Below are 55,503 nucleotides of genomic sequence, written 5' to 3'. Positions count from 1 at the left end.
GTAGGCGACGATCAGCCACGGCCGCCCGTCCCCGGCCACCAGCAGCGCGGCGGCGATCAGCGGCGCGAACCCGCCGGAGAGCACCGCGCCGATCTGGTACCCCAGCGACGCGCCGCTGTAGCGCACGCGCGTGTCGAACAGCTCGCCGAACCACGCCGCCTGCGGCCCGTACATCGCGTCGTGCACCACGTTGACGCCGAACACGATCGCCAGCACCACCGCCACCGCGGAGCCGGAGTCGGCGGCGAGGAAGAACAGCACCAGCGCCACGATCCCGGCGAGCGAGCCGAACAGGTACGGCGGGCGCCGCCCGAACCGGTCGGACAGGTAACCCCACAGCGGCGTGCTCACCAGGCCGATCGCGGAGGCGACCATCACCGCGATCAGCCCGACGGCGCTGTCCCCGCCGAACGTGGTCTGCAGGTAGGTCAGCGAGTACGTGGTCAGCAGCACGAACAACGCGATCTGCGACAACCGCAGCCCGGTGGTCAGCACGACGTTGCGCGGCTGCGTCCGCAGCACCTCGACGACCGGCAGCCGGGCGGTCTCCCCGCTCGCCTTGAGCCGCTCGAACACCGGCGCGTCGGTCAGCCGGAGCCGGATCACCAGACCGACGACGACGAGCACGAAGCTGAGCAGGAACGGCACCCGCCACGCCCAGGACAGGAACGCGTCGCCGGCGATCGTGCGCACGAGGTAGAAGACGCCGGTGGCCAGCAGCATCCCCGCCGACGACCCGAGTTGCGTGAAGCTGCCGAACAACCCGCGCCGCCCGGGTGTGGCGTGCTCGATCGACAGCAGCGCCGCGCCGCCCCACTCGGCGCCGACGGCCAGCCCCTGCAACAGCCTCAGCACCACCAGCAGCGCCGGGGCGAGGATCCCGGCCTGCGCGTACGTGGGCAGCAAACCGATCGCCGTGGTGGCGATCCCCATCAGCAGCAGCGCGCCGACCAGCACCGCCTTGCGGCCGACCCGGTCACCGAGGTGGCCCGAGATCACCGCCCCCAGCGGCCGCGCGCCGAAGCCGACCGCGTAGGTGCCGAAGGCCGCGAGCGTGCCCGCGGTCGAGGAGACGTTGGGGAAGAACAGCGGCTTGAACACCAGCGCGGTCGCGGTGGCGTAGAGGTAGAAGTCGTACCACTCGATGGTCGTGCCGATCATGCTGCCGACCGCCGCGCTCCGTGGCGTGGTGCGCGGCGCGGCGGGGACCGTCGTCGTCATGTCCTGGCACGCTAGGGTTCCCGGGCGCCGCCCCGCACCAGGTCTCACATGATGGAACGTGCGATTCGATACCGGTAGGGTGATCATCGTGACCACTCGGATCCTCGTCGTGTACTACAGCGCCACCGGCAACACCGCGAAGCTGGCCGCCGCACTGGCCGGCGGGGCCGCCGACACCGGGGCGGAGGTGCGCGTCCGCACGGTCGCCGAGACCGCCCCGCCCGAGGCGATCGCGACCAACCCGCGCTGGCAGGCGTGGGTCGACGCGGGGCCGCACGACGAACTGGCCACGCTCGCCGACCTGGAGTGGGCCGACGGGCTCGCGATCGGCAGCCCGACCCGTTTCGGTGGTCCCGCGAGCCAGCTCAAGTCCTATCTGGACACCACCGGTGGCCTGTGGGCCAAGGGGAAGCTGGTGGACAAGGTCGCGACGTCGTTCACCACGGCGTCCACCGCGCACGGCGGGCTGGAGGCGACCGTGCTGGCGATGAACAACATCTTCTACCACTGGGGCGCGATCGTGCTGCCGCTCGGCTACGGGCAGCCGCACCTGCTGGAATCCGGGAACCCCTATGGCGGTTCGTTCGTGTCGCGCAAGTCGGCCGAGCCGGACAAGGAGTCGCTCGAAGCGCTGCGCATCCAGGGCCACCGGCTCGCGACCATCGCGGGTTACGTGCGCGTCGGCCGCGGCGGCGCCTGAGCGGCGCGGGGCAGCCGCATCCCAGCCCGTCCCCGGAGTAACCGGCACGCGAGTTTGACCGGTTATGCGAGGAGTGACGGAATTCCGGTACCGCCGTACCGGTCGGCCGCTTAGGGTGGGCGGAGTGGTCACCGAAGCTCCCGCACCGCCGCGTGCGTTCGTCCCGCACCGCGGGCGCGGCACGACGCTGATCCTCGTCTCCTCGGTCTGTTTCGGCAGCTCCGGCACGATCGCGAAACCCGCGATGCTCGCCGGCCTGTCCGCCGAGCAGGTCGCCGCGGCGCGGATCGGGCTCGCGGCGCTGGTGCTGGCCGCCGTGGTGGCCGTGGTGAAGCCGTCGCTGCTGCGCGTCCGCCGCGCCGAGTGGCCGCTGCTGCTCGGCTACGGCCTGCTCGGCGTCGCGGGCGTGCAGCTGTGCTACTTCGTCGCCGCCGGACGGCTGCCCGTCGGCATCGCGATCCTGCTCGAGTTCACCTCGCCGGTGCTGATCGCGTTGTGGACGCGGTTCGTCCGCGGCGTGCGGCTGCCCGGGCGGATGTGGGCCGGGATCGCGCTGGCCATGGCCGGGCTGGCGGGCGTAGCGCAGGTGTGGCAGGGGCTCAGCCTCGACGCGGTCGGCCTGCTCGCCGGGCTCGGCGCGGCGGTGTGCTCGGCGGCGTACTTCCTGCTCGGCGAGCACGGCGTCACCACCCGCCACCCGATGGGCATGGTCACCTGGGGCATGATCATCGGCGCGGTCGCGGTGTGCGCGGTCGCCCCGCCGTGGACGATGCCGGCCGCGGTCCTCACCGCCCCGGCCGAGTTCGGCCCGTGGCACCCGCCGGTGTGGCTGCTGCTGGTCGCCGTGGCGTTGTTCTCGACCGTCCTGGCCTACGCCATCGGCCTCACCGCGCTGCGCCACCTCCCGGCCGCCGTCGCGAGCGTCATCGGCCTGCTCGAACCGGTGATCGCCACCGCCACCGCGTGGGCGCTGCTGCACGAAACGCTGGCGTGGCCCCAGCTGGCCGGCGCGGTCGTCCTGCTCGGCGGCGCGCTGATCGTGCAGCTCAACTCGCCGCGCGCGCAGGTTCCGGAGCCCGCAGCGCCCGCCGGTACGCGCCCGGCGTCGTTCCCACCTGGTCCCGGAACCGGCGGCGCAGGTTGACCGCCGACGCGAGCCCCACCCGCGCCGCGATCGCGTCCACCGGCAGATCGGTGTCCTCCAGCAGCCTGCGCGCCTCCGCCACGCGGCGGGACAGCAGCCACTTGCCCGGGCTCGTGCCGAACCGGTCGTGGAAGCGCCTCGTCAGCGTGCGGGGTGAGACGTTCAGCCGCGCGGCCAGGCCGGCCACCGACAACGGTGTCCCGAGCCGCTCGCCTGCCCACTCGAGCAGGTCGTCCAGCTCGTCCCGGGCCGGGGCCTGCGGCGTGACCCGGACCTGACCGCCGTCCCGGTGCGGCGGCATCACCATGTGCCGCGCGAGGAGGGCGGCGTGCGCGGCGCCGTGGTCCCGCCGGACGAGGTGCAGGCACAGCTCGATCCCCGCGCCCGCACCGGCGCTCGTCGCGACGTCGCCGTGGTCCACGTAGAGCTGGTCCGGCTCCACGCGCACCGCCGGGAACTCGCGCCGCAGCTGCTCGGCGCGCTCCCAGTGGGTGGTGGCCGAGCGGCCGTCGAGCAACCCGGTGCGCGCCAGGGCGAACACGCCGGAGCAGATCGTGACGAGCCGCGCTCCACGGGCGTGGGCACGCAGCAACGCGTCGCGCACGCGCGGGGACAGGGGCGCCTCCACCGGCGCCCAGCCCGGGATGATCACCGTGTCCGCGTCGTCGAGCGCGGACAGGCCATGCGGCACCGACAGGGCGTACCCCGCGGTCGTGGGCACGGTTCCCGGCTCCTCGGTGCACACGTCGAACTCGTAGTACCGCGGCACGCCGTCCCGCACCGTGCCGAAGACCTCCATGGCGCAGCCGAGCTCGAACGTCGACTGCACCGGCTGCACCAGGGCGACCACGCGATGCATGGCAGAAAAGTACCCCACGGTGTCCTCGCGGGCACTGTCCCGGCCCGGTCCGCACCCGCATCCTGGGGCCATGCACGAAATCCTCGCCCAGGAGGGCTACACCTCGGTCTCCGTCGACGAAGCCCCGGTCCGCGAACCGTTCCCCGGCGTCCGCCACCGTCCGTTGTGGACCGGGCCGGACGGGGCGCACGCCGATCTGCTGGAGATGGACCCCGGCGCGTCCTGGCCGCACCGCGACGTGCACGAACCGGGCCCCGAGGAGGTCTACGTCGTGGCAGGCACGTTCCACGACGGCGCCCGCGAGTACCCGGCGGGGACGTTCCTGCACGCCCCCGCCGGAACCTGGCACGTACCCTCGACCGCCACGGGCTGCACGCTGTTCCTGTTCTACCCGGAGGGCTAGCGGGACGGCGTCAGCACGATCCGGCCGAACACCTCGCCGCTGTCCATCTTCCGGTGCGCGAGCCCGGCCTCGGCCAGCGGCAGCACCTCGTGCACGACCGTGCGCAGCTCCCCGCGTGCCGCGGCGGCGAACTGCGCGGCGCGGACGGTTCGCCGCTCGGCCGCGGGCACCGTGTCGGCGCTGAAGGTGGCCACCGACAACGACTTCCGGAATCCGGCCATCAGCGCCGCGCCGAAGTCGGCGGGCGGGCCGCCGACCACGCCGACCAGCACCGCCCGCCCGTTGGGGCCGAGCTTGCCGACGAAGTCCGGGAAGTCGGGGCCCGCTACGACGTCGACGATCACGTCGAACCCCGCGCCGCCCGCGCCGGAGCGGTCCAGCACGTGCGTCGCGCCCAGCTCGCGCAGCCGCTCGCCCCGCGCGGCCGACGACGTCGTGACCGCCACCGCACCGGCGCCACCGCGCGCCGCGAGCTGGACCGCGGTGAGCCCGATGCTGCCGGCCGCACCTCGCACCAGCACCGACTCGCCCGGCGCGAACCCGGCGCGCGCGAGGGCGAAATGCGCCACCACACCGGAACCCCCGAGTGCCACCGCGTCCACCGTGGACAAACCGGCGGGCAGCGGCAGCACCTCCCCGGCCGGCACCACAGCTCGTTCGACATACCCGCCGCCCGTGCCGGTGAACCCCCACGCGCGCCGGCCCAGCAGGGTCCGGTCGACCCCGTCGCCGACCGCGATCACGGTGCCGGCCACCTCACCGCCCGGGATGTGCCCGGCCGCGAACCCGTGAGCGGCGAGCGCGCCGCGGCGGATCACCGCGTCCACGCCACCGACCCCGATCGCCTCGGTCTCGATCAGCACCTGCCCGGCCGCGGGCTCGGGCACGGGAAGGTCCACCACGGCCAGGCCCTCCGGCCCGCCGAACTCCTTGATCACCACTGCTTCCACGTCCGCCGACGCTAACGAACGCACCCGTCGGCCGGGCCGAAGTGAGAGCACCGGCGGCGAATCTGTCTCGCTCGCCGTCCGCGTGGTTCAGGCGCCGGTGAGCCGGGCCAGCGCGCCGTAGAACACGTCGGTGATCCGCGCCGGATCGGGCGCGGCGAACGTCTGACCGCCGGTGGGCGTGGTGATCGCCGCCAGCTCGTCCACGTCCACGTCCGGGCCGATCCCGATGCCGATGATCGCCACCGGCCGCGCCGGGTCGGCGAGCTTCGCCAGCTCCGCGACCAGCGCGTCCCGGCTGATGCCGTCCGCGTCGTCGTTGCGCCCGTCGGTCAGCACGATCACCAGGTTGAGCCGCCCCGCCTGCCACTCCGCCGACGCCAGCCGGTACGCGGCCAGCACCGTGTCGTACAGCCCGGTGTCCCCGTCCGGCGTGGCCTGGATGGCGCGCAACCGGTCCGCCGCCCCGGACGCCAGGTGGTCGCTCACCGGCCGCATCGGCAGCACCTCGCGGTAGTCGCGGTCGCCGTCCAGGTGCGTGGCGAACTCCCACACGCTGCTCTCCGACGTCGGCTTGAACAGCGACAACGCCCGCGCGGCCGCGTCGGTGGTCAGCTGCATGCGGGTCTGCCCGGTGCCCGGCACCTCGACGTCCATCGACCCCGACACGTCGATCAGCACCCGCGCCCGCGAGCTGGAGTTGATCCGCGCCCACTGCCCGAGCAGCGCGTCGACGTCGGCGTCGGTCGGCACCGCGGGCGAGGGCAGGGTGCGGTCGCTGACGTTCTGCGCCGCGCCGTCCCGCAGGTATCGGCCGTCGGGCGTGCGAAACCCGGCGTTGGCCAGCGCGTTCGACCCCTCCAGGCCCAGCAGCGCGGACAGCAGCGCCCCGGCGGCCGAGCGCTGCGCCTCCCCGGCGCCGCCGAGCACGGCGAACGGGTAGTCCAGCGCGGGCGCCTGCGGCTGGTAGGTCGCGACCAGCCCGCTCTGGGTGCCCGCGACGCCGTTGCGCACGTTGTAGCGCAGCAACGCGTTCTCCGACACCGGGAACCCGGCGAGGGTCCGGTCGGCCAGCCGCGCGAACAGGTCGTCGGTGGTGGGCACCGCGTTCGGCGACAGCCGGCGCAGCGTGGCGGCGTAGGCGTCCGCGGCGGGCACCGCGGCCCGGATGCCGATCAGCGCGGACAGACCGGCCGGGTCCCGCCCCGGGTCGGGCACGCCGAGCGCCAGGCCGGGCGCGCCGAGCACGTCCGACCAGGCCGGCGCGCGGCCCGGCCAGCCGAGGCCGGCCGCGGCCTCCTCGGTCAGCGCGAACACCACCGGCGAGCTGGCGATGCTGGTGCCGCCCGCGATCCCGCTCGCGCCCACCCCCTTCGCCCGCCGCAGCTGCAGCGTCGATTCCGGGATCCACACGTCCGGGCGGATCTCGCCGCCGGGCAGGGCCAGCGACTGCGCGACCGCCGCCGAGTCGACGGCGTTGACCTCGAAGGCCGCGCACTCGGTCTGCGCCACCCGGCGGGCGACCTGCGCGACCGCCGGGGCGACCCCGGGCGCGGCGGCGACCCGCACCACCGCGGGCCGGTCGCAGCCGCCCTGGTCACGCGCCACGTCCGCGGCGATCCAGCCGGCTCCGCCCAGCAGCACGAGGACACCGGCCATCACCCACACCCGCCGCGGCCGCCGCCGGGCAGGAGACGAATGTCGGCCCACCTCGCACCGCCTCCGCTGGATCGCTCGCCAGGACGAGATCCAGGTTAAGGGCAGTGACGGAGATTACCTACGCTGTCGGATCGGCCTGTCCGTACGTCACCGGGATGACGGTCGGCACGATCATCGGGCGGCGCCGGTAGGTCTCGGCGACCCATCGGCCCACCACACGGCGCACGGCCTGGGCGATCCGGTGGCTGTCGGTGATGCCCTCGATCTCGGTGCGGGACAGCTCCATCTCCACGAGCGGAACCACCGCATCGAGTGCTTTCGGGTCGTCGGAGAACCCGCGCCCGGACACCGTCGGGGTGCTCACCGCGCGGCCGGTGGTCGAGTCGACCGCGACGTTGATCGCGATGAACCCGCCCTCGCCGAGCACCAGCCGGTCGGACAGGGTCGACTCGCCGACGTCGCCGACCGACAGGCCGTCCACGTAGACGTGCCCGACCTCGACCCGCCCGGTCGCGCGCGCCCGGCCGTCCACCAGGTCGACCACCACGCCGTTCTCGGCCAGCACGACGTTCTCCGGCGCCACGCCGGTGCGGATCGCCAGCGCGCCGTTGGCCCGCAGGTGCCGCCACTCGCCGTGCACCGGCATGACGTTGCTCGGCCGGATCGCGTTGTAGAGGAACAGCAGCTCCCCCGCCGACGCGTGGCCGGACACGTGCACCTTCGCGTTGCCCTGGTGCACCACGTTCGCGCCGAGCCGGACCAGGCCGTTGACCACGCCGAACACCGCCGTCTCGTTGCCCGGGATCAGCGAGCTGGCCAGCACGACCGTGTCGCCGGCCCGGATCGAGATCTGCCGGTGCTCGCCGCGCGCCATCCGGGACAGCGCCGACAGCGGCTCGCCCTGCGACCCGGTGGACACGAACAGCACCCGGCTCTCGGGCAGGTTGACGGCCTCGTCCAAGTTGATCAGCAGGCCCTCGGGGATGTTCAGCAGGCCGAGGTCGGCGGCGATCCCCATGTTGCGGACCATCGAGCGGCCCACGAACGCGACCCGGCGGCCGTGCTTGACCGCCGCGTCGAGCACCTGCTGCACGCGGTGCACGTGGCTGGCGAAGCAGGCGACGATCACCCGCTGGGTGACGTGCCCGATGACGTCGTCGAGCACCGGCCCGATGTCCCGCTCCGGCGTGACGAACCCGGGCACCTCGGCGTTGGTCGAGTCGATGCACAGCAGGTCGACGCCCTCGTCGCCGAGGCGGGAGAACCCGGCCAGGTCGGTCAGGCGGTTGTCCAGCGGCAGCTGGTCGAGCTTGATGTCACCGGTGTGCAGCACCACGCCGGCCGGGGTGCGCAGCGCGACCGCCAGCGCGTCCGGGATCGAGTGGTTGACCGCGAAGAACTCCAGCTCGAACGGGCCCACCGTGCGCCGCTCGGACTCGGTCACCTCGATCAGCTTCGGCCGCTGCCGGTGCTCCTTGCACTTGGCCTCCAGCAGCGCGAGCGTGAACCGCGAGCCGTAGACCGGCAGGTCCGGCCGCAGGCGCAGCAGGAACGGCACGGCGCCGATGTGGTCCTCGTGGCCGTGGGTGAGCACGAGGGCCTCGATGTCGGACAGCCGGTCCTCGATCGCCCGGAAGTCGGGCAGGATCAGGTCGACGCCGGGCTGCTCGTCCTCGGGGAAGAGCACCCCGCAGTCGACGATCACGAGACGGCCGTCGTACTCGAAGACGGTCATGTTCCGGCCGACTTCGCCGATGCCGCCGAGGGCGACCGCGCGCAGGCCGCCGTCGGGCAGTGCGGGTGGGTTGTTGGTCGGTCCGGGTCCTGCCAGGTTCACCTGTGAATGGTCCCAACGCTGGTGTGAGTGGTCGGCGCGACGTAGGCCGCCGCGGAGTCGGCCTGCGCCACCCGGGAAGAGTGCCAGTCCGGCGACGGGGACTCCGCGAGGGGGACCCCCGCCTGGGCGAGGTCGGTGGCGATCGCCTCGACCTGCTCCGGGGTGGCGGGCACGATCGGCAGCCGCGGGCCGCCGACCGGGTGGCCGCGCAGCGCGAGCGCGGTCTTGGAGAACACGACCCCGCCGACGCGCGACATGGCGCGGAAGACGGGCAGCATGCCGCGGTGGTTGGTGCGGGCGGTGGAGGTGTCGCCGTCCTCGTAGGCCTCGATCATGGCCCGGATGCGGCCGGCCACCACGTGCCCGATGACGCTCACCACGCCGGCCGCGCCCACCGACAGCCACGGCAGGTTCAGCGCGTCGTCGCCGGAGTAGTAGGCCAGGTGGGTGTTGGCGATGACCTCGCTGCCCGCCAGCAGGTCGCCCTTGGCGTCCTTGACGGCCAGGATGCGCGGGTGCTCGGCCAGGCGGCGCAGCGTGTCGACCTCGATCGGCACGATCGAGCGCGGCGGGATGTCGTAGAGCATCACCGGCAGGCCGGTCGCGTCGGCGACCGTGGTGAAGTGCGCGTACAGGCCGGCCTGCGACGGGCGCGAGTAGTAGGGCGTGACCAGCAGGACGCCGTGGGCGCCGGCCTTCTCGGCCTGCTGCACCAGTTCGACGCTGTGCGCGGTGTTGTAGGTCCCGGCGCCGGCGATCACGGTCGCGCGGTCGCCGACCGCCTCGGCCACGGCGCGCACCAGGTCGGCCTTCTCGGCGTCGGTCGTGGTCGGGCTCTCACCGGTGGTGCCGTTCACGACCAGGCCGTCGTTGCCCAGCTCCACGAGGTGCTCGGCGAGCTCCTGCGCCCGCTTCAGGTCGACTGCGCCGTCCGCGTCGAAGGGGGTGACCATCGCGGTGAGCACGCGCCCGAAGGGCCTCCCGGGCGCTGCCGAAGGTGGGTTGGACATGCTCTGACGGTACCTCCTCACGCTGTGAATATTCGTGCCGACCTGCCAAAACGGCATGATCCGCAGGAAAGGGCCACCACCGGCCGGAGAATCGCTGGACCAGGTGATCTTCCGCCGTAACCTTTCGCGTCAGCGCACCTTCAGCGTGACCGCCTCGGTGAGCTGGCCGCCGCCCTTCTTCGACACCAGGCAGTAGATGCCGCGTGACGGGTCGTTGTAGGACTGCTCCGGCGTGGCCTCCCACTCGGCCTGTGCCGGCACGAGCGCGCGGTAGCTGAGGCCGGCGCGGGCGTCGGCGTCGATGGTCGTGGAGTGGAAGCTCAGGGCGCAGAACGACTCGGCGTAGCGGCGCAGGGCGTCGGCGCCCGGGTAGGCGACGTAGCTGGCGTCGCTGTCGCCGGAGCTCGCATTGCCGAGGCTGTCGTTCTCATCGTAGAGCTCCAGCTCGTGCGCCTTGTCGCAGTCGACCTGGTTGTCGCTGCCGATGGCGTAGCCGGGGTCCAGGCGCCCGTTGTAGCAGCGGTAGGCGCTGCCGGCGTCGAAGTCCAGGTCGCCGCCGGTCCCGTAGGTCATGGTCGGCAGCATCGCCGGGTCCTCCGCCTCGGTCGCCCACCACTGGCCGGCCAGGAAACCGCCGGCCAGCAGCACGACGCCGAGTACGGCGCCCGCGGTGGCCCACAGGCCGCGGCGGCCGGTGCGGTGCGGCGCCGGGGCGAACTGCGTCGGCGGTGGTCCGTTGTGGACCGCGGTGGCGATGCCGCCGGGCGGGGTGTTCTGGGCGGCGATGCCGAGCAGGTGCGCGGCCTGGGCGGCGGAGATCCGGCCCTCCGGCTTGGCCACCAGCAGGCCCATGATCGCCGAGGCCAGCGGGCCCTGGACCCGGGTCAGGTAGGGCACCTCGGTGAGGATCGCGTTCATGGTCGCCGCGGTGGTCGGGCGGTCGAACGCGGACTTGCCCTCGACGGCCAGGAACAGCGTCGCGCCCAGGGACCACAGGTCGGAGTCGGGCAGCGCCTCCCGCCCGTCGAGCCGCTCCGGCGCCATGAACGCCGGCGAGCCCACAATCGTGCCGCTCGAGGTCAGCCGCGGGTCGTCGATCGCGGTGGCGATGCCGAAGTCGGTGAGCTTCACCCGCCCGTTCGCGCCGACCATGATGTTGCCGGGCTTGACGTCGCGGTGCACGATGCCGGCCTCGTGCGCGGCCTGCAGCGCGGAGAGCACCTGCTGCCCGATCGAGGCCACCTGCTGCGGCGGCAGCGCGCCGTGGTGGCGCACCAGGTCGCCCAGCGTGGGCGCCTCGACCAGCTCCATCACGATGTAGGTGGCCCCGTCTTCGGAGACCACGTCGAAGACCGTGACGATGGCCGGGTCGTTCAGCCTGCCCGCGGTGCGCACCTCGCGCAGCACCCGCTCGGTGAAGACGGTGTCCTCGGCGCCGTCGGGCAGGCGCAGCTCCTTGATCGCGACCTGGCGGCCGATCACCTGGTCCTGCGCGCGCCACACGACGCCGTGCCCGCCCCGGCCCAGCTCGCCGAGGAGCGCGTAGCGGCCGGCCACCACCCGTGGTCCGGACGGGCGCGGCGTCGTCTGCTGGGTCTGCTCTTCGGTCAACGTGGCTCCGGTCATCGCGGCTATTCGGGACAGCGGGATGCTAGTCCGACCGTCGCGGGAGCCGAACGGTTCCGGTGTCAGCCCGCGAACGTGAGGTAGATCAGCGCCACGTTGAGGGTGATGATGACGGCGGCGATCACCCACGCCAACGTCGTGGTTACGCGGTGGTTCGCGGCGGTGCCCATCAGCCCGCGGTCGCTGGTCAGCCGCACCAGCGGCACCAGCGCGAACGGGATGCCGAAGGACAGCACCACCTGGGACACCACCAGCGCGCGGCTGGGGTCCACCCCGATCGCGAGCACCACGATCGCGGGCAGCAGCGTGATCAGCCGCCGCAGCAGCAGCGGGATCTTCTTGCGCAGCAGGCCCTGCATGATCATCGCGCCGGCGTAGGCGCCCACCGACGTCGAAGCCAGGCCGGAGGCCAGCAGCCCGATCGCGAACAGCAGCGCGACGGCCGGCCCGAGCGTGTCCCCGACGGCGGCGTGCGCGCCTTCGATCGAGTCGACGCCCTCCTGGCCCTGCATGTTCGTGGCGGCCAGCAGCACCATCGACAGGTTCACCGCGCCCGCCAGCAGCATCGCCAGGCCGACGTCGAAGCGGGTGATCCGCAGCAGGCGCGACTGGCGCGCGCCCTCGACCTTGCCGTGCCGGTCGCGGGCGAGCCCGGAGTGCAGGTAGACGGCGTGCGGCATGACGGTGGCGCCGAGCATCGCGGCGGCGATCAGGACGCTTTCGGTGCCGGCGAAGTGCGGGACCAGACCGGCCGCCGCGTCCGCCGCGGAGGGCGGTTCCACGAACACGCTGGCCAGGAACCCGATCGCGATGACGCCGAGCAGGCCGGTGATGACCCGCTCGAACGGCCGCTGGCCACGCTTGTCCTGGACCAGCAGCAGGACCATCGACACCACGCCGGTGATCACGCCGCCGGCCAGCAGCGGGAGGTCGAACAGCAGGTAGAGGGCGATCGCGCCGCCGACGACCTCGGCCAGGTCCGTCGCGATCGCGACCGTCTCGGCCTGCACCCAGTAGCCGAGGCGGGCGGCACGGGGCATCCGCTCGCGCAGGTTCTCCGGCAGGGACAGGCCGGTGACCAGGCCCAGCTTCGCCGACAGGTACTGGACCAGCCCGGCCATCAGGTTGGCGGCCACGATCACCCACACCAGCAGGTAGCCGAACTGGGCCCCGGCGCTGATGTTGGAGGCGACGTTGCCCGGGTCGACGTAGGCGATCGCGGCGACGAACGCGGGCCCGAGCAGCAGGGAGCCGGAGCGCACCCGCTTGAGCCGTGGTCCGAGCTGGTCCGTCAGCGCCATCCGTCCTCCATCCACGAAGCCGAAGCCTGAGTTTAGGTGCGCCGAACTTTGATGTACAGAGCAGCGAAAGTGGTGTGCGACGCACGGGCACCACGGGCAGACGTACCCCACAGGGGTGGCTTTTAGGCAGCAGGCTCCGGGCCGCCGCGTCCGGCGTGAGCGAAGCGGGCGGTCGACAGCAGGCCGACCAGCACGGTCGCGGCGGCGCAGCCGGCCAACGCGAGCCCGGCGGCACGGCTGGACCCGGCCGTGCCACCGGCGAGGATGGAACCGCACACCGCCACGCCGATCGCGGCGCCGGTCCGGCGGCACGTCGAGGCGATCGCGCCGGCCACCCCGGCCTGGTCACGCGGCATCCCGGACAGGGCGGTGTGCGCAATGGGGGTGCCAACCCGCCCGAAGCCCGCGCCGAACAGCAGGTAGCCGAGCACGAGGAACCAGACCGGCGTCGCGCTCCCGGCCGCGACCGGCAGGCCGGTGCCCGCCGTCAGCCGCAGCCCGGCGAGCACGAACGCGGGCCGCGCCCCGCGGGCCGCCACGATCCGGCCGGAGATCATGCGCAGGCGGCCATCGGGAGCGTGAGCAGGCCGTGCAGCGCGCTGAAGCCGCGCACGTTCTGCAGGTAGAGCGTGTTGAGGAACAGGAATCCGCCCAGGGCCGCCGTCACCACCACCACGATGACCGCGGCGGTGAGCGGGCCGAGGAACGTGATGACGAGCAGCTGCCCGAGCGGGTCGAACCGCTTGCCCCGCACGGCTTTCGACTCGGGGACGAACCGCCGGGTCAGCGCTGATCGGCATGTTGCCCCGGAAGATCGCAGCACCTGCCGGATCGAGAGCAGCGCCACGCCCGCGCGGCGAGCAGGCCCGACGCGCTCATCAGCTCAGCGCGGCGCGGTCCCACGCAGGGACCGGCTCGCCGGCGCTGACGGCCGGGCAGACCTCGGTGGCGAACCGGTCGGCGAGCCGCGGTTGGCGATCGTCGTGTCCAGGCCCGCCACCACCACGCTCAGGCAGCAGGTCAGCAGCACGACGGCCCGCCGGCCCGGGACGCGCACGCCGGGGATCCCGGACCACGACGCCCCGCCCCGTGCCTACTCCGCGACCTCGTGCCCGGCCGCGCGCAGCGCCTGCACCGCGCGCGCCAGGTCGCCTTCCTTCACCAGCACGTGGTCGGTGTCGAACGTGGACAGCGTGAACAACGCGACCCCGGCCGACGCCAACTCACTGGCCAGCGCGGCGATGATCCCGGTGAGGGTGAACGCCAGCGGGCCGCGCACGGTCAGCAGCCGCCAGCCGGCCTCGACCCGGGCGCCCTCCGGGGCCAGGCCGGCCGGGCAGATCACCGAGGTCTCCGCGGGCGTGCGGGTGACCGAGACCAGGCCGTCCGGCGAGTCCAGAGCGGGCACCGGAACGCCCGGATCCAGGCGCGCGACCGCGTACTCGCCCGGCTGGACGTCGATGGCGAGCCGTTTCACCCTTCGAGGACCTTCGGGCTGGAGGCGACCTCGGTGCCGTCGGGCAGGGTGGAGATGGTGAAGTCGGCGAACACGTTCGGCGCGGCCTTCTGCAGCTGCCGCAGGCATTCCACGGCCAGGCCGCGGATCTCCACGTCGGCGTGCTCGGTGGCGCGCATGGCGATGAAGTGCCGCCAGGCGCGGTAGTTGCCGGTGACCACGATGCGGGTCTCGGTGGCGTTGGGCAGCACCGACCGGGCGGCCTGGCGCGCCTGCTTGCGGCGCAGGGTGGCGCTCGGCGCGTCGGCGAACTTGTCCTCCAGCCCGGCGAGCAGCTCGTTGTAGGCGTCGACACTCGCCTGCGCGGCCTTGAGGAACTTCTCGTGCAGCTCCGGGTCGTTCGCGATCACGTCCGGCTCGACGAACGCCGCGTCGCGCTCGGGCACGTACCGCTGCGACAGCTGCGAGTAGGAGAAGTGGCGGTGGCGGATCAGCTCGTGGGTCAGCGAGCGCGACACGCCGCTGATGTAGAAGCTCACCGAGCCGTGCTCCAGCACCGACAGGTGACCGACCTCGATGATGTGGTCGATGTAGCCGGCGTTGGTGGCCGTCTTCGGGTTCGGCTTCTTCCACGACTGGTAGCAGGCGCGGCCCGCGAACTCGGCGAGCGCCTCACCCCCGTCGGCGTCGGTCGACCACGGCACGTCCTCCGGCGGGAAGAACTCCGTCTTCGCGATCAGCTGAACCTTCGGCGACACGGTCTCGGCCACGGTCGCGCTCCTTCCCCTCAACGACTCCCCGGCAGCGTAACCGCCGGGTCCGACAACCCGGCCGCGACACCACGTGGTGTCATCTTCTCCTTGACTGACACCAAGAGTGACGCCATAGTGGTGTCATGGACTTGACCCCGTACATCACCAGCCTCCGCGAGGACCTCACCGCGACGGCCTCGGCCGGGGACGAGCAGATCCGCCGGGCGGCGGCGCTGCTGTCCGGCGCGCTGGAGCCCGCGGCCCGGCTGGTGCTGATGAACGCGCTGGCCGACCTCGCCGCCGAGGCGACCGCGCAGCTGCCCGACCACGTCGTCGAGGTGCGCCTGGACGGCCGGGACGTGCGGGTGGTGGTCACCGGTTCGGCCGGTGAGCGGCCACGGGCCGAGCGTCCCGGGCCGCCGCCTCCACCACCGCCACCGCCGCTGGTGGAGGGCGGGGACATCTCGCGCATGACGTTGCGCCTGGTGGAGAAGCTCAAGGAGCAGGCCGAGCACGCCGCGTCGTCGCAGGGCGTCTCGCTCAACACGTTCATCTCGCAGGCCGTGCAGGGCGCGCTGCACGGTTCGCAGTCCTGGCACGCCGAGAAGCAGAGCGGCTCGCAGTCCGAGTCGCACCTGCACGGCTGGGTGAAGGGATAGTCATGACCGATCCGGAGCTCGTGCGCACGCAGACGTTCGCCCTGCCGGGGCCGCTGGAGCTGGACATCGCGGTGTCGATGGGGAAGGTCGAGGTGAAGCTGGACGCCGAGGAGCCCGAGGCGACGGTGGAGATCCGGCACGACCCGGACGCCCAGCAGCCGTGGACACAGGGCATCTCCAGCCTGCTGAGCTGGGTGAGCGAGCGCTTCGGCGACCAGCTGGGCACCGACCTGAGCGGCACGCCCGCGGACGCGGTGCAGCAGACGCGGCTGGAGCAGACCGGCAACCGGCTGACAGTGCACGCGCCGAAGGCGCTGCCGCTGCGGAACATCCCGCTCGCGGTCACGGTGATCGCGCCCGCGGGCACCACCGTGGAGGTGCGGGCCGGGTCGGCGAACGTGACGGTGAGCGGGCCGGCCGGGCGGGTGGACGTCTCCACCGGGACCGGCGAGATCAGGCTGGACCGGTCGGAGGGCGCGGCGACGGTGCGCAGCGGCTCCGGCGCGATCCGGCTCGGGCCGACGCTGGCGGGGCTGCACCTGCGCACCGGCAGTGGTGACGTGGAGGTGGCGTCGCTGGCCGGGTCGGCGACGCTGGCCACCGGCACCGGGGATCTGTGGCTGGGCACGGTGTCCGGGTCGGCGCTGGTCCGCAGCGGCAGCGGCGACCTGTCGGTCGCCGAGGCGGCGAGCGGGAACCTGGAGCTGGTCACCGGCTCCGGCGACATCCGGGTCGGGATCCGGCCGGGGGTCGCCGCGGAGGTCGACCTGACCGCGAGCGCGGGCAAGGTGTCGAGCGAGCTGGACGTGGCGCTGGACCGGCCCGATGGCGAGATCCCGCTGAACGTGCGGGCGCGCACCGGATCCGGCACGGCCGTGGTGACCCGCGCGGCGCAGTAGACCACCGGAGGGCGGCCGCGAGCCGCCATGGGGGTGGAGGGGTGGTGTGGCATGGGGGCGTGTCACACCACCCCGATTCCGTATCACGCCGCCGGCGGCCGCCGATCACACCGCCGGGGAAGCCGCACGCCGGTGGCGGAAACAGTCGCCCGCGAAGCTCCCCAACGGCCGGTAGGCCGGTCGCGGCAGCCGCGCGCGATATACCCGCGTGACGCCGCCCAGATCCATCGGCGCCGGGCCTTGGGCAAGACACCGGACCCGCGACCGCGCCACCACTCCCCCTCTCACGCCCGGCTCAGCGCCGGCGCCAGATCACCCCGCTCCCCCACCACGAAACCGTCCAGTCCCAGCCACGTGGCCATCAACCGCAGCTCCCCGGCCAGCTCGGCGGCCACCCGCGGCACCTCGGCGCCCGGCTCGGCGAACGCGCCCTGCACCCGCAGCACCCCGGCCTCCCGGTCGGCCTTCAGGTCGACTCGCGCCACCAGTTCGCCGTCGAGCAGGAACGGGAACACGTAGTAGCCGTACACGCGCTTGGGCTCGGGCACGTAGATCTCGATGCGGTACCGGAACCCGAACAGCCGCTCGGTGCGGGCCCGCTCCCAGATCAGCGGGTCGAACGGGCACAGCAGCGCCCGCCCCGCGACCTTCCGCGGCATCCGCGCGCCGACCAAGCGGTACGCCGGGCCGCGCCAGCCGCGCACCTCGACCTCTTCCAGCACCCCGTCCTCGACCAGCTCGGCCACCGCCCGGCGGCTCGTCTCCGGGCCGAGCCGGTAGTAGTCCCGCAGGTCCGGCTCCGTCGCCACGCCCAGCGCCGTCGCCGCGCGGGAGATCAGCTCGCGCGCCCCCTGCTCCGGCGACACGCGCCGCGCCAGGATCTCCGCCGGCACGACCCGCTCGGTCAGGTCGTACAGCCGCTCGAACCCGCGCCGCGTGCCGGTGGTCAGCTGGCCCAGCCCGAACAGCAGCTCGCAGATCTTCTTGACCTCGGACCGCTCCCACCACGACCCCGGACGGCGCGTCGACTCGCCCTCCAGCTCGCGCTCGATGCCGCCCGCCCCGATCGGGCCGAGCTCCTTCACCACCGCCAGCACGTCGTCGACCAGCGACGGCGAGCGGTCGGCGAGGGGCTGGTAGTTGCGCCACCACCCGGGCCGCTTCGCGCCGGACTGCAACAGCGGCCAGTCCTCGACCGGGATCAGGCTCGCCTCGTGCGCCCAGGTCTCCACCAGCATCCGCGGCTTGCGGCTGCTGTGCGCCCACGCGGCCTCGTCGATCAGCGCCGGGTCGTAGCCGCCCAGCCGCGCGAACAGCGGCGCGTAGTGCGCCCGCACCACGACGTTCACCGAGTCCAGCTGGATCAGCTGCAACCGCGACAGGGCGCGCTTGAGGTGCCGCCGGGTGGGTTCGGTGCCGGGCCGCGGGTCGGCGAAACCCTGGGCCGCCAGCGCCGCCCGCCGGGCGGCCGCCACACTCATCGTCTCCATGGTGGTGCTCATGGTGCCAGCACCCACCGACAAAACCGGTAGGTTCCCGGCATGAGCACCGTGTCCGTCCGCGAAGCCGTCGACGCCGACGCCGCGGAGATCGCCCGGATCCAGCGCGTCACCTGGCGAACGGCCTACCAGGGCGTCCTCAGCGACCGCGCGCTCGCCGAGCTCGACTCCGCGGTCACCGAGGCCAGGTGGGCGGAGGCGATCGGCCACCCCGGCTCCCGGATCCACCTCGCCGTCGAAGGCGAATACACGGTCGGGTTCTGCGTCGCCGGTCCCGCGCCCCGCGACGACGTGGCCGACGCGGCGGGCAACGTGCCCGGCGACGCCGACCGCACCGGCCTGATCGGGACGCTGCTGGTGGAGCCGCGCTGGTCGCGGCGCGGCCACGGCTCCCGGCTGCTGGCCGCGGCCGCCGCCGGGCTGCGCGAGCTGGGCGCCGGCCGCGGCGTCACCTGGGCGGTGGAGTCCGACGCCGCCACCCTCGGCTTCTACCGCCGCGCCGGCTGGCACCCCGACGGCACCGTCCGCACCCTCGACACCGGCGACCGCCGCCTGCGCGAACTCCGCCTCACCGGCGCGCTGGACATCCGGCTCGTCGAGTAGGTCACCAGGCGGTCGCCAGCCACGCGGCGACGCCGGCCAGCGCGATCAGCGGCACGTTCAGCCCGGTCTCCTTCACCTCGCCCCGCGACAGGTGCAGGCCCGCCGCCAGCACCTGGAGCACCGCGAACCCGAGCGCCGCCACCAGCGCCAGCGCGGGCGCGACCCCGGTCAGCGGCGGCAGAACCAGCCCGAGCACGCCGAGGACCTCCACCGCGCCGATGCCGCGAACCGCCCACATGGGCACGGTGTCGACCCAGCCCATCATCGGCGCCAGCTGCTCCCGGCTCTGCGCGATCTTCTTCCCGCCCGCGAACAGGTACAGGACCCCCAGCAGCGCGGCCACGATCCAGTAGGCGATTTCCACGGTGGCCTCCGATGGTTACGACTTGTAAGCAACCACATCATGGGTCACCATCGGAGGGTCTACAAAAGGCACACGAGTGTGCGTAGCGGACAGGAGCGTGCGTGTCGCGGTACGAACGGACCTGCCTGATCAGGGGCGACGGCGGGCGCGCGATCCGGCGCATCCTGGACCGGATCGGCAACAAGTGGACCCTGCTGGTGGTCGCCACCCTGGACGACCAGCGGATGCGCTTCACCGAGCTGCAGCAGCGCATCCCCGGCGTGTCCCAGCGGATGCTGTCGCTGACGCTGCGGAACCTCGAACGCGACGGCCTCGTGTCGCGCACCGCCTACGCGGAGGTGCCGCCCCGCGTCGAGTACGCGCTCACCGACGTCGGCCGCACCCTGATCGAGCCCGCCGTGCGCCTGGCGGAATGGGCGGTCGAGCACGACCCCGACATCGAACGCAGCCAGCGCGCCTTCGACGAGCGGAACAAGTAGAGCCCGGGAAAAACCCGGGCTCCTCGGATCAGGCCTCGTCGCCGGCGCGGACCGGCGTGAAGGCCGGCTTCGTCAGCTCCTGGCTCAGCTCGAAGTCCAGGTCGTCGGCGGGCGCGGGCTTGCCCCGCCCGCGGAACCACAGCACGGACATCACGACCAGGAAGGCCACGGCCACGATCTGGTAGCTGCTGCCCGCCACCTGCTGCGCGAAGCTCCAGTTCTCCCACTCCAGCGGCACCCAGTAGTGCGGCGCGAGCCACAGGATCACCACCGCGGCCCAGCCGGAGACGATCAGCCACTTGTTGTTCCTCTGCACGCCCATCACGAGCACCAGCACGGCCGTCGGCAGCGCCAGGATCCAGTGGTGCGACCAGGAGATCGGCGAGATCAGCAGGACACCGGCGGCGTTTACGCCGAGCGCGAGCGCGAGGTTGTTGTCCCGCAACGCTCGTGCGGTGCCGAGGAACGTCATGGCGACGACCGCGAGCACGCCGAGACCGCCGACGACCGTCAGCGTGGTGCCGGTGAGGTGCAGCTTCTCGAACGTCGCGGTGATCGACTCGTTGGCGTGGATGGGCCCGATGTTCATGCCGGTGGCGTGGAAGACGCGGTCCGTCCAGTACGTCCACGAGTCGCCGGGCATCAGCACGAACGCGATCGCCGTCATCACCAGGAAGCTGACGAACGCGGTGACCACCGCGCGGAAGTCCTTGCGCAGCAGGAAGATCAGGCAGAACCCGGCCGGGGTGAGCTTGACCGCCGCCGCGATGCCGATCAGCGCGCCGCGCGGCCAGCGCGGGTTCGGCCACAGGATGTCGACCGCGACGAGCATCATCAGCAGGACGTTGATCTGGCCCCAGAAGATCGTGTTCGCCACCGGGTGGGCGACCACCATCACGATCGCGGCCGCCACGACCATCCAGGTCTTGTTCAGCAGCCCGCGCAGCTCCGGCGATCCGTTGCGGTAGGCCAGGATGATCGGGAACAGCGCCAGGCAGGTCGCGCCGGTCAGCAGCGGGTAGCCGATCGGCGGCGGGATGATCGCCAGCGGCGTGAACAGCACCGCGGAGAACGGCGGGTAGGTGTAGGGCAGCGCGCCGCCGATGGTCGAGACGGGCAGCTCCGAGTAGATCGAGTGGCCCTTGAGGAACGTGTCCGCGCCCAGCCGGTAGATGTCGACGTCGGTCGGCCACTTCCGGATGCCGTGCGCGTAGTACGCGAGCGCGGCGAACAGGCCGACGGCCAGCAGGAGTTCCAAGCCCAGGCGTACCCGCTCGGCGGTACTGCCGTACCTCATCGTCTCGATGACAGCTTTCACTCGTTCTCCCAGTCCCGGCCAGGCGTGATCTCACGGAACAGACGCCGCAACGCCTATCTTCGTTGCCCGCGTGATCGATGTTACGAGCGGGTCCCCCTTGCGCTACGCGCGGCTGCGGTCGGTGAACACGATCCAGCGAAGCACGCTGTAGAGGAACACCGCCTCCAACGCGCCGGCGATGATGCGCGCCAGGTGGTACTGCACGCCCAGCGCGGCCAGGCCGGCCCCGGCGCCGAGGATGAACGCGAAGTAGTTGACGGCCACCGCGATCGCGTAGAGCACGGCCTGGCGCCCGACCGGGGCGTGCGAGCGGAAGTTGAAGACGCGGTTGAGCACGAAGCTCAGCGCGAAGGCGCAGACGTAGGCCACGGTGATGGCGACCGGCAGCGGCAGCCCGGCCACGCCGTGGCCCAGGGTCAGCAGCAGCAGGTCGACGCCGAAGGTGAACCCGTTGATCAGCGCGAAGCCCACGAAGCTGGGCGGGACCAGCGTGTTCAGCCCGAAGGGCAGGTACCGGACGACCGTCGCGCAGAACGACGCGAACCTCTCCACGAGCGACCGCGTCACCCGGATGTCCTGTTGCACGGCGCCACGGTGGCAGAACCGGGTGACGGGAAGGTGAGCAGCCGGTAGTCAACAGGCGGCGGAAAGTGTCACCGACCCCACGGAGATCACACTTCGGGCTGATATCTTCTTGTGACCCCGTCCGTGTGGTCCTCCGTCCCCCGCGGAGGCGCGCGCCGCCCCGAAGCCCCCCGTCAGGAGGCGCGGATGTTCGCCTGGTTCTGGGTGACGCTCGGCGTCGCCTTCGGCTCGGCGATCGTGCCCGTGATCAGCGTCGAGGTGTTCGTGCTGGGGCTCGTGGCCAGCGAGCCGGGGCTGCACTGGCTGCTGATCGGCGCGGCCGTCTCGATCGGCCAGATCGCCGGCAAACTGCTGTACTACCTGGCCGCGCGCGGATCGATCAGGCTGCCGCGGTTCCTGCACGACCGCCTGCACCGGGAGCGCCCGCCCAGCCGTCGCCGCGACCGGTGGCACCAGCGGACCAAGTGGCTGCGCGGCAAGGTGGAGGCCCTGCGTGAGCGCTGCCACCGGCACCCGCACTGGATGACGGGCACCTACGGGGTCAGCTCGCTGATCGGGCTCCCCCCGTTCATGGCGACGACCGTGCTGGCGGGCCTGGCCGACATGCGGATGTCGACGTTCCTCACGGCGGGCCTGACCGGGCGGTTCATCAGGTACAGCGCGCTGGCCGCGTGCCCGGCGATGTTCGCGGGCTGGTTCCACCACTGAGCTCGGGCTACCGGAGGAGCCGGAACAGCCCGTCGGAGGGGTCCACCACGACGGCGAGGGATTCGCCGACCGCCGGGACCCGGTGGCTGGGCCCGCGGTGGGTCACCTCGTGTCGGTCTGCCCGCCGGTCTCGCGCGGCGGGCGCAGACGACCAGCGCGGTCGCGGGCCGGCCGCCGCTTACCCCGGGCACCGGCCCTACGGCACGACCTCGTCGAAGTTCCCGGCGGAGGCGGGTGTCGACCGGCCGCGAGTGAGTTTGGCGCCACACGTGCCGGAGGCGGCTGCGTTCCGACAAAGTGGACCGCATGAGATACCGGCTTTTCGGGCGCACCGGGCTGCGCGTGGCGGAGATGTTCCTCGGGGCGATGGCGCTGCAGGAACCGGACGAGGCGCGGCGGGTGGTCAAGGCCTACGCCGACGCCGGGGGCAACGTGATCGACACGGCCTCGGCGTACGCGGAGAGCGAGAGCGTGCTGGGCGAGGTGCTGACCGACCGCGACCGGTTCGTGCTGGCCACCAAGTACACGCTGACGCGGGATCCGCACGACCCGAACGCCGGGGGCAGCCACCGCAAGAACCTGGTCGCGTCCCTGGAGCGCAGCCTGCGGCGGCTGCGCACCGACTACGTCGACATCCTGTGGGTGCACACGTGGGACCCGCACACGCCGGTCGCCGAGACGCTGCGTGCGCTGGACGACCTGGTGCGGGCGGGGAAGGTCAGGTACCTCGGGGTGTCCGACACGCCCGCGTGGGTGGTGAGCCGGGCCGACGTGCTGGCGGAGTGGCGCGGGTGGACGCCGTTCGCCGGGGTGCAGGTGCCCTACAGCCTGCTGAACCGCGACATCGAGCGCGACGTGCTGCCGATGGCCGAGCAGCTGGGGCTGACCGTCGCGGCGTGGGGCGTCCTGGAGCACGGCGCGCTGACCGGGTCCAGCCGGGTCGGTTCGCCGTCGCCGGAGCAGCAGCGGGTGGCGGCGGCGGTGCGCGCGGTGGCGGACGAGCTGGGTGTCACGCCGGCACAGGTGGCGATCGCGTGGTCGCGGGCGCGGTCGGCGGTCGTGCACCCGCTGATCGGGTTCCGGACGGCGGACCGGGTCGCGGAGAGCGTCGCCGCCCTGGACGTGACGCTGCCCCCGGAAGCGGTGGCGAAGCTGGAGGCGGCGGCGCCGTTCGAGCCGGGCCCGTTCGCCGACTTCGTGAACCAGTCGGCGGCCAGCGCCGGGGTGTTCGGCCACGGCGAGGTGGTGGCGCGTCAGCTGCGGGAGTGAGGCGGCTCGGCGTCGCGGCGGGTGAAGCCGATCGCGAGCAGGTGCCCGTCGAACCGCGCCGCCGCGACCTGGTCGGCGCGCCAGGCCCAGAACTCGGGGACGTGCTCAACACCGGTGAGGCACCTGCTCGGGCTGATGAACGCGCCGCGCTACAACAGGGGCAGCAGGATCGGCGCGGCGTTCATCGCCCCGTGGACCGTGATCACCGGCCACATCAGGCGGTGCCGGCTCCACAGGTAGCCGAGGAAGAGCCCGGCCACCCCCTGGTTCACGAAGGTCGCGGCCAGGTCCGACGGCAGGTCCCCCGTGCCCTGGATGCCGACGTGCCAGCCTGCCCACAGGAGCGACGTGAGCACGATCGCGGGCCATCGCCCGAGGAGCGCCTCCCACCTGGTTTGCAGCCACCGCCGGTAGAAGACCTCCTCGAGCACGCTGTTGACGAGGAAGCCGACGACGAGCGTGGCCACCAGGGTGAGCACATCGACGGTGAAGGCGTAGTCGCTCATCGGCAGGGCCCAGGGACCCGCGTAGCTGACGGCGAACCACGCCGCCACCGCAGGTACCGGAGTCCACCACGGGCCGGTTGCCGAGACTCCGGTCTTCCCCGCGCCGCGGGACCACCGGAACAGCAGGACGGGGACCACGAGCAGCAGGACCAGCTTCGACACCGTGTGCGCCGGCTCGCCTCCGCCCGCCACGGCCAGGACGACCGCGAACAGCACGGCGGCGGCCAGCAGGACACTCGCTTCGACCACCGTGCGCCGTTCGTGTGGTGTGACCGGGGCGGGCCGGGCCGGCACGAACCGCACCAGCGCGATCCCTACCGCGACCGGGATCCAGCGCACCCACATCGGCACTGTCTCGTCGTGATCGGCCGAATAGCGGATGCCGGTGTTCCCGCTCAGCACCAGCCACAGCGCGGACCCGGCGATCACCAGCCCACCCGTCACGAGAACCGCTCTGCCGGCGGCGGACCGGGACTGCGTCTGCGTTTTATTTAGCACAAGCGTACTGTAACCGAAACCGTACACCTGTGCTATAAAAAGTCGTGCCCAAGCTCGTCGACCACGACCAGCGACGCCAGGAACTCGCGCGCGTCGTCTGGGAGGTCATCAGCCGCGAGGGCATCCAGAGCGTGACAGTGCGGAAGGTCGCCGAGGAGGCAGGCGTTTCAGTCGGCGGCCTGCGCCACTACTTCGACAGCCAGCGAGGATTGCTGCGGTTCGCGGCACGGGCCATGGCCGAGAAAGTCGCCGCACGCGTGGCCGAGCACCTGCGCGGGGAGATGCCGGGACCGGTTCGCGCCCGGCTGCTGCTGGAGGAACTGCTGCCGCTGGACGCCGACCGGCGGGTGGACGCGGACGTCTGGCTGGCGTGCCTGGTGCAGTCGCGCGTGGATGAATCGCTGGCCGAGCTGCACGGCGCGGGTCTCCACGGAGAACGGCACCTGTGCCGGCTCGCGGTCGCGTATTCCTGCGGCCAACCCGCACCGCAGCTCATCGGGGACCGGCTCACCGACCCGGGCCTGGAACGGCAGGCTCTGCGGCTGCACACCTTCATCGACGGCCTGACCCTGCAGGCCGCGATGTACCCGGACGACTTCCCGCCGGAGGAGGTCCGCCGGCTCCTCGACGAGGAACTGGCAGCGCTGCCGGCGGACGGGTCGGCGTGCCAGGCCCACTCAGGCTGATGAACGGCTGCGGCAACCACCGCGCCCGCGCGGCGCGCGGGACGGCCAGGTAGCGCGGGCCCCGGTGCTGGCACGATCACGCCCGTGGACGTCGTCGCCCAGTGGTGTGCACCTGGTGGAGCACGGAATCCCGCGGTGGCGCGGGTGCAGCCAGGCGCAGCAGGGTGCCGATCGCGTTCCCCCTGCCCGAGCCGGCGGCGCCGCAGCCGGCCGCCCGCGTTCTGGCCGGCGTTCCGGACAAGAACGAGGTGGATCTGCGGGAAGCGGACGGCGCGCTCCGGGTGATGCTGCGCTCGGCCCAGTTCCACAACCTGGTGCGGCGACGGCCGCCCGCGGTCCGGCTGCGGCCGGGCGAATGGCTGCGCCGGCAGATCGACTACCGGTTCCGCACCTACACCGGCCGCGGCCCGTGGCTCTACCGGCTCGACACCCTCAACCTCGCCTACCGGGCGGAACCGGATCCGGAGATCTTCCTCGGAACTCCCACCCGCCGCGTCGACGAGCGCGCGCTGCGGTAGGAACCTGGCACGCTCGCGGCGCTCAGTGGGCGGCCTCCGCCGCTTCCAGGTCCAGCGCCTTACGCATCGTCGCGCGGGCGCGGCGCCGGTCGCCCGCCAGGTCGTACGCGTGCGCCAACCGGTACCAGTACCGCCAGTCCTCGGGGTGCTGCTCCAGCTCCGCGCGGCGCTCCTCGAACCACGCGTCCGCCGCGGCGCGGTCCACCCGGCCGGACGGGCGGCGCGGCAGGTCGTCGACGTCCGGCAGCCCGCCCTCGGCGTCCAGCCGTCGCGCCAGGTGCTGGATCCGCGTGCCGGACCGCCAGGTGGCGACGACCATCCACAGCCCCAGCAGCGGCAGCACCAGCACGCCGACACCGAGCGCGATGCCCACGCCGGTGCCGGTCGCGATCAGCTCCACCCCGCGCGCCCCGAGCAGCACCAGGTAGACCACCAGCGCGGCGGTCATCACCAGTGCGACGTTGCGGGCCTTCACAGGTCGAGCACGTTCTCGAGGCCGACGGTCAGGCCGGGACGGCCCAGCACCTCCCGCACCCCGAGCAGCACACCGGGCATGAACGAGGTCCGGTCCATCGAGTCGTGCCGGATGGTGAGCGTCTCGCCCTCCTGGCCGAACAGGATCTCCTCGTGCGCCACCAGCCCGGGCAGCCGCACCGAGTGCACGTGCACGTCCTCGACCCGCGCGCCGCGGGCGCCGTCCAGTTCGCTCGTCGTCGCGTCCGCGCCCGGCTTCAGCCCGGCCTCGCGGCGCGCCTCCGAGATCAGCCGCGCCGTGTGGGCCGCCGTGCCGGACGGGGCGTCCGCCTTGCGGTTGTGGTGCAGCTCGATGACCTCGACCGACTCGTAGAACCGGGCCGCCTGCTGCGCGAACCGCATCGCGAGCACCGCGCCGAGCGCGAAGTTCGGCGCGATCAGCACCCCGACCTCCGGCTTGCCCGCCAGCCACGAGCGCACCGTCTCCAGCCGCTCCTCGCTGAACCCGGTGGTGCCGACGACCGCGTGCAACCCGTTGCCCACCAGGAACTCCAGGTTGCCCATCACCGCGTCCGGGTGGGTGAAGTCGACGACCACCTCCGCGCCGGCCTCGGTCAGCGCGGTCAGGTCGTCGCCCGCGTCCAGCTTCGCCACGACCGTCATGTCGGGCGCGCCCCCGGCGGCCTTGACCACCTGCGCACCCATCCGTCCCTGGGCGCCCAGCACGCCGACCCGGATCGGGTTGTCCTCGCCGCGGGGGTTCATTTCGCGATCACCTCGTGCAGATCTTCCGGTAGGTCCTGCTCGGAAGCGTACGGCCCGACCACCGCGGCGGCGGTGACCCCTCCCGGCGTCCCGAACAGGGTGCGTGCCAGCTCACACACCTCCTCGGTGGTCACCGCGGCGATCCGCTCCACCGACTCGTCGACGGTGAGGTGCACGCCGTAGTTGAGCTCCTGCTTGCCGATGCGCGACATCCGCGACGCGGTGTCCTCCAGGCCCAGCACGATCCCGCCGCGCAGCTGCCCCTTGGCGCGCGCGACCTCGGCGTCGGTGAAGCCGTCCTTGCCGACCTGCCCGAGCACGTCCCGCAGCACCGCCGACACCTCGCCCAGCCGCTCCGGCTGGCAGCCCGCGTAGACGGAGAAGTGGCCGGTGTCGGCGTAGGTCGCCACCGACGAGTACACCTGGTAGGCCAGGCCGCGCTGTTCGCGCACCTCCTGGAACAGCCGCGAGCTCATCCCGCCGCCGAGCGCGGCGTTGAGCACCGACAGCGCGTACCGGCGCTCATCGTGCCGCGACAGCGCCTTCATGCCGAGCATGACGTGCGCCTGCTCGGTGTCGTCGCTGTGCAGCACCAGCCGCCGCTCCGCGGCCACCCGCGCCTTGCCCGCGCGCGGCGGCACCGGGGTGTCCGAACCGGACAGACGACCGCGCAACGCCTTGCGCGCCAGGCGGAGCACCTGCGCGTGCTCGACGTTGCCCGCCACCGCGAGCACCATCTTCGGCAGCGTGTAGCGGCGCCGGTAGAACCCGCGCAGGCCGCTCGCCGACATGCCGGTGATCGACTCGGTGGTGCCCAGCACCGGGCGCGCCAGCGGGTGCGAACCCAGGACCGTGGTGACGAACGTGTCGTGCAGCAGGTCCTCGGGATCGTCGTCGCGCATGGCGATCTCCTCGAGCACCACGCTCCGTTCGGTGTCCACATCGGACTCCGCGCAGAGCGCCTCGAAGACCACGTCGGTGACCAGGTCCATCGCCAGCGGCAGGTCCTCGTCGAGCACCTGCGCGTAGTAGCAGGTGTGCTCCTTCGCGGTGAACGCGTTCAGCTCACCGCCGACCGCGTCGATCTCCTCGGCGATCTGCACCGCGGACCGGTTGGTGGTGCCCTTGAACAGCAGGTGCTCCAGGTAGTGCGCCGCACCGGCCACCTTCGGCGGCTCGTCGCGCGAGCCGACCCCGACCCACAGGCCGACGGTCGCCGACCGCACCCCCGGCACGTGCTCGGTGACCACCCGCAGCCCGCCCGGCAGCACGGTGCGCTTCACAACCTGGCCGTTCGCCCCGGTCTCGAGCGTCCGCGTGGTGCCCGCGGCCTGCTCGTGCCCGGCAATCTGTCGCGCCATCGAATCCCAACACTCGTGCGGGAACACGGAAAACGGCCCGCCCCGCCCGGGGACGGGCCGTTTCCCGGCTACCGCTTCGTCCTACTTGGCGTCGGCCTCGGCGCCCTCGGCGGGAGCCTCCTCGGCCTTCGTCTCGCCCTCTTCCTCGTCCTTGACGAGGACCAGGCTGATCTTGCCGCGGTTGTCGATGTCGGCGATCTCGACGCGGAGCTTGTCGCCCACGTTGACCACGTCCTCGACCTTGCCGATGCGCTTGCCGTTGCCCAGCTTCGAGATGTGGATCAGGCCGTCCTTGCCCGGCAGCAGCGAGACGAACGCGCCGAACGCGGCCGTCTTCACCACGGTGCCCAGGAAGCGCTCGCCCACCTTAGGCAGCTGCGGGTTCGCGATGGCGTTGATCTTGCTGATCGCGGCCTCCGCGGACGGGCCGTCGGCCGCACCCACGTAGATCGTGCCGTCGTCCTCGATCGAGATGTCGGCGCCGGTCTCCTCGGTGATCGAATTGATCATCTTGCCCTTCGGCCCGATGACCTCGCCGATCTTGTCGACCGGGATCTTCACGCTCGTGACGCGCGGGGCGTACGGGCTCATCTCGTCCGGGGAGTCGATGGCCTCGGCCAGCACGTCGAGGATGGTCAGCCGGGCGTCCTTGGCCTGGTTCAGCGCGCCCGCCAGGACGTCCGACGGGATGCCGTCGAGCTTGGTGTCCAGCTGCAGCGCGGTGATGAAGTCCTTGGTGCCGGCGACCTTGAAGTCCATGTCACCGAAGGCGTCCTCGGCGCCGAGGATGTCGGTCAGCGCGACATAACGCGTCTCCCCATCCACTTCATCGGAAACCAGGCCCATCGCGATGCCCGCGACCGGCGCCTTCAGCGGCACACCGGCGTTGAGCAGCGACATGGTCGAGGCGCACACCGAGCCCATCGAGGTGGACCCGTTCGAGCCCAGCGCCTCCGACACCTGCCGGATGGCGTAGGGGAACTCGTCCCGCTTCGGCAGCACCGGCACCAGCGCGCGCTCGGCCAGCATGCCGTGGCCGATCTCGCGCCGCTTGGGCGAGCCGACGCGGCCGGTCTCGCCGGTGGAGAACGGCGGGAAGTTGTAGTGGTGCAGGTACCGCTTCGTCGTCTCCGGCGACAGCGAGTCGATCTGCTGCTCCATGCGCAGCATGTTCAGCGTGGTGACACCCAGGATCTGGGTCTCGCCGCGCTCGAACAGCGCCGAACCGTGGGCCCGCGGGATGATCGCGACCTCGGCCGCCAGCTGGCGGATGTCGGTGAGGCCGCGGCCGTCGATGCGGACCTTGTCGCGCAGGATGCGCTGGCGGATCAGCTTCTTGGTCAGCGACCGGAACGCGGCGCCGATCTCCTTGTCGCGGCCCTCGAACGCCTCGCCCTCGCCGAGGCCGACCTTGGCCAGCACCGCGGCCTTGACCTCGTCGGTGGCGTTCTCGCGCTCCTGCTTGCCTGCGATGGTCAGCGCCTTGGCCAGGTCCTCGCTCGCGATCGCGGCGACCGCGTCGTAGGCGTCCTGCTGGTAAGCGGGGAACACCGGGAAGTCGCCGGTCGGCTTGGCGGCCGCGTCGGCGAGCTTCTGCTGCGCCTCGCACAGCACGCGGATGAACGGCTTGGCGGCGGCCAGGCCCTCGGCCACGGCCTGCTCGGTCGGCGCCGGGGCGCCGCCCGCGATCAGGTCGAGCGTGTTCTCGGTGCCCTCGGCCTCGACCATCATGATCGCGACGTCGTCACCGACGACACGGCCTGCGACGACCATGTTGAAGGTCGCCTGCTCCAGCTGCGACCAGGTCGGGAACGCGACCCACTGGCCCTCGATCAGCGCGACGCGGACGCCGCCGATCGGGCCGGAGAACGGCAGGCCGCCGATCTGGGTCGAGGCCGACGCGGCGTTGATCGCCAGCACGTCGTAGGGGTCCTCGGGGTGCAGGCTCTGCACCGTGACGACGATCTGGATCTCGTTGCGCAGGCCGTCGGCGAACGACGGGCGCAGCGGCCGGTCGATCAGGCGGCAGGTCAGGATCGCGTCGGTGGAGGGACGGCCCTCGCGGCGGAAGAACGCGCCCGGGATCCGGCCCGCGGCGTACATCCGCTCCTCGACGTCCACCGTCAGCGGGAAGAAGTCGAAGTGCTCCTTCGGCTGCTTGGAGGCGGTGGTCGCCGACAGCAGCATCGTCTCTTCGTCCAGGTAGGCCACGACAGCGCCGGCGGCCTGCCGGGCGAGCCTGCCCGTCTCGAAGCGGATCGTGCGCGTGCCGTACTTGCCGTTGTCGATGACGGCCTCGGCCTCGTGCACGACGGGTCCGCTTGCTTCGGTCATGTGTAGTTGACTCCTCGTTCGTTCGGGCAGCAGTGCGCCCCGCCCGTGCGGGGCGGCGTCCGAGGAACGAGCCGGTCTTCGATCGAAGCCAACGGGACTCTCCCGTAAGCCACTACCGAGGACCGGCGTCCTTGCCCTCGAGCGCCTGCCCTTCCTCTTTCGTACTTCGTATGGACCGAGGGGGAGCGACCGTGGTCACTCCCCCTCGGATCACGTCATCGGCGCAAGCCGAGTCGCTGGATCAGCGACCGGTAGCGTTCGATGTCCACCTTCATCACGTAGTTGAGCAGCCGGCGACGACGGCCGACCAGCAGCAACAGGCCGCGACGGGAGTGGTGGTCGTGCTTGTGCACCTTGAGATGCTCGGTGAGACCGATGATCCGCTTGGTGAGCAGCGCGACCTGGGCCTCCGGGGACCCGGTGTCGGACTCGTGCAGACCGTACTCGGTCAGAATCGACTTCTTCTCGTCGGTGGACAGCGCCACTGAGTTCTCTCCTCTGTGTTGTTCTGTGCCGTGAGGCCCGCTGGACGCGGGTAGTCGGTCGCGGCCGCCACGGACTGCAGCCGGACCCGGTGGTTCAGGGTATCAGGGAGCGCACTACCTGGCCTGCTGGGACAGCGGGAACCGCTCGACCACCACGTATCGCACGCCGTCGGCGCTACGCTGCGACCGCATCAGCACCGCCTCCGCGGCCGTCCACATCTCGCTGCGGTAGCCGGACAGCCGCCGCTCCAGTTCCACCGGTACCCGCTCGCGCGTGCGCGCCAGCGTCAGGTGCGGCAGGTAGGCACGGCCCTCGTCGCCGGCTCCGGCGGCGAGACCGAGTTCGGTGATCCCTTCGCCGTACACCCCGAGGTAGAGGACCCGGGTGAACGTGCCCGCACCTTCCAACCAGATCCGGGGCGCCGGCATTCCCGCCAGCCGCGGCCGCAGCCAGTCCGCCCTGGCCCGGGCGTCGTCCTCGCCGTAGAAACCCAGCGTGACGTGCCAGTTGTCCGGCGAACTCCACCGCACGCCGTCCAGCCGCGGCAGCCCGGCGACCTCGGCGGTCAGGGTCTCGACCACGGCGGCGGGCGGCAGGACCGCGGAGAACAGCACCACGGGTCAGCCCTGTTGCCCGGCGCGGCGGAGCAGGTCGGCCAGGGCCGGGAAGTCGTCGTCGAGCCGCTTGGCCGCCTCGATCAGGTCCTCGTCCTCGGCGATGTCCCGCAGCGCGGACAGCACCGCGCGCTCCTCGGACAGCGCGTTGACCGGGAAGGTGTCGCGGCCGACCGTCGGCCGCGCGTCCCGCACGTCCTCCAGCGCGGCCATCAGGGCTTCCTTGTGGCCCGCGGCGACCTCGGGGATCAGGCACTTGCGCTCGAGCATGATCATCCGCGCGAGCACGACCGGGTTGCCGATCTTGGCGCGGCGGCCGCTCATCACCTGGCTCAGCATCGGGGCGCTGATGCCCAGCACCTCGGCCAGGTAGGCCTGCGAGACGTCGAACGCGACGACGAGACGGCGCACCCGGTCGCCCAGCGGCTCGCCGTACCACTCCCGCTGGAGGGCGATGTTCCGCTGGACGATCTTGTGGTCATCCACGTGCTGTGCTCCCTGCTCTCCCCGGACAGACCTGGCCGCGCCGGACCCAATCTTGCCAGGTGGGATCGGGCGGGCGAGGCGGAATCACCCGACGATTCGCAATCGCACCGGCGCGGTCAGCTGCCGGTGCCGAGGATGGCGCGGGTGCGGCTGACGTCGTCGGCGATCTGCTCGACCAGGTCGTCGACGCTGGTGAACTTCACCATGTCGCGCAGGCGGCCGACGAAGTCCAGCGCCACGTGCTGGCCGTAGAAGTCCTCGTCCACGTCGAGCACGAACGCCTCGACGGTGCGCTCGCGGCCGGAGAACGTCGGGTTGGTGCCGACCGAGACCGCCGCGGGCAGCAGGCGGCCGGGCTGGTTGTCGCGGACGAACCAGCAGGCGTAGACGCCGTCGGCGGGCACCGCGGCGAACCGCGGCGTGGACAGGTTCGCGGTCGGGTAGCCCAGGTCGTGCCCGCGGCCGTCGCCGCGGACCACGATGCCCTCCAGCCGGTGCGGGCGGCCCAGCGCGTCGGCCGCGGCGACCACGTCGCCCGCGTCGATGCACGAGCGGACGTAGGTGGACGAGAAGGTGATCTCGCCGACGTCCGCGGTCTCGCCGTCGGCGGTGGATCCGCCCTGCAGCTCGGCGCCGTAGGTGGCGAACCCGAAGCGGCGGCCCAGGTCCTTGAGCAGGGCCACGTCGCCGGCGGCCTTGTGCCCGAAGGTGAAGTTCTCCCCCACCACCACGGCGGCCGCGTGCAGCCGGTCGACCAGCACCTCGTGCACGAACTCGTGCGCGGTCAGCCGGGACAGCTCGGCGGTGAACGGCAGCACGCACAGCACGTCGATGCCGAGCTGCTCGACCAGCTCAGCCTTGCGGCGCAGCGTGGTCAGCTGCGCCGGGTGGCTCCCCGGCCGGATGACCTCGGACGGGTGCGGGTCGAACGTCAGCATCACGCTGGGCAGGTTGCGGTTCTTGGCCACCTCGACCGTCCTGGCGATCAGCGCCTGGTGCCCGCGGTGCACCCCGTCGAACACGCCGATCGTGACCACGCACCGTCCCCAGCCGCCGGGGAGATCAGCAAGCCCTCGCCACCTCTGCACAGCCCTCACTCTAGGCCGGAGCCAGGACGACTACTGAGCGGGCCACGCCGCCCGCGTCCACCGCGAGAGCGAGCACTTGGCCGTCCGGGTCGAACACGCCGTAGGTGCCTTCGATGCCCGAAGCGCGGACCTGCTGTCCATACCGGACAGCCCGGGCGGTCGCCGCATCGACGTCATAACGCGGGAAGGCGGCGCCGACGGCCTCGTTGAGGTCGAACGACAGCTCCGGCTTCTCCTCCAGCTGCTCCAGCGTGCGCGCCGCGGCGATGCCGAACGGGCCGACGGTGGTGCGGCGCAACGCGGCGAGGTGACCGCCCACGCCGAGTGCCGCGCCGAGGTCGCGGGCCAGCGCCCGCACGTAGGTGCCCGACGAGCACTCGACGACCGCGTCCAGCTCGATGCGGTCGGCGACGCGGCGGGTGGCGAGCAGGTCGAACCGGTACACGGTGACCGGCCGCGGCTTGAGCGCGACCTCTTCACCGGCACGCACGCGCGCGTACGCCCGCTTGCCGGCGATCTTCACCGCGCTCACCGCGCTCGGGACCTGCTGGATCTCCCCGGTGAGCGCGGCGATCCCGGACGCGATCGCCTCGTCGGTGACGGCGGCCAGCGCGTCCGGGTCCGCGGTGGAGGTGTGCTCGCCCTCGGCGTCGTCGGTGGTGGTCGAGACGCCGAGGGCCAGCGTGGCGAGGTAGGTCTTGCGGTCCAGCGCGAGGTGGCCCAGCAGCTTGGTCGCCCGCTCGACGCCCAGCACCAGCACGCCGGTGGCCATCGGGTCGAGCGTGCCGGCGTGCCCGACCTTGCGGGTGCCCATGATCCGGCGCACCCGCGCCACCACGTCGTGGGAGGTCATGCCCGGTGGTTTGTCCACCACGAGCAGGCCGGGCGGGGGCGCGGGGCGTCGAGTCTTCGGCTGGGACACGGCTGGAAACCTTACGGGCGAGCCGTCACGCGGCCGCCGGGACCTTCCGGGTGGGCGCGTCCCACACGTGGCGGCGGACCTGCACCGGCACGTGCTCGCCCCGCTCCTGCGCGGCGAACAGCTCCGCGCGGGCGCGCAGCCACCACACCAGCATGCGGAACGTGCCCAGCACCAGCACCGCGACGACGGCCAGCAGCGCGAGCCGGAACTGGCCGCCGGTGAGCTGCAGCAGCACGCCGACCGCCAGCGCGGTGAGCGTGGTGGCGACGAAGCCGCCGACGTTGACCACGCCGGTCGCGGTGCCCACGCGGGACAGCGGGTTGTAGTCGCGGGCCAGCGCGAACCCGATCATCGACGCCGGGCCGCCCAGGGACAGGAACGCGAACGCGGGCACCAGCACGCCGACCGGGATCTGGCCCGGCCAGCTCAGCAGCAGGGCCCAGACCGCGGCGGCGCCGGCGAGGTAGCCGAGCACCAGCGGCATCCGGGTGCCGGGGCGGGCGGAGATGAGGCTGCCGACCAGCGGGCCGCCGATCATCGAGCCGAACACGAACACGGTCAGCAGCGCGCTGGCGGTCGCGGCCGGGTGGCCCTGGCCCTGCACCAGGAACGGCACGCCCCACAGCAGGGTCAGCACGTTCGGGGCGAACATCGTCGAGAAGTGCACCCAGAAGCCGAGGCGGGTGCCGGGGACGCGCCACGCCGTGCGGACCTGGCGGGCCAGCTGGCGCGCGTCGACCGGGCCGGCCTTCGGGGTGGCGCCGGCCGGGGTGTCGCGGACGCGGCCCGCGACGACGGCCGAGTAGATCGCGGTGATCAGGCCGGCGGCGAGGAACGTCGGGGTCCAGCCGGGGCCGGCGAGCAGCAGGGTGAGCGGGACGGTCGCGGCGAGGTTGCCGAGGAAGCCGATCGCCGTGGTGAAGCTGGTGACCACGGCGTACTGGCGGCCCGGGAAGTGCGCGGCGATCAGGCGCAGCACGCTGACGAAGGTGAGCGCGTCACCGAAGCCGAGCACGCCGCGCGCGAGCAGGCCCAGCGCGTAGGTGTCCGCGATGGCGACGAGGACCTGGCCGAGGCCGAGGAAGATCAGCGCGGCGGTGAGGACCTTGCGCGGCCCGAAGCGGTCGACGAGGACGCCGGTGGGGATCTGCATCGCGGCGTAGACGCCGACCTGCAGGACGGTGAACGTGGAAAGCGCGGCGGCGCCGACCCCGAACCGGTCGGCGGCTTCCAGCCCGGCGACCCCGAACGAGGTGCGGTGGAAGACGGAGAGGAGGTAGACGATGGCGGCGGTGAACCAGATGAACCACGACCGGCGGCTGGCCTTGCCGATCACGGGTGCCTGCTGCGGCGGCACGAAGGATTCCTCCCGAAGCGGAGTAGGCGACAACGACACGGGGACGCCCGCATCGCCGTCCCGATAGTTGTATCGCCTATGCAAGGCTGAAACTTACCTGTTACCGGGGTGTTTTCAGCCACACGGCGCAGCGATTCGCGGCCCCGGAGCCACCCCCACGACACGCCCGCAGCGCGGCGTTCGGCGGGGGCCAGCGGGCGGCAGGGGCGATCGTTCACGCCACCGTCGCCCACTGCCGCCGAGCCGGCCCGCGGCCGCGCGTGCCGGGCCGGCCGACCGCGCGAACCGCACCCACACCCCCGACCCGGAGCCGGAGCCAGCGGCGTCAGCGGACCGCGCCGACCACGGTCCAGCCGTCCGAGCGCCAGCGGGCCACCACCGCGGCCAGGCGCAGCACCATGAACAGCGACAGGCCGGTCCAGATGCCGGTCAGGCCCCAGCCGAAGCCGAGCGAGGCCCAGATCAGCGGCAGGAACCCGAGCGCGGCGCTGACGAGCGTCGCGGCGCGGAGGAAGGCCGCGTCGCCCGCGCCGAGCAGCACCCCGTCCAGCGCGAACACCACGCCCGCGATCGGTTGCAGCGCCACGAAGAACCACCAGGCGTGCGGCACCTCGCCGAGCACCCCCGGGTCGGAGGTGAACGCGTGCGGCAGCACCTGCGACACCGCCGCGAACACCACGCCGAGCACGCAGCCCATGATCAGCCCGTAGCGCGTGATCTGCCCGGCCACGCCCCGCGCCTGCCGCGCCGAGCCCGCCCCGAGCGCCGCCCCGACCAGCGACTGGGCCGCGATCGCGACGGAGTCCAGCACGAGGGAGAGGAACGTCCACAGCTGCAGCACGATCTGGTGCGCGCCGACGGCCGCGGTCGAGGTGCGGGCCGCCACCGCGGCGGCGGAGACGAAGCACGCCTGGAAGGCGAGGCTGCGCAGCACCAGGTCCCGGCCGAGGCCGAGCTGCGCGCGCATCACCTTCGGGTGCGGCTTGAGCGACACCTTCTCGGCCACGAGGGCCCGCAGGAACAGCCCGGCGCTGATCACCTGGGCGACGACGTTCGCGACGGCAGACCCTTCGAGCCCCCAGTCCGCGACGTAGACCAGCAGCGGGCAGAGGACCGCGGAGATCCCGTTGCCCGCCAGGACGTACCGCAGCGGGCGGACCGCGTCCTGCACGCCGCGCATCCAGCCGTTGCCCGCCATGGTGATCAGGATCAGCGGCGCCCCGAACAACGCGATGCGCAGCCAGGACACGGCCGCCGCGGCGACCTCGTCACTGCCGGACAGGACACGGGCGACCGGGCCCGCGAGCAGCTGCCCGGCGCCGAGCACGACCAGGCCGACGAGGATCGCCAGCCAGGTCGCCTGGACGCCTTCGCTGACCGCCTCCGCGCGGCGGCCGGCGCCGTGCAGGCGGGCGGTGCGGGAAGTGGTGCCGTAGGACAGGAACGTCAGCTGGGTCGAGACCTGGGCCAGCACGACCCCGCCCACGGCGAGCCCGGCCAGCGGAAGGGCCCCCAGGTGCCCGACGACGGCCGTGTCGACCAGGACGTACAACGGCTCGGCCGCGAGGACCCCCAGCGCCGGGACCGCCAGGCCCAGCACGCGCCTGGCGGGCACCTTCTCCCCGGCGGTTTCCACGGTTTCGGACACGAGGGCAGGTTAACCGGGGGCACCGACAAGATCGGCCGCGCGGCCGTGGCCAGGCCGGGGGATGGTGGGTGCTGCTGGAGGGGCGGTGGCTCCCGGAGGGGGCGGTGGCTTCCGGAGGGGGCGATGGCTTCCTGGCGGGGTGCCAGCTCCCTGGGGCGGTAGCTCCCTGGGGCGGTAACTCCTGGTGGCGGCGATGGCTTCCGGGCAGGGCGGCAGCTCCCCGGGGCGGTAACTCCCGGTGGCGGCGATGGCTTCCGGGCAGGGCGGCAGCTCCCCGGGGCGGTAACTCCCGGAGGGGGCGATGGCTTCCGGGCAGGGCGGTAACTCCCGGAGCGGTAGCTCCCTCCGGAGGCGGCAGCGTTCGGCGGAGGCGGCAGTAGCTCCCGGGGGCCGCCGCTCGCGGCGGTCCGCCGCGAGCGGCGCTGGGGTCGCGGGGCCGTGGCGGGCATGGCCAGGGCTCAGGCAGGGGATTCGCCCGCCGGCCGGCTTCGCAGCACCCCCTCCCGGAAGGAAGTGGGCGGGCAGCTCCCCGGAAGGCCCACCACTCGCGGTGAAGCGCCGCTCCGCGGCGCGGGACCGCCCCATCACGCCAGACTGCCGGGCTGCCCGCCGCTTCGCGGCGCCGCGACCGCAGGGATGGCAAGCCTGGCCGAGGCTCCCGCAGCGAACCGTCCGGCTCCCCGGCAGACCCGCGTCAGCCCAGCAGCGGCGCCTCCTCCAGCGCGCGCCTCACCATGGCCAGGCCCTCCTCGGCCGTGCCGTGGATCGTGCAGCCGGCCGCCAGCCGGTGGCCTCCGCCGCCCAGGCTGCGCGCCGCCTGGGAGACGTCGATCTTGCCGATCGCCCGGAACGACACCGACCACTCCCCCGGCGCCTGCTCCTTCAGCACCACCGCGACCTCGGCCTCGCGCGTCGAGCGGATCACGTCCACCACGCCCTCGACCTCCTCCAGCCGCACCGTGGCGGCCACGTCGGCGGTCACCACGGCGTGCACGAGCCCGAAGCCCTGCGCCGACTCCGGCTCCAGCCGCGCCGACGCCAGCACGGTCGACAGCATCGGCAGCCACGCGAACGGGTGGTCGTCGATGATCTCCCGCGCGAGCCGGTCCGGGTCGACCCCCGTCTCGAGCAGCCGGGCCGCCGCGCGGTGGGTCGACGGCCGCGCCCGCCGGAAGCCACCGGTGTCGGTGACCAGCCCCGCGTACAGGCAGCGCGCGATCGGCTCGTCCAGCGCCACCCCCAGCTCGTCCAGCAACGCCAGCACCAGCACCGCGGTCGCCTCGGCGGTGTCGTCGACCAGGTGCACCGAGCCGTACCGCAGGTTCGACGCGTGGTGGTCGACCACGAGCACCTCGCCCCCGGCCGCACGCGTCGCGTCCACCCGGTCGGCCAGCGACCCCAGCCGCGCGGGGCTCGGCGTGTCCAGGCAGATCAGCAACCCCGCCGACGGCGGCACCTCCTCGGCGGGCACGAACAGGTTGTCGGCGTCCAGGCCGCGCAGGCTTTCCGGCACCTCGGCGGGCTCGGCGAAGGACACGCGCACGGTCGCGCCCCGCTGGTAGAGCGCGCGGCCGAGGGCCAGCGCGCTGCCGAGCGCGTCGGCGTCCGGGCGGACGTGGGCCAGCAGGGTGACGTCGGTCGCTTCGCGCAGCAGCCCTGCGGCGCGCGGGAAGTCGAGCTGGGCGGAGGTGCTCATGCGGGCAAGCTACGCTTTTTCCCGATGTTCGACTACGGGATCCTCCTCTACCCCGGCGCCAACCGCGTCTACGCCGACGCCTCCGCCGGTCTGCTGCGCGCCGAACTGACCGTGTTCGGCGAGGCACTGCGCACGCCGCCGGCCGAGATCGGCGAGCGCCGGATCGGTGGCGTCACCTACGTCACGTTCACCACCGCGGAGCCGCTGTCCGAAGAGGACCTGCGGCTGCTGTCGAACCTCTCGTCGCTGTACGCGCTGTTCGAGTTCAGCGGCGACCTGCTGCGCCCGCTGGAGATCGCGCCGCTGGACAAGCTCGACTCCGACCTGCTGACCATCCAGAAGTACCCGGGCAAGACCAACGAGCTGTTCACCAAGCTGCTGCTCAACGTCACGCTGCTGTCCCGGTCCCGGCCCACCGAGTTCCTGGACCGGCCGCTGCACGTGGTCGACCCGTTGTGTGGCCGCGGAACCACGCTCAACCAGGCCATGATGTACGGCCTGGACGCGACCGGGCTGGACGTCGACAAGCGGGATTTCGAGGCCTACGAACGGTTCATCAAAACCTGGCTGCGGCAGAAGCGCGTCAAGCACAACGCCGACTCCGGCCCGTTGCGGCGGCACAAGCACCGCCTCGGCCAGCGCCTGGAGATCTCCTACGCGCTGGACAAGGATCGCTGGAAGGCCGGCGACGCGCGCCATGTCACGTTCTTCAACGCCGACACCCTCACCACGGACGAGCTGCTCGAGGCAGGCTCGGCGGACGTCGTGGTCGCCGACGCGCCCTACGGCGTCCAGCACGGCAGCCACCAGCCCGACGAGCTCGCGCGCAGCCCGCGGGACCTGCTGGCCGCCGCCGTGCCGGTGTGGGCGCGGGTGCTCAAGCCGGGCGGCGCGCTGGGCCTGAGCTGGAACACGCACGTCGCCAAGCGCGACGAGATCGCCGGGATCCTCGGCCGGGCCGGCCTGGAAGTCCGCTCCGGCGGGCCGTGGGAGGGGTTCGAGCACCGGGTGGACCAGGCGATCCTGCGGGACCTGATCGTCGCGCGCAAACCCGCCTGACCCCGGCGCGGAAAAGCGGTGGCGCCCCGCTCCCGTCCCGTGTAGAAGTCACACACAACGGGGACATGGGAGGAATCGGACACATGCCGCTCTGGCTGATCGCGCTGGCCGGCGCGGCGCTGGTGTACTACACCGACGACTACGTCATCGCGGGGGTCCTCCCCGAGATCGCCACCGATCTGGGCGTCACGGTCGGCGCGGCCGGGCAGCTGGTGACGGTGTTCTCGGTGACCGTCGCGGTGGCGGCGCCGGTCATGGCGCTCCTCACCGCCCGCACCCGGCCCAAGGTGGTGCTCACCGGCGCGGCCGCGGTGTTCACCGCGGCCAACCTGCTCGCCGCGCTCACGCCCTCCTTCGCGGTGCTGCTGCTGGCCCGCGTCGTCGCCGCGGCGGCGGCCGGCGCGGCCACCCCGTCGTTGTTCTCGCTCGCGGCCCGGTTGTCGCCGCCGGAGAAGCTCGGCCGGTACGTGGCGGCCGTGGCCCTGGGTGTCACCGGAGCGGTGGCGATCGGTGTCCCGCTGGGCACCTGGCTCAGCGCGCTCGGCGGGTGGCGCGCGACCTTCGCCGCGCTGGCCGTGGCCGGGCTCGCCACGGTGGCCGCCTTCACCGCCACCCTGCCTTCGGACACCGCGGCAGGCCCGGCGATGGCCTGGCGGGACCGGATCCGCGGTCTCGGCGCGCCACCGGTGTCCCTGGGACTGGCCGCGAACGTCGTGCTGATGTTCGGGTCGATGATGCTGCTCACCTACCTGGCGCCGTTCACCGCCGGCCTATCCGATGTGGACATAGCGTCCCGCGGCGCGTTGTTCGCGGTGTCCGGCGCCGCCGGAATGGCCGGCATCTGGGCGGGCGGACGCGCCACCGACCGGTGGGGCCCCGACCGCACGCTGGCGATCGGCGTCGGGGTGTTCATCGCGGTGATGGTCGTCTTCGGGGTGCTGTGGTCGCTCCGCCCGGTGCCGGTGTGGGTGCTGTGGCCCTTGGTGGCGCTGTGGGGCGGTGCGGCGTTCTGGAACTCGCCCGCGGTCCAGGCGCGGCTGCACCGGCTGGCCGGCGAGGCCTCGGCGCCGGCGCTGGCGATGAACACCTCGGGCACCTACCTCGGGGTGGCGGTCGGCGGTGCCGTCGGTGGCGGCGTGATCGGCCTCGGCGGGACCGGGGCGCTGCCCTGGTCGGCGGCGGCCGCCGGCCTGGCCGCGCTCGCGCTGTTCCGCCTCGCCGCCACCCGCGCACCGGCGACCGTCTAGCCGGGCACCACCTGCTCGGCCGGTTCGCCCGTCGCGGCCATGCCCCACAGCATTTCGGCGAGGTCGGCCGGGTCGATGCGGTCCGGGTCGAACCCGCGGCGCGCCTCCACCGAGGCGTCGAACAGCTTCTCGGCGTCGCTGCCGCGGATGAGCGATCCGATGGTGATCGCGGCGGCGGTGACGCCCGTGCCGGCGAGGTCGGCCCGCAGCGCGAACACGTAGTTGCGCAGCGCCGCCTGAGGCGTGCCCGCGCCGGCGAGCATCGGCTCCGGGGTCTTCGCCGACGAGCCGAACCCGTAGAGCAGCGCGCCCGAGCCGCGCTCCAGCATGCCCGGCAGCAGCCGCCGGGTCAGCGACAGCGGCGCCAGCACCACGCTCTCGAACCCCGACCGCAGGGTCTCGACGTCGAGGTCGCGCACCGGCTTCAGCAGCGCCAGGTCCAGCGACCCGTTGATCACCGCCACGTCCACCCGGCCGATGTCGGCCAGCAGCCGCTCGTGCGCGGCGAGGTCGGTCATGTCGGCCGGAAACGCCCGTGCCGCAACACCTTCCGCGGACAGTTCGTCCACGAAGGACGACAGCCGGTCCGCGCTGCGCGCCACGAGCGAGACCTGGTAGCCCTCCTTGCCGAACCGGCGGGCCGCGGCCAGTCCCATGCCGGGCCCGGCGCCGAAGATCGCGAGTGTCCTCATGTCGATTGCCTCCCAGATAAGTTGAGGTTCCCCTCAAGTTGTATCTCAAATTGAGGGGACCCTCAAGTTTCTTATACTGGGAAGTGTGAGCCGTCCCCTCCGCCGTGACGCCCAGCGCAACCGCGAACTGCTGGTCGCGGCCGCGCGCGAGGTGTTCGGCGAGAAGGGCCTGGACGCGCCGCTGGAGGAGATCGCGCGCCGGGCCGGGGTGTCGATCGGGACGCTCTACAACCGGTTCCCCACGCGCACAGACCTGGTCGAGGCCGCGTTCAGCGGCATGCTCGACCGCTGGGCGGGCGAAGCCGAGCAGGCGCTGGCGGCCGAGGACCCGTGGGACGGCCTGGTCCAGCTGATCGTGCGGACGTGTGAGCTGCAGTCGGTGGATCGCGGGATGACCGAGATCTGCACCAGCGACCTGCCCGGGGCGCCGGGGCTGCGGGCTGCCCGGGAGCGGGTCGGCGAGGTGTTCGAGAAGGTGCTGGAACGCGCGCACGGGGCCGGGGTGCTGCGCCCGGACTTCGGCCTGGCGGACCTGGCGTTCGCCATCGCCGCCACCACGCAGGCGGCGCCGCTCGGCGACTGGCGCCGCCACCTGACGTTCCTGCTGGACGGGATCCGGCCTCAGGACACCTGAGCGGCGGGCACCACGCCGAACTTGCGGGTCACGAAGCACCAGAACAGCGGCACGGCCTCGTCGACGGGGCGCTCGTTCGCCTCACCGTCGGCGCCCACGTGCTCGACGCGCACGCGGCCGGGTGAAACGGCGGAACGCCGCGACCACGGCCCGGACACCACGACCGCGCCCCACGGCGCCCGCGGCACCGGCCGGTCGACCACGATCAGGTCACCCAGCGAGGTCGTGCCGAGCAGGACGGTGTTCGCGGCGAGCACGCTGTCCACGACCTCGGACATGGGGCGGTAGACCGGCCGCGCGTCGGCGAGCCGGTGGAACTCCGCGGCGATCTCGGACCAGGGCCGGGAGCGGAACGGGTACAGCCATCCCATCGACCTCACGCGGACCCCCTCAGATCGCGTCGCAGCGGCAGTGCTGCGGCAATCCAAGCACCGCGGGTCAAGAGGGGCGGGACTCACTCCCAGTCGCCACCGCGGCGTAGCGGCAACCCAGACACCGCAGGCCAAGGCAGGCAGGGCTACTGCTCGTCGCCATCGCGGCCTAGCGGCAACCCGGACACCCGCAGGCCAAGGCCCGGCGGGATTACTCCTCGTCGGAGTCGTCCTCGTCGGCTTCGCGGGGCTGCTTGTACGGGTCCGGGTCGCCGGCGTGCTGCGCGGCGGCCGCGCGCCGGGCCAGTTCGGCGTCGGCCTCGCGCGCCTTCGCCAGCAGGTCCTCGATGTGCCGGGCCTCGTCCGGGATGGTGTCCGCGACAAAGGTCAGCGTCGGCGTGAACCGAACCCCCGTGCCCTGGCCGACGCGGCTGCGCAGCACGCCCCGCGCCGACTCCAGCGCGGCGGCCGCGCCCGGGAAGTCCGGCTTCGAGTCGAGGTTCTCCCCCAGCACCGTGTAGTACACGGTCGCGTCGTGCAGGTCCGCGGTGATCTTCGCGTCGGTGATCGTGACGTTCTTCAACCGCGGGTCCTTGATCTCGTGCTCGATCGCCGACGCCACGATCTGCGAGATCCGCTTGGACAGCCTGCGGGCGCGAGCCGGATCGGCCATCACGCACTCCCCTTAGTCTTCTGGCCCGAGCAGGCGGCGGTGGGTGGAGAGCAGCTCCAACTCGGGGCGCTGCGCCACCAGCCGTTCACAGCCGTCGAGCACGTCACGAACATGTTCACCGTCGGCCGCCACCACCGCCACCCCGATCAGGGCCCTGCGGTGCAGATCGAGGTGACCGGCCTCGGCGACCGACACCTCGAACCTGCGGCGCACCTCGGCGATCAGCGGCCGCACCAGCGACCGCTTCTGCTTCAGCGAATGGACGTCGCCGAACAGGACGTCGAGCTCGAGCGCACCTACGTACATCGGTTCCCTGTCCCAGGTGAGGACACGGGGCCGGTCACCAGACCGGCCCCGCGCACCACTACCCGACTCAGACGCGCGGCTTCTCGCGCTGCTCGTAGGTCTCGATGACGTCGTCGACCTTGATGTCGCTGTAGGACCCGAGCGTCAGACCGCACTCGTAGCCCTCGCGGACCTCGACCACGTCGTCCTTGAACCGCCGCAGCGAGCTGACCGGCAGGTTCTCGGCGACGACCACGTTGTCCCGCAGGAGACGCGCCTTCGCGTTGCGGCGGATCTCCCCGGACTGCACGAGGCAACCGGCGATGGTGCCGAACTTGGAGGACTTGAAGACCTCCCGGACCTCGGCGCGGCCCAGCTCGACCTCTTCGTACTCCGGCTTGAGCATGCCCTTGAGGGCCTGCTCGATCTCGTCGATCGCCTGGTAGATCACCGTGTAGTACCGGACGTCGACGCCCTCGCGGTTGGCCCGCTCGGTCGCCTTGCCCTCGGCCCGCACGTTGAAGCCCAGGACGATCGCGTCGGAGGCCGTCGCCAGGTCGATGTCGCTCTCGGTGACACCACCGACGCCGCGGTGGACCACGTTCAGCTCGACCTCGTCGCCGACGTCCAGCTGCATGAGCGACGCTTCCAGGGCCTCGACCGTACCGGAGTTGTCACCCTTGATGATCAGGTTGAGGCTGTTGGTCTCCTTCAGCGCGGAGTCCAGGTCCTCCAGGCTGACACGCTTGCGCTTCGCGGCGTTCTGCGCGTTGCGGATGCGCGCCTGGCGGCGCTCGGCGATCTGCCGGGCCACCCGGTCCTCCTCGACGACGAGGAACGTGTCGCCCGCGCCAGGCACCGACGTGAAGCCGATGACCTGGACCGGACGCGAGGGCAGCGCCTCGGTGACGTCCTCGTTGTACTCGTCGACCATCCGCCGCACGCGGCCGTACGCGTCACCGGCGACGACCGAGTCGCCGACCCGCAGGGTGCCGCGCTGGACCAGCACGGTGGCCACCGGGCCGCGGCCGCGGTCGAGGTGCGCCTCGATCGCGACACCCTGGGCCGGCATGTCCGGGTTGGCCCGGAGGTCCAGGGTGGCGTCCGCGGTCAGCAGGATCGCCTCGAGCAGCCCGTCGATGTTGATGTTCTCGCGGGCGGAGATGTCGACGAACATGGTGTCGCCGCCGTACTCCTCGGCCACGAGGTTGTACTCGGTGAGCTGCTGCCGGATCTTGTCCGGGTTCGCGCCTTCCTTGTCGATCTTGTTGACCGCGACCACGATCGGCGCCTTGGCCGCCTGGGCGTGGTTGATCGCCTCCACCGTCTGCGGCATGACGCCGTCGTCCGCGGCGACCACGATCACCGCGATGTCGGTGGAGTTCGCACCACGGGCACGCATGGCGGTGAACGCCTCGTGACCCGGGGTGTCGATGAAGGTGATCAGGCGCGGGTTGCCCTCGAGCTCGGTCTCGACCTGGTAGGCGCCGATGTGCTGGGTGATGCCGCCGGCCTCCCGCTCGTGCACCCGCGTCTTGCGGATGGTGTCGAGCAGGCGGGTCTTACCGTGGTCGACGTGACCCATGACGGTCACCACCGGCGGGCGGACCTGCAGGTCCTCCTCGCCGCCCTCGTCCTCACCGTAGGTGATGTCGAAGGTCTCCAGCAGCTCGCGGTCCTCCTCCTCGGGGGAGACGACCTGGACGTTGTAGTTCATCTCCGAGCCGAGGAGCTCCAGCACCTCGTCCGAGACGGACTGCGTCGCGGTGACCATCTCACCCAGGTGGAACAGCACCTGCACCAGCGAGGCCGGGTTCGCGTCGATCTTCTCCGCGAAGTCGGTCAGCGAGGCGCCGCGCGGCAGCCGGATGGTCTCGCCGCTGCCCTTGGGCAGCCGGATGCCACCGACCGACGGCGCCTGCATGTTCTCCATGTACTCCTGGCGCTTCTGCCGCTTCGACTTGCGGCCCTTGCGCGAGGGTCCACCCGGACGGCCGAAGGCACCGGCCGTGCCGCCGCGGCCACCGCCGCCGCCACGACCGCCGCCGCCACCGCGGAAGCCACCACCGGCGGGGGCGCCACCGCCGCCACCGGGGCGGAAACCGCCGCCACCGCCGCCGCCGGGACCACCGCGGGGAGCGCCGCCGCCACGGGGACCACCCGGTCCGCCACGGCCCGCGCCCGCGCCACCGCGGCCGCCACCGGGACCACCACGGCCCGCGCCGCCGGGACCACCGCCGGGCCGCTGCACGCGGCCGGGCATCATGCCCGGGTTCGGGCGCGGCGGCATGTTGCCCGGGTTCGGGCGCGCGCCGCCACCGGGACGCGGAGCCGGACGGTCACCGCCGCCGGACCGCTCGGCCGGGCGCTCGCCGCCCTGACCGCCGGGACGTGCCGGCGGGCGCGGCGCCGGAGCGCCCTGGCCGACACCGAACGGGTTGTTGCCGGGCCGCGGGGCGCGCGGACCGGGCTTCGGCCCGGGCTTGGGGCCCTGCGGCTTGGGCGGCACCACCGAACCGGACTGGCCGGAGCCGCCCGCGCCGGGACGCGGCGCCGGGGGCTTGGGTGCCTGGGGCTGCGCCTTCGCGGCCGGAGCCTGCTGCTGCGGAGCCGGCTGCTGGGCCGGACGCTGCTGCTGCGGGGCCGGCGCCTGGGGCGCGGGGGCCTGCGGAGCCGGCGCCTGGGGCGCCGGGGCCTGCTGCTGCGGGCTGGGGCGCGGGCCGGGCTTGGCGCCCGGGACCGGGCGCGCCTGCGGCTGCTGCTGACGCGGCGCGCCGGGCTTGGGCGCCGCGCCGTTGCCGTTCCCGGCCGGCGGTGCCGGCCGGGCGCCGCCGGACCGGCCGGCGGGCTTGCTGTCCTTGGTGACGAAGGCGTCACGCAGCCGCCGGGCAACGGGTGCCTCGACGGTCGACGACGCCGACTTCACGAACTCGCCCTGCTCCTTCAGCTTGGCGAGAACTTCCTTGCTCGTAACCCCGAGCTCCTTCGCGAGCTCGTGCACACGGGCCTTGCCTGCCACTGCTCTCCTCAACTGGTGAGGCCGGGCGGCAAAACCCGCTCGACCTCGTCCTATCGTCGCGCGTTCATGGCTTCAGCTTCACGGCTGACTCATGACGGGTCGACCTGCTTCCTTCGTTCCATCCGGACCGGGGACGCTCCCCTGTCCATGCTTCCCGGTGACCTGCCCCAGGTGCTCGCGCAGCTCCGCCGCGTCCAGCGTCCCGTGGACCCTCAGGGCCCTGGGGAACGCCCGCCGCCGCTCGGCCTTGGCCAGGCACTCCGGCCCGGGGTGCAACCAGGCACCCCGCCCCGGCAGCCGCCGACGCGTGTCGGCGACCAGCCGCCCGTCCAGCGCGACCACTCGCAGTAGTTCACCGACGGGAGCTCGCTTCTTGCACCCCACACACGTCCGCACCGGGGTGTCGCCCCGGCGCTCCGAGCGTGCGGTATCCGAGCGCGAGCTCCGCACCACCGTCGAGTTTAACTCCTGGCCCCTCACTCAGCCGAACCGGTTGTCGCTGCGGGCGTGGCGTCCTCCTCTGAGGCGGCCGCGTCGCTGCGGATGTCGATCCGCCACCCGGTGAGCCGGGCGGCCAGGCGGGCGTTCTGGCCCTCCTTGCCGATGGCCAGGGACAGCTGGAAGTCCGGCACCACGACGCGGGCCGTCTTCGCACGCTCGTCCACCACCCGTACCGAAACAACCTTGGCGGGGCTCAGCGCATTCCCGACGAAGCGAGCCGGATCCTCGGAGTAGTCGACGATGTCGATCTTCTCACCCCCGAGCTCGCTCATCACGTTGCGCACCCGCTGGCCCATCGGGCCGATGCAGGCGCCCTTCGCGTTGACGCCCGGCACGGTGGACCGGACGGCGATCTTGGTGCGGTGCCCGGACTCGCGGGCGACCGCGGCGATCTCGACGGTGCCGTCGGCGATCTCGGGGACCTCCAGCGCGAACAGCCTGCGCACCAGGTTCGGGTGGGTGCGTGACAGGGTGATCGACGGGCCGCGGGCGCTGCGCGACACGGTGACCACGTACGCCTTGATGCGCTCGCCGTGCTCGTACCGCTCGCCGGCCACCTGCTCGCCGGGGGGAATCACCCCCTCGGTGTCGCCGACCTGCACGATCACCATGCCGCGGGCGTTGGCCCGCGCGTCGCGCTGGATCACGCCGGCGACGATCTCGCCCTCGCGGGTGGAGAACTCGCCGTAGGTCTTCTCGTGCTCGGCGTCGCGCAGGCGCTGCAGGATGACCTGCCGCGCGGTGGTCGCCGCGATGCGGCCGAAGCCCTCGGGGGTGTCGTCCCACTCCTCGTCGACGTCGCCGTTCTCGTCCAGCGTGTGCGCGAGGACGCGCACGACGCCGGTCTTGCGGTCGATGTCGATGCGGGCGTGCGGCTGGTGCCCCTCGGTGTGCTTGTAGGCCGTCAGCAGCGCGGTCTCGATGGCCTCGATGACCGTTTCGAAGGGGATGTCCTTGTCCCGCTCGATCGCGCGCAGGGCCGCGATGTCCACGTTCACTTCGGATCCTCCTCCGGCTCGCCTGCGTTGTGCTCCGAGGCGTCCTGGTCGAGCAGCTTCAGCTCCTCGGTCGGTGGTTGCCTGAACTCGATCTCGATCACGGCCTTGGCCACGTCGGCGTAGGGCACGTCCCGGATCGCACCGGCCACCAGCACCCGCACCGAGTCCTCGCCCGCGTGCCCCACGCGACCCACGTACTCGGCGCCCTCCCGCGGCGTGATCCGCACCAGGCGGAACCGCGAACGGCGCCAGTGGCGGGGGCGGGTCAGCGGGCGGTCGACGCCGGGCGAGGTCACTTCGAGCGTGTAGGCGCCCGCGATCAGCTGCTCGTTCTCGTCCAGCGCGGCCGAGACGGCTCGGCTGACGTCGGCGACCTCGTCGAGTCCCACGCCGTCGTCGGAATCGACGACGACCTTGACGAGCTTGCGGCGGCCCGCCTGCTGGACGTCGAGCGCGTCGAGGTCGAAACCCGCGCCGGACACGGCTTCGGCCACGATCGGCTCGAGCCGGGCGGCGAGTTCTCCAGGCACCTTGGCGCTCTCCTGTTTGGTGTGCTGTCGGTCGGTGAGGGACAAGCTTATCTTGTTGGCCCCGGTCACCGCCCGTGGTCACCGGTCCCCTGGCAGGATGGGCGCACGTGAGACCCCGTACCCGTCGTGACGTCCTGCGGGCGAGCGCCCTGGCGGCACTGGCCGCGCCCCTCGCCGCGTGCGCAACCGGCTACTCCGACGAACCGGATCCGCTGGCCCTGCTGGCCGAGCAGGCCCGCGCCGACGCCGCCGCGGCCGACGCCGTGGCCGCGTCCTCGTCCGCCGACGCGGACGTGGCGCGCCAGTACGCGGCGGCCCGCACCGCGCACGCGCGGGCCCTGCAGTCCGAAGTGGACCGGCTCAACCGGCCGAAGTCACAGCCGGCCGTGGTCGTGCCGTCCGAGCAGGGCATGGCGGGGCTGAAGCAGCGGCTGGCCACCGCCCGGCAGCAGGCCGAGGGCCTGGTCGGGGGGCTGCCGCGGTACCGGGCCGGGCTGGTGGCCGCCGTCGCGGGCGGTTGCGCCGGGCTGCAGCAGGTCGGCACCAAGCTGGGGCCGGGCGCCGAGCCGGGTCAGGTGACCGCGACGGCGTCGGCGATCCCGCCGGAGTCGGTCGGGCCGGTGCAGCAGGCCCTGTCGGCCGAGCACGCGGCGCTGTGGGTCTACGGGCTGGTCAGCGCGTTCCTGCCGGGCAACTACACCGCGGGGGTCGCCGACGGCACCGCCGAGCACCAGGACCGCCGCGACGCGTGCGTGCGGATGCTGACCGCCGCCGGCGTGGAGCCGGGCGTGGCCGAGCCCGCCTACGTCCCGCCGCGGCCGGTCACCGACGCGACGTCGGCGAAGAGCGTGGTCGCCACCGCCGAGGCCGACGCCGCCACGGCCTGGCGGGGCGTGCTGGAGCAGACCGACGACGCGGCGCTGCGGGGCGTGGCGCTCAAGGCGCTGCTCGCCTCGGCCAGGCGCGGCACACGCTGGCGCGAGGCGGCGGGCGAGCAGCCGACCGCGATCGTGCTGCCCGGCTCGGCCGCCCAAAGCTGACTGGGGGCGCGCGACGGCGCGTGACGACATAACCTTCCCCGGACACGTTCGACGCCCGAGGACGCCCCTTGCTGACCCTGACCCGCACCCTGGCCGGCCTGTCCGGGGACGGCGCCGCCCGCCTGCGCGGCCTGCTGCTGCGCCAGCTGATCCGGATGCCGCACGGGCGGCCCGGCGAGTTCGTCGTGCTGCACCTGTTCCTGGTCCCGCCCGAGCCCGGCGGCAGCCGCTACGCGCTGTACGAGGTCGCGCAGCCGCTCGTCGACGAGCCGTTGCCGCAGGTGCAGGGCCGGGCGCTGAGCGAGCTGCAGTCCGCCCACGGCGATCCGCGCCTGGTGCCCGGCGCCGACCAGGGCTGGCGGGAGGCCGACCCCGGCCGCCGCGGCGTCTACCTCGGCACCGGCGCCCGGTTCACCGGCTCGCGGCCCGGCATCACCGGCACGACGATCGCCCGGCTGGTCGACCACACCGCGGTGATGTTCGTCCTGGACGAGGGGCACCAGCCGGTGTTCCTGCAGAGCTCGAAGGAGCTGGTCGTCGCGGGCGAGCGGCTCCCGCCGTCACCGGACATCCCCGCGCTGGGCAAGCCGCCGTTCCTGCTGATCGACTCGCTGGTCGCCTACCTGCGCAACGCCGGCTAGGCGCCCAGGATGCGGTGCACGGTCGAGGCCGGCACGTCCAGGACTCCGGCGATCCTGGCGGGGCCGGGCCGGCGGTCCTGCCGCACCCGCAGGACCTTGCGCTCCACCTCCGCAGACTTTCGGGTCGGTGAGGTGCGGGCGACTCGGACGGTCGGCCGGCCCGGCCTCGCCCTCCTCCCGGAACCGGCGCAGCCACTTGTGCCCCGTCCATGATCCCTACAGCTAGGCGCCCGGCGCGAGGTCCAGCGCCTCCTTGCTGATGCGCTGCAGCGTGGCCTCGTCGGCGTGGCCGTCGAAGAAGGCGGACAGCACGATGGTCACCGCGGCGCCGGTGACGCGGGACAGGTAGTCGCCGTCGGCGAGTTTCGGCGCGCCGGGGATCTTCGCCGTGCCGTCGCGCACCAGGTCGTTCACGTTGCCGGTGCCGTCGGTATCGGCGAGCTTCTTCAGCTGCTGCGCGTCCTCCGGGGTGGACATGGTGACCACCGCGACCGACACCAGCGCCCGGGTGGCCCCGCTGCTGGTCGTGTAGAGGGCGCGGGACAGCCGCTGGCACGGGTGCTGCGTGAAGAACTGCTTCACCTGCGAGTAGGAGTTCGCGGCGCAGTCGGTCGCGGCCACCGGGCCGTCGCTGACCACGAACTGGAACTCCTTGGCGGGCGACTGGGCCGCCGGCGGGGTCTCCTCCGCGGAGCCGCCGCGGAGGAGCCACCACACGAGTCCCGCCACGACCGCCACCGCGACCAGTCCGGCTGCCTTGAGCAGCGGGCCGCCCGCGCGCCGGGACGGCGGCCCGGCGGGGATCCGGGGCAGCGGCGCGGTGTCGCCGCGGCCGGGGATGAACTGCGCACCAACCACGGGGGGACACCGTAGCTCACTCGTCAGGGTGACTCACCGCAACGCGTCCACAACCCGTTCGACGTCGTCTTCGGTGTTGTACAGGTGGAAGCCGACGCGCGCCCGGCCCGCGCGGACGCTGGCCGTCACCCCGGCACGGGCGAGGGCCGCCGGATCGGCGTCCAGCGCCACGATCGCGCTGCCCCGTTCCGGCAGGCCGAGCCTGGTCAGCAGGGTGTCGGCCAGTTTGACGTCGTGCGCGCGGACCGCGGTCAGGTCCAGCGAAGCCAGGTACGGCAACGCCACCGCCGCGCCGGCGTGCGCGAACCACACCGGCGACACGTCGAACCGGCGCGGCCCCTCGGCCAGGCGCAGCGGCATGCCGTAGGTGGCCTGCCACGGGTCCTCGCCCGCGTACCAGTTCGCGGCGACGGGCACGGTGCGCTCCGCGGCGCGCGGGTGCACCGCGAGCCAGGCGCAGCCGCGCGGGGACATCAGCCACTTGTAGCCCGCGGCCACCACCCAGTCGGCCCACTCCAGGTCCAGCGGCAGCCAGCCGGCGGCCTGGGTCGCGTCGAGGGCGACGGGGACCCCCGCGGCTTCGGACTCCGCACGCAGCGCGTCCAGGTCCACCAGCGCGCCGTCCCGGGACTGCGCGACGCTCACCACAACCAGGTCGTGGCCGCGGACGGCGCCGGGCAGCTCGGCGACCGGGACCTCGGTGACGCGCGCGCCGCGGGCGGCGAACGGGAACGTCGCGCTGGTGAACTCCCCCTCCGCGGTCAGCACGCGGGCGCCCTCGGGCAGCCCGGCCGCGACGCTCGCGAGCAGCTGCGACACGGCGGCGCCGATGGCGATCCGGTCCGCGGGCACGCCGACGAGCCGCGCGAAGGACTCCCGGGCCCGCGCGACGAGCGGGTCGAAGTCGCCGGGCTGGTGGGCCCCGGCGCGCCAGGCCTCGACGGACGCCGCCACCGCGTCGGCCACCGCCGCGGGCGGGATCCCGATGCTCGGGGTGTTGAGGTATCCGGCGGGGACGTCGAACTCGGCTCCGAAGGCTGTGCGCATGCCCGGACGCTAACCGACCTCCGCTGGGCGGTCACCGCGTTTTCGGCGAGACCGGCCACCATGGCCGCGGGTGCCGCGAGCCCCGCTCCCGCCCGACGACGCCGACGTCCCGCGCCCGGTCCCGCAGCTCCGCCGCGGCGCCGAGCGAACGTCGCGCAGGGCGCGCTCGTGGCGCCGAGCAGGTCGTGCGCCTCGGAGGGCAGGTCCGGGCCGCCGTCGGTCGAGGGCCGGTTCGTCCGGGTCGCGTGCGCGGATGTCGGCCTCGCGGCGCCGCCCGCGACCAGCCACCTGGAACCGGGCACCCTCGACGTCGCCGCCGAGGCCCCGCTCCTCGTGGAGCAGGTCGAACTGCTGCTCGGCGGACGGTGACCCGGACGGGTGGTCACAGTGTTTTCACAGCGGGCGCGGGAAAACTGCGAACGTGACCAGGTTGCTGCCCAGCCCCGTGAGCACCCCGTTCACGTTCTGGTACCTGGTGGTGCTGCTGGCCACCACCGCGCTGCAGCACCTGCTCGGCGAGACGGTCTCGGCGCGCCTGCTGGAGCTGGCCAGCACCGACGCGCACAACCTGTGGCACCGGCCGGTGATGAGCCTGGTCAGCAGCGCGCTGTGGCTCGGCGACGACGGCTGGCTCGTGTACGTGATCATCTTCACGTTCGCCGTCGCCCCGCTGGAGCGCCGGATCGGCGCGGGGTGGACGTGCGCGGTCTTCGCGAGCGGGCACGTGCTCGCGACGCTGGCGACCGAGCTGCCGGTGATGTGGGCGCTGGCCGAGGGGTTGCTGCCCGCCACCGACGGCCGGTGGCTCGACATCGGGGTCAGCTACGGGTTCTTCGCCACCGCCGGCGCGCTCGTGCCGGTGCTGGCGCGGCGGTTCCGGATGTGGGCGGTCCCCGCGATCGAAGCCGGGGTCGTCGTGATCTACCTCATAGACGGGCCGGGGACGCTGGGCGGGATCGTCACGTTCGCCGGGCACCTGATCGCCTTGCACATCGGGATGCTGGGCTGGTGGCGGTGGCTGGGGCGGCGCGGGGTCACCGCCACGCTCCCCGCGCCCGCCGACCCCGGCGACCGCGCGCGGCCCTTGGCTGGATCGGCGGCGCGGTGAACGATGGGGGCCATGCACTGGCTCGAACTGGAGGGCGCGGTCAACGCGCGCGACGTCGGGGGGCTGCCCACCGAGGACGGCGGCGCGGTCGCGAAGCGGCGGCTGCTGCGGTCGGACAACCTGCAGGGGCTCACGCCGCGCGACATCAAGGTCCTGGTCGAGGACTTCGGCCTGACGACGGTGGTCGACCTGCGCGGCACCCCCGAGGTGACCAAGGAGGGCCCGGGGCCGCTGACGAACGTCGAGTCGGTGCGGCACCACCACTACTCGGTCCTGCCCGAGAGCGGCGGCACCACCGACGCGACGGCCGACGACATCAGTGACGCCCTGTACCTGAAGCGGCGGCAGCGGACGATCGAGCGGTTCCCCGACGACGTGATGACCGCGCTGTACCTGGGTTACCTGGAGGACCGGCCGGAGAGCATCGTCGGCGCGCTGCGCACGATCGCCGACGCGCCGGGCGCGGCGCTGGTGCACTGTGCGGCGGGCAAGGACCGGACCGGCGTGGTGACCGCGTTCGCGCTGACGGTCGCCGGCGTGCGGCGGGACGCGGTGGTCGCCGACTACGCCGCCAGCGGCGAGCGGATCCGCGCGATCCTGGACCGGCTGCGCGCCTCCCCCACCTACGCGCCGGACCTGGACAAGCGCCCGGACGACGACGACCACCGCCCCAAGCCGGAGACGATGTCGCTGTTCCTCGGCGAGGTCGACCGGCGTTACGGAGGCGCGGTGAGGTGGCTGGACGCGCACGGCTTCGACGCGGCCGACGTCGCCGAGCTGCGCGGCAAGCTGCTCGGCTGAGGGCTAGGGCGCCGTCGACCCGCCGAGCGGCATCGGGTCCAGCCCGAGCTTGCGGTGGTCCCACGAGCGCACCCGCACCGGGTCGACCCGCACCACCACCCGCTTGTTCAGCATCATCTCCACCGCGGGCCGCAGCTCCGCCGAGTACGGCCCGTAGTAGCGCTCGAACACGTTGACCCCGACGGCCCAGATCTCGTCCGGGTCCTCGCTGATCACGCCGCGCCCCTCGATCGACACGCCACGCAGCGCGTCGTAGGTCAGGCCGTCCTCCACCAGCACCGTGATGCGCGGGTCGCGGCGCAGGTTGACCGCCTTCTGCGACTTGGCCTTCGTCTCCAGCCAGATCGTCCCGTCCAGCACGGCGAACCACATCGCGACCAGGTGCGGTGTGCCGTCCGCGCCCAGGGTCGCGATCGTCGCCGTCCGGCTCGCCGCCACGAACTCCGCGATCTCCGCCTCGGTCATGCGGATCTCCGCCCGCTGGTTCACTCCCACAGCGCACTCCGGTTCAGCAGGGTCAGGATCCGCGCGGCCGGATCGGGATCGTCCGGCCGCAGCACCAGGTCCGGTGAGACCGGCGCCTCGTAGGGGTCGTCGACGCCGGTGAAGCCGCGGATCTCCCCCGCCCGCGCCTTCGCGTACATCCCCTTCGGGTCCCGCGCCTCGCACACCTCCAGCGGCGTGTCCACGAACACCTCCAGGAACGGCAGCCCGGCCCGCTCGTGCACCTCCCGCACGCGGTCCCGGTCCGCCCGGTAGGGGCTGATCAGCGACGCCACCGCCACCACACCGGCATCGGCGAACAGGCGCGCCACCTCCCCGACGCGCCGCACGTTCTCGGCCCGGTCCTCGGCGCTGAACCCGAGGTCGGCGTTGAGCCCGTGCCGCAGGTTGTCGCCGTCCAGCAGGTACGCCGGACGCCCCGCCGCGACCAGCCGCCGCTCCAGCTCGACCGCGATGGTCGACTTCCCCGACGCCGACAGCCCGGTCAGCCACACCGTCAGCCCGCGCGTGGCGCGTTCCTCCCTGCCCACCGCGGCCGCGTGCCACACCACGCGCGACGCGGGCAGCGCGGGACCGGTGATCATGCCGGCCGCGACGGTGTTCCCGGTGGTGTCGTCGACCAGGATGAAGCTGCCAGTGGCCCGGTTGCGCCGGTACGGGTCGAACAGCAACGGCTTGCGGGTGCGCAGCTGCACCCGCCCGATCTCGTTGAGCGCAAGCGCTTTCGCGGTCTCGTCGCGATGCAGTGTGTCCACGTC

Annotated in this window: 60 protein-coding genes and 1 pseudogene (2 of these 61 running past the window's edge); 19 read left to right on the top strand and 42 right to left on the bottom strand. The window is 72.9% G+C overall.

Features of this window, described 5'->3' with window-relative positions; translation table 11 throughout:
* Positions 1-1,221, bottom strand: the 5' portion of a protein-coding gene (locus ABZ193_RS01120; protein ID WP_354708381.1) for an MFS transporter. It extends 75 nt beyond the left edge of the window; only the first 1,221 of its 1,296 coding nucleotides appear in the window; the start codon lies at positions 1,219-1,221; its stop codon lies off the left edge, out of view.
* A gap of 88 nt (positions 1,222-1,309) precedes the next feature.
* Between ABZ193_RS01120 and wrbA the strand changes: the two genes are divergently transcribed.
* Both wrbA and ABZ193_RS01110 read left to right on the top strand, forming a co-directional pair.
* The gene (wrbA, locus tag ABZ193_RS01115) at positions 1,310-1,921 is read left to right on the top strand and encodes an NAD(P)H:quinone oxidoreductase (RefSeq protein WP_354708380.1); all 612 of its coding nucleotides are present in this window, start codon (positions 1,310-1,312) and stop codon (positions 1,919-1,921) included.
* A 124-nt stretch (positions 1,922-2,045) separates the two neighbouring features.
* A complete protein-coding gene (locus ABZ193_RS01110) occupies positions 2,046-3,065 on the top strand; it encodes an EamA family transporter (protein WP_039791916.1) in 1,020 nt (339 codons plus the stop codon).
* On the opposite strand, the gene ABZ193_RS01105 is transcribed toward ABZ193_RS01110, so the two are convergent.
* On the bottom strand, positions 2,968-3,924 hold the full coding sequence (locus ABZ193_RS01105) for a helix-turn-helix domain-containing protein (protein WP_354708379.1): 957 nt from the start codon (positions 3,922-3,924) through the stop codon (positions 2,968-2,970). The genes ABZ193_RS01110 and ABZ193_RS01105 overlap by 98 nt on opposite strands.
* Positions 3,925-3,994: 70 nt before the next feature.
* Here ABZ193_RS01105 and ABZ193_RS01100 point away from each other — a divergent pair, with 70 nt between their 5' ends.
* The gene (locus ABZ193_RS01100; RefSeq protein WP_354708378.1) at positions 3,995-4,327 is read left to right on the top strand and encodes a cupin domain-containing protein; all 333 of its coding nucleotides are present in this window, start codon (positions 3,995-3,997) and stop codon (positions 4,325-4,327) included.
* On the opposite strand, the gene ABZ193_RS01095 is transcribed toward ABZ193_RS01100, so the two are convergent.
* The 10 genes from ABZ193_RS01095 to thyX all read right to left on the bottom strand — a co-directional run bounded on the left by ABZ193_RS01095 (position 4,324) and on the right by thyX (position 14,933).
* Positions 4,324-5,277 carry a zinc-binding dehydrogenase gene (locus tag ABZ193_RS01095; RefSeq protein WP_354708377.1) on the bottom strand — a complete coding sequence of 318 codons (954 nt, stop codon included), beginning with the start codon at positions 5,275-5,277 and terminating at the stop codon, positions 4,324-4,326. The two genes, ABZ193_RS01100 and ABZ193_RS01095, sit on opposite strands and share 4 nt — an antisense overlap.
* Before the next feature lie 87 nt (positions 5,278-5,364).
* Positions 5,365-6,933 (bottom strand): substrate-binding domain-containing protein, encoded by a 1,569-nt coding sequence (locus ABZ193_RS01090; RefSeq protein WP_354708376.1) that lies wholly within the window; start codon positions 6,931-6,933, stop codon positions 5,365-5,367.
* A gap of 118 nt (positions 6,934-7,051) precedes the next feature.
* Positions 7,052-8,770, bottom strand: coding sequence for a ribonuclease J (locus tag ABZ193_RS01085; protein ID WP_020422091.1), 1,719 nt, complete (start codon positions 8,768-8,770; stop codon positions 7,052-7,054).
* Positions 8,767-9,780 (bottom strand): 4-hydroxy-tetrahydrodipicolinate synthase, encoded by a 1,014-nt coding sequence (dapA, locus tag ABZ193_RS01080; RefSeq protein ID WP_037322538.1) that lies wholly within the window; start codon positions 9,778-9,780, stop codon positions 8,767-8,769. The genes ABZ193_RS01085 and dapA overlap by 4 nt, the downstream gene beginning before the upstream one ends.
* Before the next feature lie 129 nt (positions 9,781-9,909).
* Positions 9,910-11,391 (bottom strand): serine/threonine-protein kinase, encoded by a 1,482-nt coding sequence (locus tag ABZ193_RS01075; RefSeq protein ID WP_354708375.1) that lies wholly within the window; start codon positions 11,389-11,391, stop codon positions 9,910-9,912.
* Positions 11,392-11,468: 77 nt separating this feature from the next.
* Positions 11,469-12,707 (bottom strand): Nramp family divalent metal transporter, encoded by a 1,239-nt coding sequence (locus tag ABZ193_RS01070; RefSeq protein ID WP_354708374.1) that lies wholly within the window; start codon positions 12,705-12,707, stop codon positions 11,469-11,471.
* A 122-nt stretch (positions 12,708-12,829) separates the two neighbouring features.
* A complete protein-coding gene (locus ABZ193_RS01065; RefSeq protein ID WP_354708373.1) occupies positions 12,830-13,264 on the bottom strand; it encodes a hypothetical protein in 435 nt (144 codons plus the stop codon).
* Positions 13,261-13,461: a hypothetical protein gene (locus ABZ193_RS01060; RefSeq protein ID WP_354708372.1), complete on the bottom strand. Its 201-nt coding sequence runs from the start codon at positions 13,459-13,461 to the stop codon at positions 13,261-13,263. Before ABZ193_RS01060 ends, ABZ193_RS01065 begins: the two co-directional genes overlap by 4 nt.
* Before the next feature lie 339 nt (positions 13,462-13,800).
* Positions 13,801-14,184, bottom strand: a complete 384-nt coding sequence (locus ABZ193_RS01055; protein WP_354708371.1) for an ACT domain-containing protein — start codon at positions 14,182-14,184, stop codon at positions 13,801-13,803.
* The gene (thyX, locus tag ABZ193_RS01050; RefSeq protein ID WP_017981786.1) at positions 14,181-14,933 is read right to left on the bottom strand and encodes an FAD-dependent thymidylate synthase; all 753 of its coding nucleotides are present in this window, start codon (positions 14,931-14,933) and stop codon (positions 14,181-14,183) included. The genes ABZ193_RS01055 and thyX overlap by 4 nt, the downstream gene beginning before the upstream one ends.
* A 125-nt stretch (positions 14,934-15,058) precedes the next feature.
* Between thyX and ABZ193_RS01045 the strand changes: the two genes are divergently transcribed.
* The gene (locus ABZ193_RS01045) at positions 15,059-15,574 is read left to right on the top strand and encodes a toxin-antitoxin system HicB family antitoxin (protein WP_020422084.1); all 516 of its coding nucleotides are present in this window, start codon (positions 15,059-15,061) and stop codon (positions 15,572-15,574) included.
* A gap of 2 nt (positions 15,575-15,576) precedes the next feature.
* A complete protein-coding gene (locus ABZ193_RS01040) occupies positions 15,577-16,473 on the top strand; it encodes a DUF4097 family beta strand repeat-containing protein (protein WP_020422083.1) in 897 nt (298 codons plus the stop codon).
* A gap of 284 nt (positions 16,474-16,757) precedes the next feature.
* Here the strand turns inward: ABZ193_RS01040 and ABZ193_RS01035 are convergent, their stop codons facing one another.
* Positions 16,758-17,975, bottom strand: a complete 1,218-nt coding sequence (locus tag ABZ193_RS01035; protein WP_354708370.1) for a crosslink repair DNA glycosylase YcaQ family protein — start codon at positions 17,973-17,975, stop codon at positions 16,758-16,760.
* A 39-nt stretch (positions 17,976-18,014) separates the two neighbouring features.
* Between ABZ193_RS01035 and ABZ193_RS01030 the strand changes: the two genes are divergently transcribed.
* Positions 18,015-18,575 carry a GNAT family N-acetyltransferase gene (locus ABZ193_RS01030; RefSeq protein WP_237337393.1) on the top strand — a complete coding sequence of 187 codons (561 nt, stop codon included), beginning with the start codon at positions 18,015-18,017 and terminating at the stop codon, positions 18,573-18,575.
* A gap of 1 nt (position 18,576) precedes the next feature.
* Here the strand turns inward: ABZ193_RS01030 and ABZ193_RS01025 are convergent, their stop codons facing one another.
* Positions 18,577-18,939 (bottom strand): DoxX family protein, encoded by a 363-nt coding sequence (locus ABZ193_RS01025; RefSeq protein WP_020422080.1) that lies wholly within the window; start codon positions 18,937-18,939, stop codon positions 18,577-18,579.
* 101 nt (positions 18,940-19,040) lie between these two features.
* Between ABZ193_RS01025 and ABZ193_RS01020 the strand changes: the two genes are divergently transcribed.
* Positions 19,041-19,418 (top strand): helix-turn-helix domain-containing protein, encoded by a 378-nt coding sequence (locus ABZ193_RS01020; RefSeq protein WP_020422079.1) that lies wholly within the window; start codon positions 19,041-19,043, stop codon positions 19,416-19,418.
* A gap of 28 nt (positions 19,419-19,446) precedes the next feature.
* Here ABZ193_RS01020 and ABZ193_RS01015 read toward each other — a convergent pair whose 3' ends face one another.
* The gene (locus ABZ193_RS01015; RefSeq protein WP_235716269.1) at positions 19,447-20,715 is read right to left on the bottom strand and encodes a glycosyltransferase family 87 protein; all 1,269 of its coding nucleotides are present in this window, start codon (positions 20,713-20,715) and stop codon (positions 19,447-19,449) included.
* A 123-nt stretch (positions 20,716-20,838) separates the two neighbouring features.
* Positions 20,839-21,321, bottom strand: coding sequence for a GtrA family protein (locus ABZ193_RS01010; RefSeq protein WP_235716268.1), 483 nt, complete (start codon positions 21,319-21,321; stop codon positions 20,839-20,841).
* A 186-nt stretch (positions 21,322-21,507) separates the two neighbouring features.
* On the opposite strand from ABZ193_RS01010, the gene ABZ193_RS01005 reads away from it, so the two are divergent.
* Entirely contained in the window at positions 21,508-22,029 is a 522-nt protein-coding gene (locus ABZ193_RS01005) for a hypothetical protein (protein WP_354708369.1), read from the top strand.
* A gap of 306 nt (positions 22,030-22,335) precedes the next feature.
* Positions 22,336-23,298, top strand: a complete 963-nt coding sequence (locus ABZ193_RS01000; protein ID WP_354708368.1) for an aldo/keto reductase — start codon at positions 22,336-22,338, stop codon at positions 23,296-23,298.
* Positions 23,299-23,447: 149 nt separating this feature from the next.
* Here the strand turns inward: ABZ193_RS01000 and ABZ193_RS00995 are convergent, their stop codons facing one another.
* Positions 23,448-24,248, bottom strand: coding sequence for a CPBP family intramembrane glutamic endopeptidase (locus ABZ193_RS00995; protein WP_354708367.1), 801 nt, complete (start codon positions 24,246-24,248; stop codon positions 23,448-23,450).
* Positions 24,249-24,346: 98 nt separating this feature from the next.
* Between ABZ193_RS00995 and ABZ193_RS00990 the strand changes: the two genes are divergently transcribed.
* Together ABZ193_RS00990 and ABZ193_RS00985 are read left to right on the top strand one after the other, a co-directional pair.
* The gene (locus ABZ193_RS00990; RefSeq protein WP_237337389.1) at positions 24,347-24,988 is read left to right on the top strand and encodes a TetR family transcriptional regulator C-terminal domain-containing protein; all 642 of its coding nucleotides are present in this window, start codon (positions 24,347-24,349) and stop codon (positions 24,986-24,988) included.
* 164 nt (positions 24,989-25,152) lie between these two features.
* Positions 25,153-25,506 (top strand): hypothetical protein, encoded by a 354-nt coding sequence (locus tag ABZ193_RS00985; RefSeq protein WP_354708366.1) that lies wholly within the window; start codon positions 25,153-25,155, stop codon positions 25,504-25,506.
* Between the two features lie 22 nt (positions 25,507-25,528).
* On the opposite strand, the gene ABZ193_RS00980 is transcribed toward ABZ193_RS00985, so the two are convergent.
* From ABZ193_RS00980 to ABZ193_RS00925, 12 genes are all read right to left on the bottom strand, one after another.
* Positions 25,529-25,981: a hypothetical protein gene (locus ABZ193_RS00980; protein WP_237337387.1), complete on the bottom strand. Its 453-nt coding sequence runs from the start codon at positions 25,979-25,981 to the stop codon at positions 25,529-25,531.
* Positions 25,978-26,745, bottom strand: coding sequence for a 4-hydroxy-tetrahydrodipicolinate reductase (gene dapB, locus ABZ193_RS00975; protein ID WP_020422071.1), 768 nt, complete (start codon positions 26,743-26,745; stop codon positions 25,978-25,980). The genes ABZ193_RS00980 and dapB overlap by 4 nt, the downstream gene beginning before the upstream one ends.
* The gene (locus ABZ193_RS00970) at positions 26,742-28,106 is read right to left on the bottom strand and encodes a pitrilysin family protein (RefSeq protein WP_020422070.1); all 1,365 of its coding nucleotides are present in this window, start codon (positions 28,104-28,106) and stop codon (positions 26,742-26,744) included. Before ABZ193_RS00970 ends, dapB begins: the two co-directional genes overlap by 4 nt.
* A gap of 81 nt (positions 28,107-28,187) precedes the next feature.
* Entirely contained in the window at positions 28,188-30,440 is a 2,253-nt protein-coding gene (locus ABZ193_RS00965) for a polyribonucleotide nucleotidyltransferase (protein WP_354708365.1), read from the bottom strand.
* Between the two features lie 215 nt (positions 30,441-30,655).
* Positions 30,656-30,925 carry a 30S ribosomal protein S15 gene (rpsO, locus tag ABZ193_RS00960; protein ID WP_017981770.1) on the bottom strand — a complete coding sequence of 90 codons (270 nt, stop codon included), beginning with the start codon at positions 30,923-30,925 and terminating at the stop codon, positions 30,656-30,658.
* 114 nt (positions 30,926-31,039) lie between these two features.
* The gene (thpR, locus tag ABZ193_RS00955) at positions 31,040-31,543 is read right to left on the bottom strand and encodes an RNA 2',3'-cyclic phosphodiesterase (protein ID WP_354708364.1); all 504 of its coding nucleotides are present in this window, start codon (positions 31,541-31,543) and stop codon (positions 31,040-31,042) included.
* A gap of 3 nt (positions 31,544-31,546) precedes the next feature.
* A complete protein-coding gene (locus ABZ193_RS00950; protein WP_020422067.1) occupies positions 31,547-32,026 on the bottom strand; it encodes a helix-turn-helix transcriptional regulator in 480 nt (159 codons plus the stop codon).
* Between the two features lie 116 nt (positions 32,027-32,142).
* Positions 32,143-33,114, bottom strand: coding sequence for a bifunctional riboflavin kinase/FAD synthetase (locus ABZ193_RS00945; protein ID WP_084506205.1), 972 nt, complete (start codon positions 33,112-33,114; stop codon positions 32,143-32,145).
* Between the two features lie 10 nt (positions 33,115-33,124).
* A complete protein-coding gene (gene truB, locus ABZ193_RS00940) occupies positions 33,125-34,036 on the bottom strand; it encodes a tRNA pseudouridine(55) synthase TruB (RefSeq protein ID WP_084506204.1) in 912 nt (303 codons plus the stop codon).
* 25 nt (positions 34,037-34,061) lie between these two features.
* Entirely contained in the window at positions 34,062-35,372 is a 1,311-nt protein-coding gene (locus tag ABZ193_RS00935) for an MFS transporter (protein ID WP_027936466.1), read from the bottom strand.
* Between the two features lie 346 nt (positions 35,373-35,718).
* Positions 35,719-37,041, bottom strand: a complete 1,323-nt coding sequence (locus ABZ193_RS00930; protein WP_237337386.1) for an MATE family efflux transporter — start codon at positions 37,039-37,041, stop codon at positions 35,719-35,721.
* Between the two features lie 694 nt (positions 37,042-37,735).
* Entirely contained in the window at positions 37,736-38,737 is a 1,002-nt protein-coding gene (locus tag ABZ193_RS00925; protein WP_237337385.1) for a bifunctional oligoribonuclease/PAP phosphatase NrnA, read from the bottom strand.
* A gap of 24 nt (positions 38,738-38,761) precedes the next feature.
* Here ABZ193_RS00925 and ABZ193_RS00920 point away from each other — a divergent pair, with 24 nt between their 5' ends.
* Entirely contained in the window at positions 38,762-39,796 is a 1,035-nt protein-coding gene (locus ABZ193_RS00920) for an SAM-dependent methyltransferase (protein ID WP_354708363.1), read from the top strand.
* An 83-nt stretch (positions 39,797-39,879) separates the two neighbouring features.
* Positions 39,880-41,043: an MFS transporter gene (locus ABZ193_RS00915; protein ID WP_354708362.1), complete on the top strand. Its 1,164-nt coding sequence runs from the start codon at positions 39,880-39,882 to the stop codon at positions 41,041-41,043.
* Here ABZ193_RS00915 and ABZ193_RS00910 read toward each other — a convergent pair.
* Positions 41,040-41,735: an SDR family NAD(P)-dependent oxidoreductase gene (locus ABZ193_RS00910; RefSeq protein ID WP_237337382.1), complete on the bottom strand. Its 696-nt coding sequence runs from the start codon at positions 41,733-41,735 to the stop codon at positions 41,040-41,042. The genes ABZ193_RS00915 and ABZ193_RS00910 overlap by 4 nt on opposite strands.
* An 85-nt stretch (positions 41,736-41,820) precedes the next feature.
* Between ABZ193_RS00910 and ABZ193_RS00905 the strand changes: the two genes are divergently transcribed.
* Positions 41,821-42,369: a TetR/AcrR family transcriptional regulator gene (locus ABZ193_RS00905; protein WP_020422057.1), complete on the top strand. Its 549-nt coding sequence runs from the start codon at positions 41,821-41,823 to the stop codon at positions 42,367-42,369.
* Here the strand turns inward: ABZ193_RS00905 and ABZ193_RS00900 are convergent.
* The 7 genes from ABZ193_RS00900 to rimP all read right to left on the bottom strand — a co-directional run bounded on the left by ABZ193_RS00900 (position 42,357) and on the right by rimP (position 48,746).
* Complete coding sequence (locus ABZ193_RS00900) at positions 42,357-42,740, bottom strand: hypothetical protein (RefSeq protein ID WP_237337450.1); 384 nt, start codon at positions 42,738-42,740, stop codon at positions 42,357-42,359. The genes ABZ193_RS00905 and ABZ193_RS00900 overlap by 13 nt on opposite strands.
* 211 nt (positions 42,741-42,951) lie before the next feature.
* Entirely contained in the window at positions 42,952-43,413 is a 462-nt protein-coding gene (gene rbfA, locus ABZ193_RS00895; protein WP_020422055.1) for a 30S ribosome-binding factor RbfA, read from the bottom strand.
* A 12-nt stretch (positions 43,414-43,425) separates the two neighbouring features.
* On the bottom strand, positions 43,426-43,719 hold the full coding sequence (locus tag ABZ193_RS00890) for a DUF503 domain-containing protein (RefSeq protein WP_020422054.1): 294 nt from the start codon (positions 43,717-43,719) through the stop codon (positions 43,426-43,428).
* Between the two features lie 67 nt (positions 43,720-43,786).
* Positions 43,787-46,717, bottom strand: a complete 2,931-nt coding sequence (infB, locus tag ABZ193_RS00885) for a translation initiation factor IF-2 (protein ID WP_345073461.1) — start codon at positions 46,715-46,717, stop codon at positions 43,787-43,789.
* A 78-nt stretch (positions 46,718-46,795) separates the two neighbouring features.
* Entirely contained in the window at positions 46,796-47,059 is a 264-nt protein-coding gene (locus ABZ193_RS00880; protein ID WP_354708361.1) for a YlxR family protein, read from the bottom strand.
* Positions 47,060-47,193: 134 nt separating this feature from the next.
* A complete protein-coding gene (gene nusA / locus ABZ193_RS00875) occupies positions 47,194-48,216 on the bottom strand; it encodes a transcription termination factor NusA (protein ID WP_020418714.1) in 1,023 nt (340 codons plus the stop codon).
* On the bottom strand, positions 48,213-48,746 hold the full coding sequence (gene rimP / locus ABZ193_RS00870) for a ribosome maturation factor RimP (protein WP_027935973.1): 534 nt from the start codon (positions 48,744-48,746) through the stop codon (positions 48,213-48,215). Before rimP ends, nusA begins: the two co-directional genes overlap by 4 nt.
* A gap of 107 nt (positions 48,747-48,853) precedes the next feature.
* Here rimP and ABZ193_RS00865 point away from each other — a divergent pair, with 107 nt between their 5' ends.
* Positions 48,854-49,786: a ferritin-like domain-containing protein gene (locus tag ABZ193_RS00865; RefSeq protein WP_354708360.1), complete on the top strand. Its 933-nt coding sequence runs from the start codon at positions 48,854-48,856 to the stop codon at positions 49,784-49,786.
* A gap of 68 nt (positions 49,787-49,854) precedes the next feature.
* A complete protein-coding gene (locus ABZ193_RS00860) occupies positions 49,855-50,427 on the top strand; it encodes a hypothetical protein (RefSeq protein WP_020418711.1) in 573 nt (190 codons plus the stop codon).
* Between the two features lie 123 nt (positions 50,428-50,550).
* Here ABZ193_RS00860 and ABZ193_RS00855 read toward each other — a convergent pair.
* From ABZ193_RS00855 to ABZ193_RS00845, 3 genes and pseudogenes are all read right to left on the bottom strand, one after another.
* Positions 50,551-50,622 (bottom strand): annotated as a pseudogene (locus tag ABZ193_RS00855) (leucine zipper domain-containing protein); the annotation flags it as partial.
* Between the two features lie 27 nt (positions 50,623-50,649).
* The gene (locus tag ABZ193_RS00850) at positions 50,650-51,285 is read right to left on the bottom strand and encodes a hypothetical protein (protein ID WP_354708359.1); all 636 of its coding nucleotides are present in this window, start codon (positions 51,283-51,285) and stop codon (positions 50,650-50,652) included.
* Positions 51,286-51,318: 33 nt separating this feature from the next.
* The gene (locus ABZ193_RS00845; protein WP_354708358.1) at positions 51,319-52,332 is read right to left on the bottom strand and encodes an aminotransferase class V-fold PLP-dependent enzyme; all 1,014 of its coding nucleotides are present in this window, start codon (positions 52,330-52,332) and stop codon (positions 51,319-51,321) included.
* 168 nt (positions 52,333-52,500) lie between these two features.
* Here ABZ193_RS00845 and ABZ193_RS00840 point away from each other — a divergent pair, with 168 nt between their 5' ends.
* Genes ABZ193_RS00840 through ABZ193_RS00830 form a run of 3 tightly spaced genes read left to right on the top strand, consistent with a single transcriptional unit; the run spans position 52,501 to position 54,241 of the window.
* A complete protein-coding gene (locus ABZ193_RS00840; protein WP_354708357.1) occupies positions 52,501-52,701 on the top strand; it encodes a hypothetical protein in 201 nt (66 codons plus the stop codon).
* Positions 52,702-52,753: 52 nt separating this feature from the next.
* Positions 52,754-53,440 (top strand): rhomboid-like protein, encoded by a 687-nt coding sequence (locus ABZ193_RS00835; RefSeq protein ID WP_354708356.1) that lies wholly within the window; start codon positions 52,754-52,756, stop codon positions 53,438-53,440.
* Between the two features lie 12 nt (positions 53,441-53,452).
* Entirely contained in the window at positions 53,453-54,241 is a 789-nt protein-coding gene (locus ABZ193_RS00830) for a tyrosine-protein phosphatase (protein WP_354708355.1), read from the top strand.
* A gap of 3 nt (positions 54,242-54,244) precedes the next feature.
* On the opposite strand, the gene ABZ193_RS00825 is transcribed toward ABZ193_RS00830, so the two are convergent.
* Positions 54,245-54,706, bottom strand: a complete 462-nt coding sequence (locus ABZ193_RS00825) for a PPOX class F420-dependent oxidoreductase (protein WP_235716144.1) — start codon at positions 54,704-54,706, stop codon at positions 54,245-54,247.
* Positions 54,707-54,726: 20 nt separating this feature from the next.
* Positions 54,727-55,503, bottom strand: the 3' portion of a protein-coding gene (gene cysC / locus ABZ193_RS00820; RefSeq protein ID WP_354708354.1) for an adenylyl-sulfate kinase. It continues 1,056 nt past the right edge of the window; the window shows 777 of its 1,833 coding nt (coding positions 1,057-1,833); its start codon lies beyond the right edge, outside the window; the stop codon is at positions 54,727-54,729.

The sequence above is a fragment of the Amycolatopsis sp. NPDC006125 genome, from assembly GCF_040614195.1.
Classification (GTDB): Bacteria; Actinomycetota; Actinomycetes; order Mycobacteriales; family Pseudonocardiaceae; genus Amycolatopsis_E; species Amycolatopsis_E tucumanensis.
This window is presented reverse-complemented; position numbering and strand designations above follow the sequence as displayed.

Bases quoted from the DNA above. Each gene is read 5' to 3' on its own strand.
- ABZ193_RS01045 (WP_020422084.1), top strand. From the start codon at position 15,059: ATGGACTTGACCCCGTACATCACCAGCCTCCGCGAGGACCTCACCGCG.
- ABZ193_RS01105 (WP_354708379.1), bottom strand. From the start codon at position 3,924: ATGCATCGCGTGGTCGCCCTGGTGCAGCCGGTGCAGTCGACGTTCGAG.
- rbfA (WP_020422055.1), bottom strand. From the start codon at position 43,413: ATGGCCGATCCGGCTCGCGCCCGCAGGCTGTCCAAGCGGATCTCGCAG.
- ABZ193_RS01100 (WP_354708378.1), top strand. From the start codon at position 3,995: ATGCACGAAATCCTCGCCCAGGAGGGCTACACCTCGGTCTCCGTCGAC.
- ABZ193_RS00825 (WP_235716144.1), bottom strand. From the start codon at position 54,706: ATGACCGAGGCGGAGATCGCGGAGTTCGTGGCGGCGAGCCGGACGGCG.
- ABZ193_RS00900 (WP_237337450.1), bottom strand. From the start codon at position 42,740: ATGGGATGGCTGTACCCGTTCCGCTCCCGGCCCTGGTCCGAGATCGCC.
- ABZ193_RS01065 (WP_354708373.1), bottom strand. From the start codon at position 13,264: ATGATCTCCGGCCGGATCGTGGCGGCCCGCGGGGCGCGGCCCGCGTTC.
- ABZ193_RS00920 (WP_354708363.1), top strand. From the start codon at position 38,762: ATGTTCGACTACGGGATCCTCCTCTACCCCGGCGCCAACCGCGTCTAC.
- ABZ193_RS00965 (WP_354708365.1), bottom strand. From the start codon at position 30,440: ATGACCGAAGCAAGCGGACCCGTCGTGCACGAGGCCGAGGCCGTCATC.
- ABZ193_RS00890 (WP_020422054.1), bottom strand. From the start codon at position 43,719: ATGTACGTAGGTGCGCTCGAGCTCGACGTCCTGTTCGGCGACGTCCAT.
- ABZ193_RS00925 (WP_237337385.1), bottom strand. From the start codon at position 38,737: ATGAGCACCTCCGCCCAGCTCGACTTCCCGCGCGCCGCAGGGCTGCTG.
- dapA (WP_037322538.1), bottom strand. From the start codon at position 9,780: ATGTCCAACCCACCTTCGGCAGCGCCCGGGAGGCCCTTCGGGCGCGTG.
- ABZ193_RS00970 (WP_020422070.1), bottom strand. From the start codon at position 28,106: ATGGCGCGACAGATTGCCGGGCACGAGCAGGCCGCGGGCACCACGCGG.
- ABZ193_RS01030 (WP_237337393.1), top strand. From the start codon at position 18,015: ATGAGCACCGTGTCCGTCCGCGAAGCCGTCGACGCCGACGCCGCGGAG.
- ABZ193_RS01015 (WP_235716269.1), bottom strand. From the start codon at position 20,715: ATGAGGTACGGCAGTACCGCCGAGCGGGTACGCCTGGGCTTGGAACTC.
- ABZ193_RS01090 (WP_354708376.1), bottom strand. From the start codon at position 6,933: ATGGCCGGTGTCCTCGTGCTGCTGGGCGGAGCCGGCTGGATCGCCGCG.
- ABZ193_RS00915 (WP_354708362.1), top strand. From the start codon at position 39,880: ATGCCGCTCTGGCTGATCGCGCTGGCCGGCGCGGCGCTGGTGTACTAC.
- dapB (WP_020422071.1), bottom strand. From the start codon at position 26,745: ATGAACCCCCGCGGCGAGGACAACCCGATCCGGGTCGGCGTGCTGGGC.
- ABZ193_RS01035 (WP_354708370.1), bottom strand. From the start codon at position 17,975: ATGAGCACCACCATGGAGACGATGAGTGTGGCGGCCGCCCGGCGGGCG.
- ABZ193_RS00830 (WP_354708355.1), top strand. From the start codon at position 53,453: ATGCACTGGCTCGAACTGGAGGGCGCGGTCAACGCGCGCGACGTCGGG.
- ABZ193_RS01005 (WP_354708369.1), top strand. From the start codon at position 21,508: ATGTTCGCCTGGTTCTGGGTGACGCTCGGCGTCGCCTTCGGCTCGGCG.
- ABZ193_RS00910 (WP_237337382.1), bottom strand. From the start codon at position 41,735: ATGAGGACACTCGCGATCTTCGGCGCCGGGCCCGGCATGGGACTGGCC.
- ABZ193_RS01040 (WP_020422083.1), top strand. From the start codon at position 15,577: ATGACCGATCCGGAGCTCGTGCGCACGCAGACGTTCGCCCTGCCGGGG.
- ABZ193_RS00845 (WP_354708358.1), bottom strand. From the start codon at position 52,332: ATGCGCACAGCCTTCGGAGCCGAGTTCGACGTCCCCGCCGGATACCTC.
- ABZ193_RS01000 (WP_354708368.1), top strand. From the start codon at position 22,336: ATGAGATACCGGCTTTTCGGGCGCACCGGGCTGCGCGTGGCGGAGATG.
- ABZ193_RS01070 (WP_354708374.1), bottom strand. From the start codon at position 12,707: ATGGCGCTGACGGACCAGCTCGGACCACGGCTCAAGCGGGTGCGCTCC.